We start from the raw sequence: 57,671 nt of genomic DNA, 5'->3' as shown, positions 1-57,671 counted from the left end.
TCCGAAAGCACAGGATCCACGTGTTCACTGGCATCCACGTGTTCACTGGGAGCCGGCGTCGCAACTGCCGGTGCTGCTTCCGGAACGGGCGGAGTCACGACCGCCCGCACGGGTTCGGGCGCAACGGGTTCAGGCGCAACGCGTTCCGGCACAACCGGTGCAGGCGCAGCTGCTGGCTTGGGAACAGCGGGAATCGGGCGGGGCAGTTCAGGCTCAACGTCAGCCGAAGGCGCTGCTTCCCCCGGCGTCGCTTCGGGAACGGGTACGACGTTCTGGTTCTGGGTGGCGAGGAATCGTTCCCGCGCCCGCAGTTCCTTGCGGGTCAGCGGCATGCCGCCGCCGGCGGTCCCGCTGGAGGGGTCGTTGTTGACCGGGCTCACAGTTGCAGTCCCCTCGTAGAAGAATCTGGTTCAGGGCCGGAGGAAGCCTGCAGCGTTGGGGCACTGCTGGATGTATCGGACTGCGCCGGTGCATTTACGCGGCGGCCAACGTCCGTTCCTCTGGCTTTTTGCATGTCGATCGCGTGCTGAAGTATTCCAGCAGCGGCAACCTGATCAACCACTTTACGGTGGTTCTTGCTGCTCATGCCAGCTTCGTGCAGGTTCCGGTGCGCCGTAACAGTGGAAAGACGCTCATCTACGAGGTTCACGGGAACGTCCAAACCGGCGCGGGCAAGCTCGCCCACCAGCAGTTCGGCGTACTCCGTTGCCATCTGCGCGGAGCTTCGTTCCTCGCCCTTCATGGTCTTTGGAAGGCCCACGAAAATCTGCACGGCCCGCATCTCCGCAGCCTGTTTAACCACCACGCGAACGTCGGAGTTCTTCTTGGCGTCGCGGCTCACTGTCTTGAAGGGCGTGGCCAGGATTTCGTCGGGGTCGCATATGGCCAGCCCAACCCTGACGGTGCCGACGTCTACCCCCAGCTTGATGCCTTGGGGGTAGACGCCGCTGTTCGTACTGGAATTCACCGTTAACGCTTGGCTATCGCATCCACCACCGCTGTGAGGGCCTCAGAGACCTTCCCAGCGTCGGTGCCGCCACCTTGCGCGACATCGTCCTTGCCACCGCCGCCACCACCGAGGATGCCCGCGGCAAGGCGCACCAACGCTCCGGCCTTCACACCGGATTCACGGGCGGCTTCATTCGTGGCAATCAAAATGACGGGGCGATCATTGCTGACACCGGCAACTGCCACAGTGGCGGCTTCGGAGCCCAGACGGTTGCGGAGATCGAGGGCAAGGTTCCGGAGATCGTCTGCTCCACCCACTTGGCCGGCATCGTGGGCTACAACCCGCACACCCGCGGCGTCCTTGGCGGTACCCACGAGGTTGGCGGCCGCTGCGGCCAGCTGCTCCTTGCGAAGGCGGTCGAGTTCCTTCTCTGTTGCCTTCAACTTGTTCAAGGTGCTGGAGATGCGGTCCGCGAGCTGGCCGGAGGGAACCTTCAGCAGTTCCGTGAGTTCCGTAACCAGTGCTCGCTCAGCGGCCAGGTGGCGGAAAGCGTCCAAGCCCACGAAAGCCTCCACGCGGCGGTTTCCCGAGCCAACGGACTGCTCACCCAGCAGGGAAAGGCTGCCAATGAGGGAGGTATTGGACACGTGGGTGCCACCGCAAAGCTCCCGGGACCAGGCGCCGTCGATCTCCACCACACGCACTTCGCTGCCATAGTTCTCGCCGAACAGAGCCATGGCGCCCAGCGCCTTGGCTTCTGCCAGTCCCATGACTTTGGTGTCCACCCGGTAGTTGTTCCGGATAGCGATGTTGGAAACCTCTTCAATTTCCGATCGCGTGGCGGGACTCAGGCCCTCACCCCAGGCGAAGTCGAAGCGGAGGTAGCCGGCCTTGTTGTAGGAACCACGCTGGGTAGCTTCCGGGCCCAGGATCTGGTGCAGCGCGGCATGCACAATATGCGTACCAGTGTGCGCCTGCTCAGCTGCGTGGCGCCGTTCACGATCGACGGCGGCGCGCACCAGGGCATCGGTGGCGATCTCACCTTCCCGGACGATTGCCTTATGGACGCTGAGGCCCTTAACCGGGCGCTGGACGTCCAGGACCTCGACGACGAATCCGTCGCCGGTGATGAGGCCGGTATCGGCCGACTGTCCACCGGCTTCTGCGTAGAATGGCGTCTCATTGAGGACCACTTCGATTTCGTCGCCCGTGGAGGCGTGCGCCACCCGCTGACCCGCGCTGAGGATACCGCGAACCTTGGACTCGCCATCAAGCTCGTCGTAGCCGGTAAAGGTGGTCTCGCCTTGGCCCAGCATTTCCTGGTAGGCGCTGAGGTCGGCGTGGCCGCCCTTCTTGCCTTTGGCATCTGCCTGTGCGCGCTGGCGCTGTTCAAGCATGAGCGAACGGAAGCCGGCTTCGTCAACCTTGAGGCCGGCTTCTTCAGCCATTTCCAAAGTGAGGTCAATGGGGAAGCCGTAGGTGTCATGGAGCGCAAAAGCGTCAGCGCCGGACAAGGGAACGCCTGCAGCCTTGGATTCGGCCACTGCATCCTCCAGGCGTGCTGTACCAGAAGCAATGGTGCGCAGGAACGCCTTTTCTTCGGCGTAGGCAATACGGCTGATGCGGGCGAAATCGGTCTCCACCACCGGGTAAACACCCTTCATGGCGTCGCGGGAAGCCGGAAGAAGGTCCGGCAGGCAAGCCTTTTCGACGCCGAGCAAGCGCATGGCGCGAACAGCACGGCGGATCAGGCGGCGCAGAACGTAGCCGCGGCCTTCGTTGGACGGTGCCACGCCGTCGGCAATGAGCATCAGGGCCGAACGGATGTGGTCTGCAACAACGCGCATGCGGACGTCGTCAGTGTGGTGGGGATCATCGGCGGATTCTGCAGAGGTGTACTCACGGCCGGACAGCTCAGCAGCCTTGTCAATGACAGGACGGACCTGATCGGTCTCGTACATGTTCTCGACGCCTTGGAGGATCATCGCGAGCCGCTCCATGCCAAGGCCGGTGTCGATGTTCTTCTGCGGCAGTTCGCCGACGATGTCGAAGTCCACCTTGGAGCGGACGTTCTCAATCTGGTACTGCATGAACACGAGGTTCCAGATTTCGATATACCGGGTCTCGTCAGCCAGCGGGCCGCCTTCGATGCCATAGGCAGGGCCGCGGTCGTAGTAGATCTCCGAGCAAGGGCCGGCGGGGCCCGGCTGGCCAGTGGACCAGTAGTTGTCAGCCTTGCCCATGCGCTGGATGCGCTCGGCCGGAATGCCGGTGTTCTTGAGCCACAGTTCCTTGGCTTCGTCGTCTTCTTCGTAGACCGTCACCCAAAGGCGCTCGGCCGGAAGTCCATAGCCGCCGTCGTCAACGCTCTTGGTGAGTAGCTCGAAGGCGAACTTGATGGCATCTTCCTTGAAGTAGTCGCCAAAGGAGAAGTTGCCGCACATCTGGAAAAACGTGCCGTGCCGGGCCGTCTTGCCGACTTCCTCGATATCGCCCGTGCGGATGCACTTCTGGACGCTGGTGGCGCGCTTGTAGGGAGGCTCTTCGCGCGCGGTCAGATAAGGAATGAATGGGACCATGCCGGCCACAGTGAAGAGAAGTGACGGGTCGCTTGAAACGAGCGACGCGGAGGGAACGGCGGTGTGGCCCTTGCTGACAAAAAAGTCCACCCAGCGCTTGGTGATCTCCTGCGACTTCATTAGCTGATTACTTACCCTTCTCAATTCACTGCACACGTTGTGCGCGGAACCGGCTGTTGCCCTTCCGCAGCTTTCCATTCTGCCCTGTTGCGGGCGCGGGAGCGAACCGTGTTCGCTAGCGCCGGCCGGCGTTGGGGTTGTTATCCGTACTGGTAATGCCCAACGCGGCCCTCAAGTCCTCTTCGCGTTCATGCATGCCTGAACGCACGGCGTCGGCGAAATCGAACAAGCCATCGGCCAGGCGGCCAACCGCACGGTTCAGGCCGTCCGGGCCGATGCTGGCCTGGGCCTCGGTGACTTTGCGGAAGGCGATAATGCCAATGGCGACGCCAATGCCCATCCAAACAATTCTTTTCATGTGTTCCTGGTCTCCAATTGGTTCAGCGGCTGCGGCGGCCGGAGGAAGGAGCGCGACGGCCCGCGAAGGCTGAACGGACACCATAGCTGAAGGCTGCAACCTTGATCAGCGGCGAACCAACAGTGGCAGCCACCAGGGAGGACAGGGCTGAAATGTTCGCCGATGCGTCGGACACGTTCGAGGCGATGCCGTCGACCTTTTTCAGTTGCTGGTTGGTAGTGGAAACCGTTGCGGTTACTTCATCCATGAGGGGCGTCGCCCCGTCGCTGATCGATCGGATGGTGGTGCGCACTTCGTCAAAGACGCCACCGAGCTTCAAGATAGGCACGGCCAACAGCAGGACCAGGAGTGCGAAGACTCCTGCTGCGATCAGGCCGGCGATGTCGCCACCAGACATAGAATTCATCTCCTAGATTGTTGCGCTGCCCTGCACGGCCGGAATCCGGCTTCGGCCAAGGCCTCCCCAGTACCCTATCCAAAAAGAAAGCCCGTGGCGTGTGCCACGGGCTTCCTTGTAAGCGCTGCTTGAATTTAGCGAGCGTAGAATTCGACGACGAGCTGCTCTTCGCAGATCACGGGGACCTCAGAGCGCTTCGGGCGACGAACCAGGCGGGCCTGCAGGGCGTCGAGCTTGACGTCCAGGTATGCCGGCACGTTGTTCAGGGCGTGGGCACCAGCAGCTGCGACCTGGAACGGAGCCATGACCTCGGAGCGGCTGTGAACGTGGATGAGCTGGCCTTCGCCAACGCGGAAGGACGGGCGGTCCACGCGGATGCCGTCAACCATGATGTGGCGGTGCACGACGAGCTGGCGGGCCTGTGCAATGGTGCGGGCGAAGCCTGCACGCAGTACCAGGGCGTCCAAACGCATTTCGAGCAGCTCAACCAGGTTTTCACCGGTGAGGCCCTTGGTGCGGCGTGCTTCTTCGAAGGCACGGGTCATCTGGGCTTCGCGGATGCCGTACTGTGCGCGCAGACGCTGCTTTTCGCGCAGACGTACGGCGTAGTCGGAGTCCTGCTTCTTGCGGGCACGGCCGTGCTCACCGGGGCCGTACGGGCGGCGCTCCATGTACTTGGCGGCCTTGGGGGTCAGAGCAATGCCGAGTGCACGCGAAAGGCGTGCGGTACGGCGAGCACGAGTGTTGTTAGCCACTTGTGTCCTTCCAAATTACTGCGGTGTGTCAGTGTTACTGGCCTCCATCAGGGAGAGCATCGGCCAACCGCTGCCTTTTGCTACTGGCCCGCGGCACAGCTCCATTGAAGGAATCTTCAAAGGGATTGTGCGTCGGGTCATGCCAGACAAGCAACCATCCTACCACGCTACTGTCCGCGGATGATCTTCCGGAGCCGTTCCAGCCTGGCGGCTATATCGCGTTCGGCGCCGTTGTTGGTTGGCTCGTAGTAGTCCTTCCCCACGAGGTCATCCGGCGGATACTGCTGTGTTGCCACCCCATGCGGTTCATCATGCGCGTACTTGTAGCTCTTGCCGTGTCCCAATTGTTTGGCACCTGGATAGTGCGCGTCGCGCAGATGCATGGGGATGCCCCCGCCGAAACCGGCACGGACGTCTGCAACTGCCTTGTTCAGGCCCATGTACGCCGCATTCGACTTGGGTGCGGTGGCAAGGTGGACGACAGCTTCCGCCAGGACAATCCGGCCTTCCGGCATCCCTATCAACTGGACGGCCTGCGCGGCTGCCACAGCTGTTTGCAAAGCGGTGGGATCGGCCATGCCGATGTCTTCCGCAGCGGAGATGACGATGCGCCGCGCCACGAACCTCGGGTCCTCCCCCGCCTCCAGCATCCGCGCCAGATAGTGAAGGGAGGCATCAACGTCCGAGCCCCTGATGGACTTGATGAACGCACTGGCGACGTCGTAGTGCTGGTCGCCGGCCCGGTCATAACGAACAGCAGCGGCATCCAGGGCACGCTCGGTGTGCCTGAGTTCCACCAGTACAGGAGCGTCGGGGGCGCCGTCGCCGGCAAGCCCCGGTTCGCCGTCGTCGGTGACATTGGTCTCCGCGGCAGTGTGGGTCCCGGCGGCGGCTTCCTCCTCGACGGCGGTTGAGACGGCATTGCTGTCTCCGAAAGCGACGCCGGCCGCAGCCTCCAAGGCAGTCAGCGCCCTTCGGGCGTCACCTCCGGAGAGCCGCACCAAATGATCCAAAGCCTCCGGACTGAGTTCCACGCGCCCGGCAAGCCCACGGGCATCGGCAACAGCCCGCTGTAACAACCCTGCGATGTCGTCATCCGTCAGTGGCTTCAACGTCAACAAGAGCGAGCGGGACAGCAGCGGTGATACCACCGAGAACGATGGGTTCTCGGTGGTGGCCGCCACCAGGACCACCCACCGGTTTTCAACGCCAGGCAACAGTGCATCCTGCTGCGCCTTGTTGAATCGGTGGATTTCATCAAGGAACAGGACAGTGGTCTTCTTGTACAGGTCCCGGGCGGTCAAGGCCTCATCCATCACCCGGCGAACATCCTTTACGCCAGCAGTAATGGCGGACAGTTCCACGAACTTCCGCCCCGGCCCGCGGGCAATGACATGCGCCAGCGTGGTCTTCCCGGTGCCCGGAGGCCCCCACAGAATGACGGAGCTCGGCCCGGCCGGCCCCGCAGCTTCTGCACCGGCGGCGAGCTGCCGAAGCGGGGAACCGTGACCAAGCAGATGCTGTTGGCCCACCACGTCATCCAGGGTCCGGGGCCGCATCCGAACTGCGAGGGGGCTCCGCTGGGACGCCATCCATCCGGCGTCGGACGCTCCCCCGGCGGCAGGCAGATCCTCCGACTCGTCGTCGTTGTTTGCACCGGCACCAAAGAGATCTTCCACATGGATAGGCTACTCATAGTTCCAACAAAGGAGACATCGACGTGGACCGCCGCGCATCCGCCCCGCAACAACGGCAGCCGAAGGCCTCCAGCCGCACGGCCTTCGTCCCCGCATCAAGGCTGTCCGGTTGGGTGGATCGCTTTGCCAAGAGCCATGGCCCACTCACTGAAGAGACTGACGACGGCGGAATCCTCCTCCGCGCCGCTGACGGGGCTTCTGCCCTGCTGAAGGCACCGTGGCCGGTGGATGGACGTCCAGGCCGGGGCACCACTGACATCGAACGGCTTGCCGCTCTTGCAGGCCAGGAACGTGGCCTTGGTATCTTGCTGGTGCGTCGGGGCGGTTTTGCCGTCGCTGTGGCGAGCGGCAGCAAGGTCCTGGAATCCAAAAGCGGTAACCGCTACGTTCAGTCCAGAACCGCTGCAGGTGGCCAATCACAACAACGGTATGCCCGGCGCCGCTCCAACCAGGCGGACGCCTTGGTGGACTCCGCGGCGGAACACGCCGCGCGTATTTTTGCCAGCCACCGTGTTGAGTACCTTGTACCCGGCGGGGATAGAGCCTTGGTGGACCTGGTTCTGGCGCACCCCTCCATGCGCGCTCTGGCCAGCCGAAGCCAACTTGCTTTCCTGGACGTACAGGAACCCAAAACTGCTGCGCTTGCAAAAGCTGCTTCGGATGCTTGTTCCATCCGGATCCTGGTGACTGATCCACCGGCGTAGGTGATCCTCAGCAGCCTCCAAGCGCCCGCCTCAAGGGAGCCTGCCGATACAGATAACTCCCTTGTTCCACGAACCCGGCCCGCGAATACAACGCCTGGGCACCGCGGTTGGATGCAGTGACCAACAGCCAAAAACCCCGGAGATTGCGGGCCGCTCCCTGATCCAGTAGCGCTGACAGGACCATCGTTCCGTAGCCCCGCCTGCGGTGGGTGGCCGAGGTCGCCATGGTGTAGAGGCCTCCCCAGCCGTCCACCAGGGCGAGGCGTCCGACGGCGGCCGGTACGCCGTCGTCGTCCCTCACCAGCGCGTAGAGAGACTCGCATCCGGTAAGAATGGCGCGGGCAACCTCAAGTTCCGCCTGGCCACCACGCCCATCCACGGACCACCACAAGCGAAGCCATTCATCGGTGGGCGTGTCCGAGAGCTCGACGCCCAGGGGCCCGGCAACCAAGGTTTCCAAGGCGTCCATGCCCCGGACCATAATCAGGGTTTCGGACTGCCTGGTGAAGCGTTGCCCGTCCAGGACGGCGTTAAGGCCTGCGCTACGGGAGTCATCGAATATCTGGAAAATGAGCGGGAGACGCCGCTGCATGTACCACGCTGACGCCGAACTGACTGATCGCTCCAGATCCGGAATGCTTTCCAGGTCCGGACTGCTTGCCATGTCCGGCTCGCCGGACAGCATCCCGGGCAGGTTCCTCGCCCACACGGAGTTCGCCCTCTGCGTGACCCCAGCGGACGCACGGAGCACCCACTCCCCCGCACTTCCCGAGTCAAGGGCTTCGCGCTCTACGGCCGGCCACGCCTTATCCATGAGGGTTTCCAAGAATGCTTGTTCCAACATCGCGGCACCTTTCATCTGCAGGAACACCAAAGGCCCCCCACATCAGTGGGGAGCCTTTGGCTACCGTCTTATTCGGACTTGGTCTCCGGCTTGGCCGCAGGCTTGGTTTCCGGCTTGAAGTCGACGCCGGCTTCCTTTCGCTGCTGTGCCGTGATGGGGGCAGGAGCGGCGGTCAGCGGGTCAAAGCCGTTGCCGGTCTTCGGGAAGGCAATGACGTCGCGGATGGACTCGACGCCGGCGAGCAGAGCCACTACGCGGTCCCAACCAAGCGCGATGCCGCCGTGCGGCGGCGCGCCGTACTTGAAGCCCTCCAACAGGAAGCCGAACTTGGTCTCGGCGTCCTCCTTGTCCAGGCCCATGAGCTGGAAGACGCGTTCCTGAACTTCGCGCTCGTGGATACGGATGGAGCCGCCACCGATTTCGTTGCCGTTGCACACGATGTCGTAGGCGTAGGACAGTGCCGACTCGGGATCCTTGTCAAAGGTGTCAAGGAACTCCGGCTTGGGAGAGGTGAAGGCATGGTGCACGGCTGTCCACTGGCCGGCACCTACAGCAACGTCACCGGAGGCAACTGCAGCGGCTGCGGGCTCGAACATCGGCGCGTCCACGATCCATACGAAAGCCCAGTCCTTGGGATCGATCAGACCAGTGCGGTGGCCAATTTCAACACGTGCAGCACCAAGGAGGGCCCGTGATGCGGACTTCTCGCCAGCGGCGAAGAAAATGCAGTCACCCGGCTTGGCACCAACGGCGTCGGCCAGGCCGGCCCGCTCTTCGTCGGTGAGGTTCTTTGCCACGGGGCCGGCGAGTTCGCCGTCTTCCTTGTAAAGAACGTAGGCCAGTCCCTTTGCGCCACGCTGCTTGGCCCATTCCTGCCAGGCATCCAGGGCACGGCGCGCCTGCGAGGCGCCACCGGGCATGACGACGGCGCCAACGTAAGGTGCCTTGAAGACGCCGAAGTTGGTGTCCTTGAAGAACTCAGTCAGCTCGGTCAGCTCCAGGCCGAAGCGCAGGTCCGGCTTGTCGGAACCGTACTTTGCCATGGCGTCCAGGTACGTCATGCGTCGGATCGGCGTGGGGACCTCGACGTCGATCAGTTGCCACAGGGCCTTGACGATTGCTTCACCGAGCTCGATGACATCGTCCTGGTCAACGAAGCTGGCCTCGATGTCCAACTGGGTGAATTCGGGCTGGCGGTCCGCGCGGAAATCTTCATCACGGTAGCAGCGGGCAATCTGGTAGTACTTTTCGAATCCGCCCACCTGGAGCAGCTGCTTGAAAAGCTGCGGCGACTGCGGCAGCGCGTACCAGGAACCCGGGGCAAGCCTGGCGGGGACGACGAAGTCGCGGGCGCCTTCCGGCGTCGATCGCGTCAACGTGGGTGTCTCAATCTCGACGTAGCCGCGCTGGTGCAGCAACTCGCGGGCGATGCGGTTTGCTTCTGAGCGGAGGCGGAGGTTCCGGGCCGGGCCAGGGCGGCGAAGGTCAAGGTAGCGGTGCTTAAGGCGCGCTTCCTCGCCAACCTCGACGTGCTCGTCGATTTGGAACGGCAGGGGGTCCGAGGTGTTCAGGATGATGACCTTGTCCGCCATGACCTCGATCTCGCCAGTAGCAAGCGCAGGGTTTTCATTGCCTTCAGGACGCTTGTTGACGGTACCCGTCACCTGCAGGACGTATTCGTTCCGCAGGCCGTGGAAGACCTCTTCTTCACGGACAACCACCTGGGCGACACCGGAAGCGTCACGAAGGTCAACGAATGCAACGCCACCGTGATCACGGCGGCGGCCCACCCAGCCGGCCAGGGTAACGGTTTGTCCAATGTGCTCGGAGCGAAGAGATCCGAGGTCATGTGTGCGCAGCACAGCATTCCTTTCAGCATGAATTTTCAAGGGATCATTGCAAAGACGATCCCGTCCGAGTTTACCCGCCCCGGCCGCGGCTGAATCACCTGACCTGGATCAGGCAGTGATGACCCGGACGTGCAGATCTTCCTCCGACGGCGACCAACTGGCCGGGTCAGCGTCCACCTGCGCGCCGGACCGGATGTCCTTGACCTGGTGCTTGCCGTCATCGTCAGTGAACCAAACAAACGGAATTCCCCGACGATCCGCGAACTTGATCTGCTTGCCGAACTTTTCAGCCTTCGCAGCAACTTCAGTCGCAATACCTCGGCCGCGAAGCTGTGCCGCGACGTCCTGTGCCGCGGACCAACTGTCGTCGTTATTCAAAGCGACCAGGACAGCGGTCGGCACTGCCCGGGTAGCCGTGGCAAGCTCCTGGCTCAGGATCCGCGAGACCAGGCGGGTGACGCCGATGGACAAGCCGACGCCGGGAAACTTCCGGTTTCCCTTGCTGGCCAGGGCGTCGTACCGGCCGCCCGAGCAAATCGAACCCAGTTGTTCATGGCCTACCAGGACAGTTTCGACGACGGTTCCGGTGTAGTAGTCCAGTCCCCGGGCGATGCTGAGGTCAGCGACCACCTTGCCGGGCGCGCGCTGGACCGCAGCCTCAATGACCTGCTGGAGCTCGCTCAATCCTTCCTCGAGGAGGTCATCAGTCACCCCCAGGGCACGTACCTGGTCCACGAACGAGGTGTCCTCCGTGCGGATGGTGGCAAGCTTGAGCGCCAGTGCCGCCTGCTCATCCGAGGCGCCAAGCTCGCTCTTAAGCAGCTCAGCGACTTTGCCTTCGCCAATCTTTTCCAGTTTGTCGATGCTCCGCAGGACTCCGGCCGCATCAGTCAAGCCAATACCGCGGTAGAAGCCTTCAGCCAGCTTGCGGTTGTTGATCCGGAGGCGGAAGTCCGGAATCGGGAGGGCGCTCAGGGCCTCAGCGATGACCAACGCGATTTCGACGTCGTAGCGGAACGGCAACTCGCCATCGCCCACCACGTCTATATCTGCCTGGGTGAATTCGCGGGCACGGCCTTCCTGCGGACGCTCGCCACGCCAGACCTTCTGGATCTGGTACCGGCGGAAGGGAAAGGCAAGATAACCCGCGTTCTCCACGACGTACCGGGCGAAGGGAACAGTGAGGTCGAAGTGCAGGGCAAGCGCATTCGGATCGGCTTTGTCTGCCTTGTCCGTGGTGGTTGACCTGGATGCTTCAGCTTCGTCGTCCTGCAGGCGGCTCAGGCCATAGACCTCTTTGTCGATCTCGCCTTTACGCAGCAACTGGCCAACCGTTTCAACAGCACGCGTTTCAATCGAGGAGAAACCATGCAGTTCGAACGTTTTCCGGAGCGTGTCCAGGACATGGAGCTCCACCAACCGCTCCTGGGGAAGCCACTCGGGGAATCCGGACAGGGAGGCGGTACGTGCCATGGTGGATAAATCTCCTCGAAGAAAGCTGACTCAGGAATGAGCACCGCAGCTTTAAAGGCCTTTTCGGCGATTATGGGGCGGGCGTCCAGCCGGTCATGCATAAACTATGTGCGGCAGCCAGTTTATGCTTTCCGCGCGTGCACATCTAATGCAGCATGCCCGGTCCCTGCAGGCGGCCGGCGAACGTGGACACAATCAGGAGGACTCTTGGCAACAAGGTCGCGGGATGACCGCGAAGCGAGACGCCGCATCCGGCAGATGGAAGCCAAGCGTGCCCTGCGGCAGGAACAGGGCAAGCGGCGCAAACGCGACAACACTGTTGCCATCGGCGCGGGCGCTGCCGCTGTGGTCCTTGCGGTGGTGCTGCAACTGACAGTTTTCAGTTCCAACCCCACTGAGGCAGAGTTCGCCGCCGCAGAGGCCGGACTGAACTCCCCGTCGGCTTCTCCTTCGGCCTCCAACAGCGCAGACATACCCAGCCCGGACACCGCAGCCGGTAAAACCTTCACCGGCGAGCTCGCCCTGAACAGCGGCGTTGTGGGAGTGGAATTGAACGGAACTGCTGCGCCCCAGGCAGCGGCGGTCATCAAGTCCCTCACCGATGCCAGCTACTACAACGGAGCCTTCTGCCACCGCCTTACAACCTCCGAGACATTCGGCCTGCTGCAGTGCGGCGCCAAATCCGAAGACGGCGCAGACGATCCCAACTACCGCTGGGGTCCCCTGGAGAACACACCAACGGACAACACATACCCGGCTGGAACAATCGCCGTTGCCCGCTCGGGAAACAACGCCTACGGCAACGGTCATCAGTTCTTCATTGTCTATAAGGACACAACAATTCCTGCGGACACAGCCGGGGGTTACACAGTGGTGGGCAAAGTCACCAGTGGTTTGGATGTGATCACGAAAATCGCTGCAGCAGGCCTGAAACCCGGCGAAAACGCGACCGACGGCGCCCCTGTGGCACCTGTCACGATAGACTCGTTTTCTCTGAAGTAACCAGCCTTTGGCCCCGGTCCGGGGTGCAGTACCTTAGCAGTCCCTCCAAGCGAAAGACTTTTAGCGGTGACAGACAGTCAGAAATCCGACGAAACAGCAGTAGTGGCCAACCAAGACGCAGTCGAGGCAAACAGCCCGAACGGCACTGAAGCAGCACCTGCGGCTGAACAAACTCCCGCGGTTGCGGCCGACGAAACACCGGCAGAAGCAACCGAAGTGGCACCCGCAGCCGAGGAGGCACCCGCAGCGGAGGAGGCACCCGCAGCCGAGGAAGCACCAGCAGCGGAGGAGGCACCCGCAGCCGAGGAAGCACCAGCAACCGAAGTGGCACCCGCAGTAGAGGAAGCACCAGCAACTGAGGCGGCACCGGCAGCGGAGGAAACCAAGCCTGCCGATTCGCGTCCCGCTCCTTCCCCTGCTGCCTTCGCGGCCCGCCCCAAGGCGCCTGCCGCCGTCGTTCCGGCTGCACCCGCCGTGTCTGCAGCCTCGCTTGCAGAGGCGGCCAAGTGGGGGCGCGCCGAAGGCGACGGCCACGTATTCCTCACTTTGGATGGCGAAGAGATTGCCGTTGGCCAGTACCCGGGTGTTAGCCCTGACGAAGCCCTGGGCTACTTCGCCCGGAAGTTCGACGACGTCATTGCCCAGATAGTCCTGCTGGAACACCGCGTGGAATCCAAAGCCCCGGCAACGGACATGCAGAAAACAGTGACCCACCTCCGAGAGCAGCTCGCAGAGCGCAACATGGTGGGCGACATCCGTTCGGCCGAAGCACGCCTGGACACGCTGTCCGAGCAGATCGCCGAGCTGGAAAAGTCCGAGAAGGCAGCCCATGAGGCCGTCCGCGCCAACGAGCTTGCCGCGCGCGAAGCCATTGTGGCGGAGGCGGAGGCCATCGCCGGCCAGGATCCTGCGCAAATCCAATGGAAGACGTCCAGTGCGCGAATGAACGAACTCTTCGAGACGTGGAAGGCTGCGCAGAAGAGCGGGGTCCGTCTTGGCCGGAGCAATGAAGACGCACTCTGGAAGCGCTTCCGCTCGGCCCGCACTGTCTTCGATCGCCACCGCCGCGCGTACTTCTCGCAGCTGGACAGCAACAACTCTGCGGCCAAGGTGGCCAAGGAAGCATTGATCGCAGAGGCTGAGGCGCTTTCCTCTTCCACTGACTGGGGTTACGCCGCTGGGGAGTACCGCAGGCTCATGGATCAGTGGAAGGCCACCCCACGCGCCAGCCGCAAGGATGACGACGCGCTCTGGGGCCGTTTCCGCGCCGCACAGGATGTGTTCTTCAGCAACCGGCAGGCCGCGAACGAGCAGATCGACCAGGAGTACACGGCCAACCTTGCAGTGAAGGAGCAGTTGGTAGCTGAGGCCCAGGCGCTGCTGCCGATCAACGATCTCAACGCAACGAAGAAGGCCCTGCAGTCCATTCGTGACCGCTGGGAAGATGCCGGTAAGGTCCCCCGGGCGGACATGGGCCGCATCGAGGCCGGTCTTCGCAAGGTGGAGGACGCAGTCCGCGAGGCTGAGGAGGAGAAGTGGCGCCGGAGCAATCCGGAGACCAAGGCCCGCACCAACAGCGCTTTGTCGCAGCTTGAGTCCGCGATTGCCGGGCTCAAGGAGGATCTGGAGAAGGCTGAAAAAGCTGGAGACCAGCGCCGCATCAAGGCTGCGCGTGAAGCTCTCGAAGCACGTCAGGCGTGGCTGGACCAGATCCAGCGCTCAGCGAGCGATCTCGCCTGACCAAGCTTTGGGTTCATGGTGAACCATGTTTTTTCTGCAGGCCCTGTACCGGTTATCCACATGCCCGGTACGGGGCCTGTACTGTTGCGGCCAGGACACGGAATGATCAATGAATGGTCCCACCCGTCACAGCCCCGCACCTGCAGGAACCCGTTCTTCCCGAGCTCTACGCACCCAGCCGCATCTTCACCTGGCCTGAATTGCAGGGCATGGCGCTGGATGGCATCCTGCTTCCCTTGTACGGAAGGAGCTATGCGTCGCCCGGGATTGCAGTCACGCCCCGCCTCCGCGCCCGTGCGGCTGCCCTGACTGTCCCGGACCGGATGCGGACCAAGGTGGTCGCGGGCAGGCTTACCGCGGCCTGGATCTACGGATGCGCCAGCCCTCCAGAGCGGCTATCACTCCTGGTGGATGCCAAGCATCGTATCTCAAGCGTGCGCAGTGCCCGGGGGTGCAACCTCCATGAGGTCCGGCTCGGCCAACTCGACGTCGTAAGCCTTGGTGGGATGCTCGTCAGCAGCCCCTTGAGAACAGCAGCGGATATTGCACTGCACGTCGAGTCGGATCAGGCCCTGCCGGCCCTGCGGCGACTCCTGGACCACCCGGAGCTCGGCATCAGGCTTCGTTTACTCACCCTTGCCGTGGAGGCAGCGCCGCGGGTTCCCCACAAGAAGCGTGCGCTCGCTACGCTCGCACGGCTCATGTCCCCGAACTAGCTCCTGCGCCTGTTACCCGTGGTGCGATACACGTCGAAGACCCCGTCGATACGCCGCACCGCGCTGAGGACATGGTGCAGATACTTTGGGTCACCCATTTCGAAGGCAAATTTAGAGATCGCCACCCTGTCGCTTGACGTGTGAACCGAGGCCGCAAGGATGTTGACATGGTTTTCAGACAGGACACGCGTGACATCGGACAAGAGTGACTTCCTGTCCAGGGCTTCCACCTGAATCTCCACCAGGAAGACACTGGACTGTGTTGGTGCCCACTCGACCTCGACGATCCTGTCCGGCTGGTCTCGCAACCCGGAGACGTTGGTGCAATCGGTCCTATGGACCGACACGCCGGAACCGCGGGTGACAAATCCAAGGATCGGGTCAGGGGGCACGGGAGTACAGCACCGGGCCAGTTTTACCCATACGTCTCCCACGCCGCGAACGATGACACCGGAATCGGAAAACTTGGACTTCGCAACCTGCGTGGGGATGCTGACCTCGTCGAGGTCCTCATCCGGGGTCTCGTGTCCACCAAGGTGTTCTACGAGCTTCTCCATGACGGACTGGGCAGAGGTGTGGCCGTCACCCACCCCTGCGTACAGACCGGAGATGTCAACGTAGTGGAAGTCCTCGGCGACGGCAGACAGCGCGTCATGCGTCATAAGTCGCTGAAGTGGGAGGTTCTGCTTTCGCATTGCCCGCGTCAGCATGTCCTTGCCGCGGTCAATCGCTTCCTCACGGCGTTCCTTGGTGAACCACTGGCGGATCTTGTTCCGGGCCCTCGCTGATTTGACGAAGTGTTGCCAGTCCTGGCTTGGACCCGCGCCCTCCGCCTTTGAGGTGAAGATCTCGACCCAGTCGCCATGGTTCAGTTCGCTGTTGAGCGGCACAAGCTTGCCGTTAACGCGGGCTCCGATGGTCCGGTGACCCACTTCGGTGTGAACCGCGTAGGCGAAGTCCACGGGAGTCGATCCGGCAGGCAAGGCCATGACTTCGCCCTTGGGCGTAAAGACGAAGACTTCCCGTGCGTTGATCTCGTACCTCAGTGAATCGAGAAATTCGCCCGGGTCCGACGTTTCCTGCTGCCAGTCCACCAAGGACCGCAGCCAGCCCATATCGCCGTCGCGTGGGCTGCCAGGGCCAACCGCAGTACGGTTGGGTTGGTCCTTGTACTTCCAGTGGGCTGCAACGCCATACTCAGCCCGGCGGTGCATCTCATGGGTACGGATCTGGATTTCCACGGGCTTTCCACCCGGGCCGATGACCGTAGTGTGCAGGGACTGGTACATGTTGAACTTCGGCATGGCGATGTAGTCCTTGAACCGCCCTGGGAGGGGGTTCCATCGCGAGTGCAGGGTACCAAGTGCCGCGTAACAATCCCGGACCGAGTCAACCAGGACGCGAACGCCCATGAGGTCGTTGATGTCGTCAAAGTCCTTATCGCGGACGATCATCTTCTGGTAGATCGAGTAATAGTGCTTGGGCCGGCCGGTGATGGTCGCCTTGATCCGCGCAGTCCGAAGATCATCGGCAATCTGGTTGCGGATGACACTCAGGCTCTTCTCGCGTTCGGGGGTGCGGTCCCCCACCATGCGGACGATTTCCTCGTACACCTTGGGGTAGAGCGCCGCGAAGGACAGATCCTCCAACTCCCACTTAATGGTGTTCATACCCAGGCGGTGTGCCAGGGGAGCGAAGATCTCCAGGGTCTCGCGGGCTTTACGGGACGACGACTCTGCCGAAACGAACCGCCATGTGCGGGCGTTGTGGAGCCGATCGGCAAGTTTGATCATCAGGACCCGGATGTCCTTGGCCATGGCCACGACCATCTTGCGGACCGTCTCCGACTGGGCTGCTTCACCGAAACTGACCTTGTCCAGTTTGGTCACGCCGTCCACAAGCATGGCGACTTCCGGGCCGAAGTCGCGGGTGAGGTCATTCAGGGTGTAGGGGGTGTCCTCCACCGTGTCATGGAGCAAGGCAGCGGCCAGAGTGGTTCCTGTCATCCCCAGCTCAGCAAGGATGGTGGCTACTGCCACCGGGTGGGTGATGTAGGGATCACCACTCTTGCGCTTCTGCCCTTGGTGGCTGCGCTCTGCTACGGCGAATGCGCGCTGAATGAGGTCGAAGTCTTCTTTGGGGTTGTTGGCCCGCACCGTTCGCAGGAGCGGTTCCAGAATCGGCGAGTACGGCGCCATCCCCCGGCCGGTCAATCGCGCAAGCCGGGAACGCGTGCGCTCCCGCCTACCCGGAAAAGTTGGACGCACGCCGGGAGTATCGACTGGAACCGTACCAGCAGTCCGTCCAGCCACGCTTGTTGCCGGAACCGTCACACCGTGGTGACTGTCCTCCCCGCCCGTCGGTGGTGCCGACGTCGCACGTTCTTCCACAGAAGTACCCCTCACGACCTATTTAATTCTTCCAGTCTATTCCCGCAGGCGAATGCTTCCGCAACCGGACAGCACATGACGCACGCCCCGGCAAGTCAAAGAGAAAGGACCCCGCTGTAAAGCGGGGTCCTGCTCCAGGACGTAATGCCCAGTGGAAATAGTCTAAACAGTGGCCTCGGCCCTGCGGTGAGCCACTTTCTTGGCCTGCTTCACGAGGTCCGGCTCGCCCTGGCGCAGCCAGGCGTAGAGCGGTGCCGCAATGAAGATGGTCGCTGCCGTTCCGATGAGGATTCCGACGAACAACGCCAGGGAAAGGTCCCGCAGCGTTCCTGCGCCCAACAGTCCGGCCCCGATGAAGAGGATCGCCGCAACCGGAAGGACGGCAACCATCATGGTGTTGATGGAGCGGACCAAGGTTTGGTTGACGGCAAGGTTGACCTCTTCACCGAAGGTCCGGCGTGTGGAGGTGGAAATGTCCGCCGTGTTCTCGCGGATCTTGTCGAAGACCACCACGGTGTCATACAGCGAATAGCTCAGGACAGTCAGGAATCCGATGATGGCCGATGGCGTCACCTCGAAATCACTCAGGGCGTAGACGCCCGCTGTGGTGAACATGGTGACGAGCATGCCCACCAAGGCAGAGAGTGACATCTTCCAGGTCCGGAAATACAAAGCCATGAGGACAGCAGCCAGGCCGACGAACACGACCAGCCCAATGAGTGCCTGGCGTGTGACATCCTGACCCCACGTGGGACCAACAAAGTTTGATGTCACCTCGTTGTCCGTTACGCCGTAAGCGGTGGTCAGGCCTTCTTTGATGCGGTTGGTCTCGTCATCGGTCAGCTGATCCGTCTGAATCCGCATGGTGTTGCCCGCCACGTTCGCAACGCGGGGAATGGCACCGGATACGACGTCATGAACAGCCTTTTCGCCCAGGCCGGCATCGGTGGTCTTTACGTTCGAAACGGTGAACTCGGAGCCGCCACGGAACTCGATGCCGAGGTTGAAGCCGCCCTTCAAAACCGGGATCAGGATGGAGAGTGCCACAGCGACCGCAGCAATGATGAACCAGATTTTCTTGGAATCAACAAAGTTGTAAGAGCGCTTGCCCGTGTAAAGCTCGTTGCCGAAGGTTGCGAAGCTCGTGGTCATTACTTCTCCTCCTTGGTGCCGTTGGAAGGACCGGTCAACTGGCCCTTCTCGGCGAGGCGCCGTTCGGCGATGGTCATGCGGCGTTCCGCTTCAGCCGCGGCACCTGTATTGCGTGCACGGACAACAGCCGGTTTCTCAGCAGGTGTGCGAAGACGTCCGGCTCCCCGATACAGCGGGACAGCTCCCAGACGGTCAGGTGACAGGCCGGAGAACCTGTGGCCTTCGCCAAAGAACCTTGTGCGGGCAAGGACCTGCAGCATGGGGTGCGTGAACATAAACACCACAATGAGGTCAGCCACAGCCGTGAGGCCAAGCGTGAACGCGAAGCCACGCACATTGCCTACAGCCACAAAATAAAGGACCAAGGCTGCCAGCAAGTTCACTGCCTTGGAGGCCAGGACAGTCCGCTTGGCGCGCTTCCAGCCATTCTCGACGGCGGACACGAGCCCGCGGCCTTCGCGAAGTTCATCGCGGATTCGTTCGAAGTACACAATGAACGAGTCGGCCGTCTGTCCGATGGCCACGATCAGGCCTGCAACACCTGCGAGGGAAAGGCGGTAGTTTTCAGTCCACCCCAGAATGGCGATGGCAAGGTAGGTCAAACCACCGGCGACAACCAGGGAAGCGATGGTGACAAAGCCAAGGGCCCGGTACTGGAACAGCGAGTACACAACCACCAGCAACAAGCCGATGAGTCCGGCAAGCAGGCCGAGCCGGAGCTGATCGCCACCGAGCGTGGCAGAGATCTGTTCCTGGGACTGGATCTCAAAGGAGATCGGCAAAGCACCATAGCGGAGTTGGTCGGACAGTGCTTTTGCTGAGGCCTGGGTGAAGTTACCCGTGATCTGCGGTTTTCCGTCAGTGATGACAGCAAGCGACCTCGGTGCTGAGATGACCTTGTCATCAAGGACAATGGCGAATTGCGCCTTGGGATCGTTGCCGCCCTGGGCAAGGGACGCGGTGTAGAACTGGTTCAGCCGCTCCGTAACTTCCTTGAACTTGGCAGTTGCCTCGGAGTTGAACGTGATGTTCACGCCCCAGGAGTTCGTCACCGATCCCTGTGCGCCCTGGACCTGCGAGAAGGACGAGGAGCTGATGTCCTGGCCTTTGACCTCGACCGGACCAAGGATGTACTTGATGGCGGGAGTCTTGTCCGTGGCCGGTTCGCAGGTCACCAGAGGCTTCGCCGGATCAGAACGTTCCCGCTTCTCAGTGGAAGGGTTGACGCAGTCGAGCGCCTCGAATTCCTTGTAGATCTCAGGAGTCACCCAGTTGGTGTCGCTCGCGTTGGTGGGCTCTGCAGTGGGCTTGGGCAGCTTGTCATCCGGTGTACGGGATTCGACAGGGACGGCAGCAGGATCAGCCGCAGCGATCACCGGGCGGAAGTTCATGTCCGCCGACGCCTGGATAAGATCACGGGTTTCCTTGGACGGAGTTCCCGGGAGGCTCACCACCACGTTGCGCCCCGACTGGGTGCTGATCTCGGCTTCGGCAACACCGGAGCCGTCTACACGCTGCCGGATGATGGCAACTGCCTGGTTGAGCTGTTCCTCAGTGATCTCGCTGGAACCCTCTACCCGCGGTGCCAGGATCATCTGGGTACCGCCCTCGAGGTCCAAGGCAAGTTTGGGAGCCCAGCTTGCATGGCCGGAAATGACTCCGCCACCCAGGACAGCGGTGAGTACAACGAATATTGCTCCAAGCCAAGTCAGCACCCTGCGGGCTGAGTTTTTGGGGCCGGTCCGTGCCATTATCGATCTTCCTTTTATCGCCGGACAGCCGCCGGCGGACGCTGGTGAGCGTCTGCCGGCGGCTTTCCGCTGCCGTAGAAGTGTCCTTGCGCGGTGTTGCCGCGACTGACGGTGCTAGTTGTCCTTCTTGTCCTCTTTGTTGAGGCGCGCGATGGTTTCATCCGGCGTCTCAGTCGCAGCCGGGGTCTCATCGGCAACGGTCAGCGAAGAAGCGTCGTCCGGAACAACAGGGGCTTCCTCTTCAGCCTTTTCGACCACCTTGGTGACGGCCTGGCGGTGAACCGTAGCTTCGTTTCCGGGAGACAGCTCGATAACGACCTTGTTCTCAGCTTCATCGATGGACACGATGCGTCCGAAAAGACCGAAGCTGGTCATGACATCGACGCCCGGAGCGAACTTGGACTGCATCGCAGCCTGCTGCTGCTGGGTCTTCTTGTTGCGGCGGAACATCATGAAGACAAAGAGTCCAAGCATGACGAACAGCAATATGGTCATTGGATCCACAGGGAAGTTCCGTTCTTTACTTACGTTTTGGTTCACGGCAACGTCCCCGGCAGATCCTGCGGCCACGGGACCAAACCCGCATAGCAACGCGCTTCACCGCGAAGCGGGCGCATGGATCAAGGACTCGAACGTGCCGAGCGTCATACCAGTCTAGTGGGAAAAGCTGAATACAGCGTGTTAACCGATGGTATCTACGCTTTCAGCGTGGTTTTCATCCTCGTCAAACAAGGCAAGGGTCTCCTGGCCGAATACGCCCGCCGGCACAGCATAACCGAGGTGTGTCCATGCTGGTGCCATGGCGATGCGCCCACGGGGTGTCCGCCCAAGCAGTCCTTCGCGCACCAAGAACGGCTCAGCCACGGTCTCCACCGTTTCGGGTTCTTCGCCCACGGCAATCGCCAAGGTGGACAAGCCAACCGGGCCACCGTTGAACTTGGTAATGAGGGCTTCAAGAACGGACCGGTCCAGCCTGTCCAGGCCACGCTCGTCTACTTCGTACATATCCAAGGCAGCTGACGCCGACCGTGCGTCGATTTGCTCAATGCCATGAACGAGCGCCCAGTCACGAACACGGCGCAGGAGTCGGTTGGCTATACGTGGTGTTCCCCGGGACCGTCCGGCGATCTCGGTGAAACCTGCAGAGTTTACCTTCAGGTCCAGAAGCCCGGCAGAACGGCGGAGGACAAGTTCGAGTTCGGCCACCGAATAGAACTCAAGGTGCCCGGTAAAACCAAAGCGGTCCCTCAAGGGGCCCGGAAGAAGTCCTGCGCGGGTGGTGGCACCTACCAACGTGAAAGGCGGGAGTTCCAGAGGAATTGCAGTTGCGCCTGCGCCCTTGCCCACCACGATATCCACGCGGAAGTCCTCCATGGCCATGTACAGCATTTCTTCTGCGGGCCTGGACATGCGGTGGATTTCGTCAAGGAACAGGACCTCGCCCTCCGAGAGCGAGGAAAGGATGGCTGCGAGATCCCCTGCGTGCTGGATGGCCGGGCCGCTGCTGATACGCAGCGGCGCGTTCATCTCCGCTGCAATGATCATGGCAAGTGTGGTCTTACCGAGTCCAGGAGGTCCGGACATCAGTACGTGATCGGCGCTGCGGCCACGCATCTTCGAGGCTTCAAGCACCAAGGCAAGTTGCTTGCGGACCCGATGCTGTCCTACGAAGTCGTGCAGGTTCTTGGGGCGGAGAGCAGCCTCAATGACCCGCTCTTCCGGTTCCTCTCCCCCGCTGACGAGTGACTGCTCAGCCACGGCTGCCTACGCGGTTGCCGGCGCGTGCCCCGTCTTGGCCAAGCCAGCGCAGGGTAGCCCGAAGTATTTGGGCCACGTTTCCTGCGTCTACGAGTTCCGGCGAGTCGGCCATGGCTTTGTCGATGCTGCCGTTGGCGTCTTTCTCGGACCATCCCAAGCTGGTCATGGCCGCGACTACCTGTGGCTTCCATTCCGCGTTCGGGGCTGCGGCGGGAGCTGTACCGGTACCGGTTCCGTGCGGGACCAGCTTGCCCGCCAGTTCAAGGACAATCCGGCCAGCAACCTTGGGCCCAATGCCCGGAACCTTGGTGAACGCCTTGCTGTCACCAGTGTGAGCCGCCACCCGAATGGCTTCCGGCTCGTGCACCGCAAGTACGGCCAGTGCCAAACGGGGCCCAACCCCGCTGACACTGAGCAGGACGTCAAAGACTTCGCGTTCGTCGTCGTCGGCAAATCCGAACAGCGTGAGCGAATCTTCACGGACGATCATGGAGGTGAAGAGCTTGGCCTCGGCCCCTACTTTTAGGTGGCTTAAGGTCTGCGGTGTAGCAAAAACGCTCATTCCCGCACCGTTGAGGTCAATCACGGCGGTCGACAAGCCAACGTGGGCAACTGTTCCACGGAGAAAACTGATCAAGACCCGGCTCCTGAGGTACTGCCTGCTGTGCTGCCATGAATCCATGGCAGCCAAACGGACTATCCGAACATATCTACGAATACCCTAGCAAGGGGTACCGACAATCACCGCCCGCGGCGCGCTTTCGCTTCCGCTTCCGCCCAGGCCCGCTGAGCCGGGGTGAGGGAATCCGTGCCCGAACTCCCGCTGATTCCACCCATGCCGCTCCCTGCCCGCCAAGCATGCGTCAGGGCAAGGGCAAGCGCGTCTGCGGCGTCGGCGGGCTTGGGTGGGGCATCGAGCCGCAGGATTTTGGTCACCAATTTGGTGACAGCGTCCTTGTTGGCAGTACCGCTTCCGGTCACGGCCGCCTTGACTTCAGAAGGCGTGTGCAAGGCGACGGGAATGCCGCGACGTGCGGCGGCCGCGATGACAACGCCCGAGGCTTGGGCCACGCCCATCACAGTGCTGACGTTCATCTGCGAAAAAACGCGCTCGACGGCGACGACGTCCGGCTCGTGCAGGTCCAGCCATTCGTCGATTGCCTGTGCGATGACCAAAAGCCGCTTGTCCAGCGTCAACTCGGCCGAAGTCCCCACCACTCCAACCGCCACCATGGTGGCCCGGCGGTTCCGCTCGATATCCACTACACCGATGCCGCAACGGGTGAGGCCCGGATCGACTCCCAATACGCGAAGAGTCAAGTCCGGGCCTCCCTGTTTGTTGTCAAAATAAAGGTGCTGCCCTGCCTAGTCGGCGTCGAGGGCAGCCTGCACTTCCTCGCTGAAGTCGGCGTTGCTGTAGACGTTCTGGACGTCATCGAGGTCTTCGAGGGCATCCACGAGTTTCATGAATTTCCGGGCACCATCAATATCCAGGTCCACCTGCATGGAGGGCACGAATTCAGCTTCATCGGATTCGTACTCGATGCCGGCATCCTTCAAGGCGTCACGGATGGCCTGCAGATCCGAGGGCTCGGAATGCACTTCCCAGTTCTCGCCGCTGTCCTTGACTTCCTCTGCGCCGGCGTCCAGGACGGCCATCAGGATGTCATCCTCGCTCAGCCCATTCTTTGGCAGCACCACGACGCCCTTGCGGGTGAACAGGTAACTGACCGAGCCGGGATCTGCAATGGTGCCACCGTTGCGGGAAATCGCGAGTCGAACCTCGGAAGCCGCACGGTTCTTGTTGTCGGTCAGGCACTCGATCAACAACGCCGAGCCCTGCGGGCCACGGGCTTCGTACATGATTTCGGTGTAATCGACCACTTCGCCCGTGAGGCCGGCACCACGCTTGATGGCGCGGTCGATGTTGTCGTTGGGAACCGAGGTCTTCTTCGCCTTGGTAACCGCGAGTTCCAGGCCTGGGTTGCCAGCGAGGTCCGGGCCGCCCATGCGCGCAGCAACTTCGATGTTCTTGATCAGCTTTGCGAACGACTTTGCACGCCTGCTATCAATGATGGCTTTCTTGTGCTTGGTAGTCGCCCATTTGGAGTGGCCTGACATGCTTTACGCTTCTCCTCTGATCATTCGAATAAAGAGTTCATGCACGCGCTTCTCACCTGTGACTTCCGGATGGAAAGAGGTGGCCAACAGCTGGCCGGAGCGCACTGCAACAATTCTAGCCAATCCGTGCAACGTAGCGGTGTGGCTGGCATGCTCCGGATCAACCTGAGCCAGGACCTCGACTCCCGGGCCAACCCGTTCCACCCAAGGTCCACGGATGAAGACCGCGTGCACCGGATCCACGCCGGACTCCCCCGCGCTGAACTCGAGTCCTTTGAAATCCAGGTCCGTCTCAAAGGACTCGCGCTGCCGCCCGAAGGCATTGCGGCGCACCGTGATGTCCAGTCCACCGAAGGTCTGCTGGGGGTTTCCGTCCAGATCGGTAGCGGGATCGGCAATCTCATCGGCAAGGAGAATCATGCCGGCACAAGAGCCGTACACGGGGAGGCCTTCGGCGATGCGCTTCCGAAGGGGGTCCGCGAGCTCGAAGATCCTTGAAAGTTTGTCGATCGTGGTGGATTCCCCACCCGGGATGATGAGGCCGTCAACGTCATCCAGCTCTGCGGGGCGACGGATGCCCACACCCGTGGCGCCTGCGGCTTCCACTGCGTGGATGTGCTCGCGGAAGTCGCCTTGGAGGGCCAGTACGCCGATCCGGAGTCCTGCACCCACGCGTGATGAAGCGTCGGAAAGGGGGTTGGTCATTAGACCATCATAGTGGCCCGGCCCGGAATCTCCTCCCGGAGGACGAGCGGGAGTGCCAGCAGGAGGAGCCTCCACGCCAAGTTCCATGCCTTAACTGGGATATATTACAGAGCATGTTTTCCTTCAGCGTTCCCCTCGGCAAGCTGGTCCGCACACTGTCCCGGCTCCGGGGTGGCGGCTCTGCTTTCCCCGGCCTGGTGGTCGAAAAAATCGATCCCGGTTTCATGCAGAGAACGCTGTCCAGCCTTCCCCACGGCGTGGCCGTTGTCAGCGGCACGAACGGAAAGACGACCACCACCAAAATGGTGGTCGAGCTGTTGGAAAGCCAGGGCCTGAAGGTCTTCACCAACCGCACAGGCAGTAACTTCACCCGGGGCGTGGCCGCTTCCCTCCTCGGCGATGTTGACTGGCGGGGCCGGCTCGACGCCGACATCGCCATCCTCGAACTCGACGAAGCACATGCCGTGCATTTCGTGAACAAGGTGCCGCCTCGTTTCAGCCTCTTGCTGAACGTCCTTCGCGACCAACTTGACCGGTTCGGCGAGATTGACAAGACCGCCCGGTTGCTCGAACACATCGCCCGGAAAACCACGGATACCGTGGTGCTGAACCGTGAAGACCCCCGTGTGGCACGCATCGCCAACACCCTCAATGCTCCGGGGGCCCTCCACCATCCCAGCGTCCGCTACTTCGGCCTCGATGAATCGCTGCGCAGCACATTTCCCAACGACGACGATATGAGGACCGCCACCACGGGCCCCTCGTCCCCGAACACACCCGCACCCGGCACCGCAGGTGAGGTACCCGACGGCCCTGCTGCCGACGTCGTACTACGCCGCGTGGGTGCCCAGGACGCTGACTTTGAGTTCGACGGCGAAACAGTCACCACGAGCATGAAGCTGCGGGGTGTCTACAACATCTTCAACGCGGCCGCCGCGCTCTCCCTGGCCAGGGCGATCCTGGGTACGGGAGCCGTCGACACTCCCAAACTGGTCAAAGCACTCGGTGATGTGGCTCCTGCTTTCGGGCGCGGCGAAAGCCTCACCGTGGATGGCCAGCCGTTGGAACTTGTGCTCGTTAAGAATTCCAGTGGCTTCCGGCTCGGCCTGAAGTCCTTCCCTGCCGGTGGATACGCCACCATGATCGCCATCAACGACAACTATGCAGATGGCAGGGATATGTCCTGGCTCTGGGACGTTGACTTCGAATCACTCAGGGAAGATGGCGTCGAGGTCCTTACCGGCGTCCGCGCCTACGACATGGCCCTGCGCTTGCAATACGACGAAGTCCGCTTCGGTACAGTCGAGACCGACATCACCGCGGCCCTGCACGCATTTATCGACGGCTCGCGAGGCAAGCCCAAGCGGATTTTCTGCACGTACACCGCCATGCTCGCGATCCGTCGCGAACTGGCCAAAATCACCATAGTTGAGGTGGTCTCATGACCTCGGAAGCACAGCCCACCAAAGGAACCGTCCGCGTCCTCCAGCTGTACCCGCGGGACATGAATATTTACGGTGACTGGGGCAATGCCCTGGTCCTTCAGAAGCGAATCAAGTGGCATGGCTACACGCCGGAGCTGCTTGAATACAACGTAGGCGACGACTTTCCCGAGGACATTGACATCATCGTGGGCGGCGGCGGGCAGGACAGCGGCCAGCTGGTTATTCAGGATGATCTACAGGCACGCGCGGATCATCTGCGGGAGCTCGCGGACGAGGGCGCACCAATGCTGGTCATTTGCGGGCTCTACCAGCTTTTCGGAAAGTTCTTCAAGACCAGCGCAGGCCCTGTCATTCCCGGGATCGGTATCCTCGATGTCGAAACACACGGCACGGATGAGCGGCTGATCGGCAATGTCACGCTCAAGTCCTCCGAATTCGGAGACGTCCTGGGCTACGAGAACCACAGTGGACAGACCACCCTGGGCCCGGGCGTCCAGCCTCTGGGGACAGTCACCAAGGGTGCAGGGAACAACAGCAAGGACGGGCACGAGGGAGCCCGCTACCGCAACGTGGTGGCCAGCTACCTGCACGGTTCGCTGCTGCCCAAGAACCCGGCGATCGCCGACTTCCTGATCCGGACGGCCGTGGAACGGAAATATGGCACCTTCGCGCCTGGAACGCCCGACGACGACTACGCCCGCCTCGCGCGGGAGCACGCTGCCCGCCGCCCACGCTAGCCGGGTGGTTCGGGTACCTGCCGCCCTTACTTCTCCTTGGTGATGAGCAACTCGTGGGCGCCGGCAGTTGCTGCACCCATCGACTCGACCACGGCTTTGGTGCGCTGGTGGGTCTCTGCATCGGCAGCCGGCGAAGCGCAGACTCCCTGGGGTGCATCGCTGGCCACCGAGCACCAGCGGTAGGGATCCCGGACAATCACCGACGGCGCCCATGCAAGATCCGAGGCTGTCCAAACGCCAGCCGCGTTCTGGCTGAACTGCGCACGGACCAGCAGTCCTTCATTGTTGACCACATACCAGGGCGACAATTCCGTCACGCCATTACCCAGTCCATAGACAATCCACGTGCCCTTGTAGTTTTCAATCGGCAGCACCGAGTGCGTGTGGTGGCCATAAACCATGGTGAATTGGCCACTGTCCACCAAGGCGTGGGCGACTTCCTGTTGCTGGGCATTGGCCTCGCTGGCGTACTCATCACCGGCGTGCATGACTCCGAGCACGATGTCGGCCCCGAGCGCACGGGCCTTGGTGGCTTTGGCGATCATGACCGTGGGATCAAGCTCGTCCACAAGCCATGGGTACTCGGGAATCTGTCCGTTGTGGCCGTAGGTGCCAACGATGACTGCTACCGTTGCGGCGTCTGTCTTGAGCATCAGGATTTCCTGTGATGCAGCTTCAGTCCGGTAGGAACCAGTGTGCTTGAGCCCGGCAGCATCCAGCGCATCCAATGTCCGGAGCAGCCCTTCCGTCCCCCGGTCTATGGTGTGGTTGCTGGCTGTTGTGCAGGCTTGGTACCCGACATCCTTGGATGCGGTAACGATCTGCGGCGGGACATTGAAGGATGGGTACGCGGAGAACGGACCGTCCGGGGTGCCAACAGGGGTTTCCTGATGACAAATAGCGAGATCGCTGTTCCGGATGTAGCGCCGCTGGCCCTCAAGGAGCGGTATGAAGGTGTATCCAGGCTGCCCTGCGGCAGCAGCATCGGCGCGGGCCTGCTGCCACAACTGTGTATGGATCAGCATGTCACCCGTGACTGTGATGGAAGTACAACGCAGTTCGGGACAAACTGGGCCCTTGCCTGGGGTTGGCGTAGGAGTCGGCGTTGGCGTGGACGCAGGAGACGCGGGGGCAGTAGCGGCGCTGCTTTGCTCCCTGGAGTCCTTCTCTGCAATTACTCCGCAGGCGCTCAACGACAAGGCAAGTACTGAGGCCGCCAGCAGGGCGCCCGTTCGTCGTGAACGCCTATGACCGCCGTGATCCCCGCGACGTCCGCAAGATGTGATGTTCCCCATAACGGCAATCCTACGGCGCAAGACGCGCGGCATTCTGGCGAGCCGCCCTTGAGGACACGATTCTTAAGTGAAAGAGTCCCTTCATGACCAATCCGCTTTTGAGTCCAAGCCCCCTGCCGTTCGGCCTTCCACCTTTTGAAGCAATCACCACACAGGACTACGCCGAAGCCCTCGACGCGGGACTGGACGAACACCTCCACGAGATCCAGCAAATTGCGGCGAACCCAATATCAGCGACTTTTGAGAACACGGCTGTGGCCATGGAAAGGTCAGGGCGGTTGCTGGACCGGGCTGCGGCATCGTTCTTTACAGTTGTATCGGCCGACGCATCGGACGCGATCAGGAAGTTGGAGACTGCCTTCGCGCCCAGGTTTGCCGCGCATCAAGACGCCGTCTACATGAATCGTGGCTTGTATGAACGCTTCAATGCCATTGACACCACCAACCTAGATGACGAGTCTGCGCGCTTGGTCCAGGAATACCTCAAAGAGTTTCGGCAGTCCGGCATTCAACTTGACGACGACGGCCAGGCTCGCCTTCGGGACATCAACGCCGAACTCTCACGTCTGGGCACTGAATTCGGCCAGCGGGTCAAGGAGGCGATGAAGGCTGCCGCTATTCTCCTCGACGACGAAGCGGACCTGGCCGGCATGTCCCCCGAAGATGTCGCTGGCGCTGCCGAGGCTGCCAAGGCCGCCGGGCACGATGGCCAGTTCCTCCTGACTCTCATCCAGCCAAGCAACCAACCCGCCCTCGCCTCGCTCGAAAACCGGGACATTCGGCGTCGCCTGTTTGAAGCGTCCCTCGCTCGCGGCACGGACGGCGGAAGCCTGGATGTCCGTGATCTGGTGACGGCAACGGTTCGCTTACGCGCGGAAAAGGCCGGCCTGCTGGCCTTTCAAAATTTCGCGGAACTCGTGGTGGACCAGCAAACGGCCCCGGACTTCAAGGCCGTTCAGGCAATGTTGGGCCGGTTGGCACCTGCAGCGATCCGCAACGCCCAAGCCGAAGCGCTCGCTTTGGCCGAGTCCGCCGGCCACCCACTGGAGCCTTGGGACTGGGCATACTATTCCGCGCAGGTCCGGCGGGAAAAGTACCAAGTGGATGAACAGGCCATCAGGCCCTACTTCAGCCTCGAAACGGTCTTGGCCGACGGCGTTTTCTACGCAGCAACCCAACTCTATGGCGTCACGTTCCGTGAGAGGCCGGATCTGGCCGGGTACCACCAGGACGTCCGGGTTTGGGAGGTCAGAAACGAGGACGGCAGCGCTCTGGGCCTCTTCCTTGGGGACTATTACACGCGGGAATCCAAGCGCGGAGGAGCCTGGATGAACTCGCTCGTGGAACAGTCCCGACTCCTCGGCAAGCAAGCCGTAGTGATCAACAACCTCAACATCACCAAGCCAGCGCCGGGCGAACCCGCTCTCCTGTCCCTGGACGAGGTCCGGACAGTCTTCCACGAATTCGGGCACGCGCTCCACGGCCTGTTCTCCGATGTGGAGTATCCTCGGTTCTCCGGAACGTCCGTGCCCCGGGACTTCGTGGAGTACCCGTCCCAAGTCAACGAAATGTGGATCATGTGGCCCGAGGTATTGGCTAATTACGCACGCCACCATGCCACAGGAGAACGGCTCCCGCAGGACATCGTGGACAGAATCAAGGAATCCCTGCTGTGGGGTGAGGGATTCGCCACCACCGAATACCTCGGAGCAGCATTGCTGGATGTGGCATGGCACGTTCTGTCCCTGGAGGACGTCCCGGCGGATGTCCTTGCCTTTGAAGCCAAAGCGCTGGCCGACGCCGGCATCGCCCACCCGCTGATTCCGCCGCGCTACCGTACCGGCTACTTCCAGCACATCTTCGCCGGAGCCGGGTATGCGGCCGGCTATTACTCCTACATCTGGAGCGAAGTCCTGGATGCGGACACCGTTGAGTGGTTTAAGGAAAACGGCGGCCTTACCCGCGCAAACGGCGAGCGGTTCCGTTCGGAGCTACTCGCCCGTGGAAACAGCCGGGATCCGCTGGAATCCTTCCGCACGTTCCGTGGGCGCGATGCTGAGCTCGAACCCCTCCTAAAGCGCCGAGGCCTCAACTAACCCACCATCAAAACGAAACGACGGAGGCTGATCCGGCAGCGTGCGTAAAAGGGCCCCCGCCCCAGCCACCACCAAAATGGCGGCAGCGAGGGCGGGGAATAGCACGCAGGATCAGCCTCCGCCGTAGCGAAAGAGACTTACCAGCCGCGCTCTGCGAGGCGGTGGGGCTGCGGGATTTCGTCCACGTTGATGCCGACCATCGCTTCGCCCAGGCCGCGGGAGACCTTGGCGATGACGTCGGGGTCGTCGTAGAACGTGGTTGCCTTCACGACGGCGGCAGCGCGCTCTGCAGGGTTGCCGGACTTGAAGATGCCCGAACCAACAAACACGCCGTCGGCGCCGAGCTGCATCATCATCGCAGCATCAGCCGGGGTCGCGATGCCGCCGGCGGTGAACAAGACAACGGGGAGCTTGCCCGTGGCGGCGATTTCCTTGACCAGCTCGTACGGGGCCTGCAGTTCCTTGGCCGCGACATACAGCTCGTCTTCGGGAAGGGCTGCGAGCTTGGCGATCTCGGAACGGATCTTGCGCATGTGCCCGGTGGCGTTGGAAACATCGCCGGTGCCGGCTTCGCCCTTGGAACGGATCATCGCCGCGCCTTCGTTGATGCGGCGCAGGGCCTCACCGAGGTTGGTGGCGCCACAGACGAAGGGAACGGTGAAGTTCCACTTGTCGATGTGGTTCACGTAGTCGGCCGGGGTCAGGACCTCGGACTCGTCGATGTAGTCCACGCCGAGGGACTGCAGGACCTGGGCTTCGACGAAGTGGCCGATGCGGGCCTTGGCCATGACCGGGATGGACACGGCAGCGATGATCGCATCGATCATGTCGGGATCGGACATGCGGGACACGCCACCCTGGGCGCGGATATCGGCGGGTACGCGCTCGAGTGCCATGACGGCGACGGCACCGGCGTCCTCGGCGATGCGGGCCTGCTCGACGTTAACGACGTCCATGATGACGCCGCCCTTGAGCATCTCCGCCATGCCCCGCTTAACGCGGCTGCTGCCCGTGACGCTGTTCGCGGACGAACCGGCTTCGTTGCTTACATCTGGTGTAGACACAAAAACCCCTATGGGTAGATAAACGACCTTTTCGCCGGTGGCTCGCGCAGCCACACGACCGCAATCAGCGCACACCGGATTTTCAGGTCAAGGTGACCAAGTACTAGTAATACTAGTCGCACGTTGCCCGGTGGCTGTACATTCATTACCGCATTCGGGGGCCAAGAAGAGGGCGACCATAGGACACCTGCACAACTGCCGCTGCCGGGCTCTGGTCACATGCCAGTTTCCTAGGCTTCAGCCATCGCTTGCTTGCGGACAGTCGTCATTCTTTGCACGATAGTGACCACACTGGCGAGGGCGAGGAGGATCAGGGTGGCGAAAAGCACCACTGCCGGAAGTCCCAGCCCTGTGAGCCCAGTGATGAGAAGCACCGAAGCTAAACGCTCTGCACGCTCGGCAATGCCAACGCTGGCTTGATAGCCCAGTGATTCAGCCTTTGCCCGCGCATAGGAAACCACCATGCCCAGTACCAGGCAAACGACGGCGGCAGTACCAATAGCCGGGTCCTCACCTTTGGTGAAGAACCAGATGGTCAACCCTGCAAAGATGGCGCCGTCCGCCAAACGGTCCAAGGTGGAATCGAGGAAGTTTCCCCAGCCGCCGCTTCGGCCTTGCAAGCGGGCCATAATGCCATCCACGACGTCCGAGAACGCGAAGAATGCCACCACCACTGAACCCCACCACAGGTATCCCAGCGGATAAAGAACCAGTCCGCCGAGAATGACTCCTGCTGTACCAGCAACGGTCACTGCGTCAGGAGACACGCCAATCTTGAGGAGCCAACGCGCCAAGGGTGTGAAAAGGGAAGTAAAGAAACCGCGGGCATGCCTATTGAGCATTCGACTCCCCCGGCCAGGCTTCAGCCACCAGTTTGCGGACCTCGTCGAGTGTCTGCGTTATAGCCTTGGTCTGGGCGATTATGGGGAAGAAGTTTCCGTCCCCACCCCAGCGCGGCACAACGTGCTGGTGCAGGTGCGCTGCGATTCCTGCTCCACCGGTGACACCCTGGTTCATGCCCAGGTTGAAGCCGCTGGGGTTGGAAACCTTCCGCAGCACTCGCATGGCTGTCTGGGTGAGCTCGGAGAATTCCGCCGTTTCTTCCACCGTGATGTCCGTGTAGTCCGGAACATGGCGGTAGGGGCAGATCAGCAAGTGGCCTGGGTTGTACGGGAAAAGGTTGAGCACCACGTAGCAGGTTCTCCCACGATAGACGATGAGGGACTCCTCATCGCTACGGGTGGGCCCCACACAGAACGGGCAGTCGTCCTTGTTCTTGAACTGGTCCTGTCCGCCTTTGATGTAGGCCATGCGGTGGGGAGTCCACAGGCGCTGAAAAGCGTCCGGAACACCTGCCAAGCCGAAGTCATCGGTTACTTCGGCGTCGCCCGGAAGGTCAGCTGCCGCGCCTGTGTTCTCCTGCACCGTCTGTTGTCCGTTCCGTCAGCTTTCGCGGTTCTTTACAGCGTCCACGATTCTGCGAACCGCCTCTGCCACTGGCACGCCGTTATCCTGGCTGCCATCACGGAAGCGGAACGAGACAGCACCTGCCTCGGCGTCCTCACCGCCGGCGATCAGGACGAACGGGACCTTGTCCTTGCTGGCTGTGCGGATCTTCTTCGGGAAACGGTCTGAAGAAATGTCTACCTCGGCACGTATTCCCGCGGCTTTCAACTGGCCGACGACGTCGAACATGTAGTCGTTGAATGCCTCGGCAACAGGGATGCCCACCACTTGGACGGGAGACAGCCATGCGGGGAAGGCGCCGGCGTAGTGCTCGGTGAGAACGCCCATGAACCGTTCCACCGAACCAAAGAGTGCGCGGTGAATCATGACGGGACGCTGGCGTGTTCCATCGGCTGCCTGGTACTCCAGCTCGAAGCGTTCAGGCAGGTTGAAGTCCAACTGAATCGTGGACATCTGCCAGGTCCTGCCGAGGGCGTCCTTTGCCTGAACGGAGATCTTCGGCCCATAGAATGCTGCTCCACCCGGGTCCGGTACCAGGTCCAGCCCGGAGGCCTCCGCAACCTCGGCGAGCGTGCGGGTGGCTTCCTCCCAGGCGGCGTCGTCACCTACGAACTTTTCCTCGTTCTTGGTGGAGAGCTCGAGGTAGAAATCATCCAGGCCATAGTCCTTGAGGAGGCCAAGGACAAAGTTCAGGGTTGTGGTGAGTTCGTCCTTCATCTGCTCGCGGGTGCAGTAGATGTGGGCGTCGTCCTGTGTCATGCCACGGACACGGGTCAGTCCGTGTACAACACCGGATTTCTCGTACCGGTACACCGAGCCGAATTCGAACAGGCGCAAGGGCAGTTCGCGGTAGGACCGGCCACGTGAACGGAAGATCAGGTTGTGCATGGGGCAGTTCATCGGCTTCAGGTAATAATCCTGCGCGGGCTTGCGCACAGTGCCGTCTTCGTTGAGCTCGGCATCCACCTGCATCGCGGGGAACATGCCGTCCTTGTACCAGTCAAGGTGGCCGGAGACCTCGTAAAGGTGTCCCTTGGTGATGTGCGGGGTGTAAACAAACTCATAGCCGGCGTCCACGTGGCGCTGACGGGAGTAGTCCTCCATGGCCTTGCGGATGATGCCGCCCTTGGGGTGGAACACAGGAAGGCCCGATCCGAGTTCGTCCGGGAACGAGAACAGGTCCAGCTCCACGCCCAGCTTCCGGTGGTCGCGGCGTTCTGCCTCAGCGATGCGTTCCTGGTAAGCCTTGAGGGCTTCCTTGGTGGGCCATGCGGTGCCGTAGATTCGCTGCAGCTGCTGGTTGTTCTGGTTGCCCAGCCAGTATGCGGAGGATGAGCGTGTCAGCGCGAACGCGTTGGAGATGATCTTGGTGTTGGGCAGGTGCGGTCCGCGGCAGAGGTCGCACCAGACGCTTTCGCCGCTCTTGCGGTCCACATTGTCGTAAATAGTGATGTCACCCGCACCGACTTCAACGTTCACGCCTTCTCCGGCGTCGGCGGCGTCGTTCTTCTTGCCCAACAGCTCAAGCTTGTAGGGTTCGCCAGCCATGGCTTCGCGGGCTTCTTCTTCAGTGACAACGCGGCGAACGAACTTCTGGTTCTGGTTGATGATCTTCTGCATCATCTTTTCCAGCTGGCGCAGGTCTTCCGGGGTGAACGGCTCGGCGACGTCGAAGTCAAAGTAGAAGCCGTCAGTAATGTAAGGACCGATGCCAAGCTTGGCATCAGGGCGCAGCTGCTGGACGGCCTGGGCCATAACGTGCGCGGTGGAGTGACGGAGAACGTTGAGTCCGTCAGGAGATTCAATGGTGACACCTTCGACGTCTGCACCCTCGGTGAGAACCTGGTCAAGGTCCTTCAGCACACCATTGACACGGGCAACTACGACGTCGCGGCGCTCGAAGAAGAGTTCCGCGCCGGTAGTCCCTTCCGTCACCTTGGTCTCTTCGCCATCGACGATGAGGGTGATCTGTTGGGCATCTGACACGGGTGTCTCCTATTCATAGTGAAGGCTTCATAGCTTGTGGCGTACGGGGACCACAGCCAGCCATCGTCAATCGTATCTGTTTCGACGAAGGCGGCCAAAGCAGCGCGCCGACGCCTCATTTACCTGCCTGTTCAGCTTCCGAGGCCCGTGATGGCCAGGTTCCTGGAGATACCCTCAAGGGGCCCTGAATGAGTGAATTCAGGCGGAAGCCCGACGCCGGGTGGCAGGACTTCGGCAAACGGCAAAGTTTCGGGGCGGCTAAGGTCCCAGGCTTTGCTGGCACTGAGGCTGATTCCCTTGGGACCTGTTCTTCGCGTAGTTCCGCGGATCAGCAGAAGCCGGGTACCGAACAGGAGCGGACCCGATTCTTCCTGCGCTTCATGGAAGAAGACAGTGTCCACGCAGCCTGTACCGTCGTCGATGCTGATGAACACCACCCGGCGCCCACCACGCATGGGAGGTGTCTGCGTTGCGATCCGGACACCGGCAACCAGTACCTCGGTGCCGTTGCGAAGACCCAGGAGCTTATCCGCCGTAGTGACGCCAAGCTTGTCCAGCAATGGCCTATGGCTTTCCATAAGATGCTCGCTCACATCCACTGCCATGAGATCAAGCTCTGCCCGCACGTTCTCCACCATGCTGGGCTCAGGTAATCCAGCAGCAAGGTTCCGCAACTCCACATCACCAAGGGGTAGGGATAATTGCCCTTCAATGACGTCTTTGGCCTTCTTGGAGGGACTGCCTTGGAGGGCCTGCAAGTGCTGCACCAGATCGGCACGGTTTGCAGTTCCGCCGGCATCCCGGTGCAGGGCATCGAAGGCTCCGAGTTGGGCGAGCCTCTTGATATTCGGTTTGCTCACCCTGGCCCTGGCCCGGAGGTCCGCGAGGGAATCATAGGGTTGACCAGCCACGATCCGCTTCAGTTCCGCTCCCGACAGTCCATATATTCCGTTCAGGCTCAAGCGAATGCCGAGCTTTCCGGAATTCTGGCCTTCCTGGATTCTTTCCACCCTGTATTCAGCCTGGCTGCGATTAATATCCAAGGGCAGGATGGGAATACCCAAGCGGTGGGCCTCAGCAACCAGGAGCCGTTTGGGGTACATCCCTGGATCGTGTTCCCACAACCCTGCAAGGAACGCTTCAGGGTGGTGCGCCTTCAGCCACGCCGATTGATAGGTGGGCACAGCAAAGGCAGCTCCATGGGCTTTGCAGAAACCAAAGCTGCCGAAGGCCTTCAGCGTTCCCCACACTTTGTCCACGACGTCCGGGGAGTATTTCTTGATCGCTTCCCGACGGAAATACCTCTCTACTTCAGGTTCGTGGAGCTCGTCACCCAAGGCCCTTCGAAACTCGTCCGCGCGGTCCAAACCGCACCCTGTCATGACATGGAAGGTCTTCAGGATCTGCTCATGGAAAACCGTGACGCCATGGGTTTCCTGCAAAACGGGCTTCAAGTCCGGATGTGGGTAGACCTCAGGTGCGAACCCATGCCGGTGTTCAAGGAACGGGCGGACCATGTCCGACTTCATGGGGCCAGGGCGGAACAAGGAAATATCGATGATGAGGTCATTGAATTCCCGCGGTGCCATCTTCCCAATCAGCTCACGCTGGCCAGGGGATTCAATCTGGAAGCAGCCCAAAGTGTGGGTACTGCGGATCAACTCATAGGTGGGCTCGTCGTCGAAAGGCACCGCATTGAGATCAATCCTGCCGTCCTGGGCAATATAGTCCGGACCAGCGCCTCCCGCCTCCACCGGATGGTGGCCAGCAGCCACTACCTCCGCTTTGGATGGGTGCAGGCGGATAACTTCCCGCACCGCAAACGCCATGGCACTTTGCATCCGCACACCCAGGACATCCAGTTTGAGCATGCCCATGGGATCCATGTCGTGTTTGTCGAACTGGCTCATGGGCAGGCCCAACCCGCTGGGCTGTACCGGTGTTCTGTCCAGGAGTGTGGCATCTCCCAGGATCACCCCGCATGGATGCATGGAAATGTGCCGGGGAAGGCGGTCCAACCTTTCAGTGAGATCCACCAGCAGGTCCAATTGTTGGTTTTCCTCCATGCCCCCAGGCCCTTCACGGCCAGCCTCCACCCGTCCGGCAAATTCACGAAGTTCAGGCTTTTCAACCAATGCCTCCCTGAATTTACGCGCGGAGAACCGCCACAACTGCTTGGCAATTTCGCCGATTTCACCATCGTCCATGCCAAGGGCCATGCCGGCATCGCGGACAGCACCACGGGCCCGGTAACCGTTTTGCATGCTCATCAGGGTCACCCGTTCGGCTCCGAAGCGCTCGAAGATCTTCCGGTAGACGTTGTGCCTTTCGGCGCTTTCGACGTCGATGTCAATATCGGGAAGGGTGGATCGGCGACCCGAGAGGAACCGTTCAAAAATAAGGTCATGGCGGATGGGATCCACTTGGCTGATGTCGATCAGATAGTTGACCAAGCTGGAGGCCCCGGAACCTCTGGCAGCTACCCGGACGCCCATCTCGATGATCATTCTGGATACTTCCGCAACAGTGAGGAAGTAGGAGGCAAAGCCGAGTTTGTCGATGATCCCCAGCTCATGCTGCAACCGCGAGCGCATCTGTATTTCCGCATCGCCGTTGATGCCGGGGAAGCGCCGGGTGATTCCTGCCTCGCATCGTTGGGTGAGTTCCACCATGGGGTCACGGTCGATGCCGATGATGGAAGCTTCGGGAACAACGGGCTTTTTCCATCCCATGTCCAGGACGGGATCGATGCGGCATTTGTCGGCGAGCGCTTCTGTGTTGGAGAGCAGCTTGTTCAGCCCTGCTGCTCCTTGACCTGCGGCGCCCATGATTTCCTTGCCGAGTTGGAGCATTTGTTGGGCGTTTTTCAACCAACCCTGCCCGGTTGGTTGCAGCAGGCCCGTTGGTTGCAGCAGTGGGGCCGATGAGAGTTCGGGGAGGGATTTTAGTGTGCGTGCAGAGTCCAGGACGTCTGCGGTGGGGGCGCCGTCCTGGGCGCAGTAGCGGACGGCGTTGCTGAGGATGGCGGGGATGTTGTATTCAAGGGCGAGTTTGAGCATGCGTACAGCGTGGGAGGTGCTGAGGGGTTCTCCAGGGGCACTGAGGTGGGATACGGCTTCGGCGACCATTGTTCCGGGCGGCATGGCGTCGATCCATTGTTTGAAGAGTGTCCGGGGGCGAAGACATTTCCGCCCTCCCATGGCGCGGCCTACATCGGAGTCCGGTCCTATGAGGACGGTTAGCACGGGCTTGAGGGTTTTTGGGTCCAGTGTGCGTGATGCGAGTTCTGCCCGTGTTACGGCAACGGGCACTACTCCCCCGGCCTTGCCGGAGGTGCGGGCATGGGCGTCTGAGACGAGTCGGCAGAGGGCCCGGTAGCCGGCGCCGTTGTTGTTGCCGTGGGCGAGTACGACGACGCGGCCCGCTACCTGGGTGCGGTGGTCGCCGTCGTCGTCGAAGATGGCGAGGTCCACGCCGATGATGGGGTCTATACCGGCGTCCATGCATGCTTTGAGGTGTTTGATGGTGCCGTACAAGCCGTCGCGGTCAGTACAGGCGAGCGCTGTTGCGCCGTCTGCTGCGGCTGATTGGGCAAGTTCGTCTGGCCAGGAGACGCCGTAGTGGGCGCTGAAGGCTGTGGAGACGTGCAGGTGTGTGAAGCTCAAGGTTCAGGCGGCTTCGTCTGGTTCGACTGCCTGGGCCGGTGCGGCGTCGTGGATACGCAGGAGCCGCCAGCGGCCGCTGGCGAGGTGGCGGACGAGGTCAAGGGTGATGGTTTTGCCGGTTTGCCCTTCGTCCTGCGGGCGCTGGAGTTGGACCCTCCAGATCTCGTGATCCACCAGGCCTGCGCCGCTTCCCAGTGGTGCCCGGCTTTCTTCTACCCACCATTGGCGTCGTTCATACCATCTGAGGGGTTCGTTGGTGACGAGGTAGTGGGTTCCTTTCCACTGGATTTCCTGCGGCTGGCCTGTATCCGTGCAGATGACGTCCACGGACTCACTGAAAAGCCCCATATCCACACTCCTTGCCTGGTGAAAGTTCGTTCGAATGTATGTTCGAATATATCCAGTTTACGTCGCCCCTCCGACAAAACCTACTGGGAAGTTTTGCTCCTTCCGGGCACTTTGGACTTTCGCTTGGCAGCAAGGTCCAGCAGCTTGTCGCGCAGGGGTTGCGCACCTTCTGCGAGCGCCACGCGCATCATCAGGGATGAACCGATGCGGTATTGCTGGGTCCGTAGCACGCGTTGACGGTTGTAGGCCTCAAGGGCCCGGTCCAGGGGCAAGGTGTTGACCAGCTTGCCCAAGGTGACCGCATCTATCAGCGACTCACAAGCGCCTCGCCCAAGGTTGGGCGCCATGGCGTGGGCCGCGTCGCCAATGAGGACCACATTGCCCCGGGAATAACGCCATAACGGCGGGGTGGTCCAAATGCGTTGTGCCAATGATGTTTCGGGCGTCGCTGCTTGCAGAACATGCTGGATACCCCGCGAGTGCCCGGCGTAGCGGCGGCGCGCCATTTCAAGGGCTTCGCCGACGTCAATTCCCTCGGGCCCCATCCGGGAGCGGAAGGACGCATACCAGTTGGTTCCGCCGCTTGAAGGGCCTATGCCAAAGAGGTTCCCGCGCCCCCAGTACTCACCTATGGTTTCGCTGTCTGGCTCTTCGGCAATGACGCCTCGAACAGCGAGGTAGGGCGTCAGCTTGGCCGCGCGCGCTCCTCCCCGCCGAGACTGGCCCCACACGGAGCGCCTCACCATGCTGTGCACTCCGTCTGCCGCCACTATCAGGTGGGCGTCGCTTGGAACAGTGTCCAGCTTTTCGATGCGTCGTTGGACTGTTGGGGGTACAGCTGAGTCGAGGAGCCGCAGGAGCGTGTGACGGGCGACGCCCACAAGGTTCTGCCCTTCCACGCTCAGCCAAGGCGCCCCCGTGGCGCTCCGGAGCGCGCCGCCCCTGATGATGGGGCTGTTTTCCCGGACGGCGCCAAGGATCCCCAATGAGGCCAGTGCATCCTGGGCTTCGGGCCACATGGCCAGGGTTGTTCCTACTGCCGGGAGACCGGCCCGCTGTTCGTACACAGTGACGTGAAACTGACTGGGATCAAGAGTTCCTGCCAGGGCGAGGCCTGCTATGCCACCCCCGACGATATCCACTTTTTTCATGGTGCCAATGTACTACTACATTTGTAGTAATTGTGAGGTTAAAGACTAGACTTTCGCCATGCCGGACAGACGAACCGATCTTGCCGATGCCGCCCTCGCCGTGGTGGCCACCAAAGGGCTGAAGGGACTCACCCACCGGGCCGTTGACGCCGAAGCCGGAGTGGCCGTCGGAACCACCTCCAATTACTTCCGCAACCGTGCCGCTTTGGTAGCTGCCGCCGTCGACCGCGTTGAAGAACGGGATTCGCTCCTGCTGCAGCAGCAGGGTGGGTCCAAATTCCCGACGTCGGTAGCCGCCTTGGCGGAACAGCTCGCGGGAGCGCTGCTCGGGCTCGCAAAAAACCACGCTGAACTGACCCGGGCACGATTGACCCTTGCCCTGGACCAACCCGAAGTGGTGGCCGCCGGGCACCAGAGGATGCTTTCAGCTCTTGAACAGATGCTCGATTCCCTGGGAATTCCTGACCCAAGGGCACGCGCAGAAGCAGTATCGGACTACGGCGACGGATTGGCCATGCACCTCCTGACGGCACGCCGCGGCCAAGCGATGGACCAAACCACAGTCGCAGCCAACGTCCGGCGACTCTTGGAGGGATGAAGCAAAGGGGTGGACGCGGGCGGGTCCACAGAGCAGGATTGTGGCATGAGTACCAATGACGCACTCCTGAAGCAGGTCAGTATCTCCGCCGCCGATGACAACCTCGTTGCGAGATTCGAAATCGAAGGCAACATACCGGGCTCCGGCGCATATGTCGTGGGCCTTGTTGCTGCCAGCGAGGACTATTCCTCCCAACGCAGGCTGGGCATTGAGTTCATGAATGGAGAAGCGATCTCGTTCTACTCCTTCAACCACTCACTCAGTGCCGAGGAAAACTACGACATCAAGGGCGTGGAACACTCCGGGAACGTAATCACCGGAAACTTCCCGATGTCCGCCATCCATGGGCTCAGCAAAGGCCACGTCATGACGGCCTTCAGCGAGGCGGACGGCCGCGAGTTCCAAGCCGGCGTCCCGGTCACGGAGTCGCTCTAGCTAGAAAAGGCCCTCCACCGGTTCAATGAGTTCCGGTGAGTTGTTGCGGACATTTCCGACCGCTTGCCCCACAGCGTCGAGCGTCCAGTCAGCAGCGGCATCGTGCGCCCTTGAGCGGACCATGTCCACCAAACCGGCCGCATCGTCCTGGCGTGGATCCAGCCAGGCCTCCATCGTTTCCCTGCTCATGGGCAAGGGAACCCGGTCATGCAACGCAGTCAGCTCGTCAAAGACAGAGGCACTGCGGCGGGTCCGGGCCGATTCGGACGTCGGGGTGTCGGCGGTGATGATGGACATGGACAACAGCCACCGGTCGGGGTCATCGTTGGACATCGATTGGTCCCGCCACCACTCATACAGGCCAGCGAAGACCAGCCCCTCACCATTCCCCGGATGCACGTAGTACGGCTGCTTGGACTTTCCCTCGCCCTTCTTCCACTCGTAATACCCATCAGCCGGAACAGCGCAGCGCCTGGCCGCAGCAGCTTTTCGGAACGACGGCTTCTCCAGGAGAGTCTCACTGCGGGCATTGATCAGGCGCGCGCCACCCTTGGGATCCTTCGCCCATGAGGGGACAAGCCCCCAACGCGCAACATGCAACTGCCGCTTCAATCCATCGTCCACGAGCCTTTCCAGCACAATCGGAACAGCATCCGTTGGAGCTACATTCCACGATTTTTCGAGGGCGATCTCTTTTTCAAGTTCGGCATCAAAGTCAGCCAGCAGATCCCCCACGGCACGGGCCATTACATAACGTCCACACATGGGAACAGTCTGCCGTGTCGCCCAAGGACACACCAGCCCGGAATGTGACGTAACCCCGATTCCCGGCCTCACGGGAATTATTGGGCTGCGGGTTACGGTTGATACCAACGAATCACCCGTGGAAACGACCAATACTGAGGAGAGCTCTGTGGACTTCACTCCCGACTCCGGCACCATCACCATGTTCTCGACCACTTGGTGCGGCTACTGCAACCGCCTGAAGAAGCAGCTCGACGCCAAGGGCATCGGCTACACCGAGATCAACATCGAAGAAGTAGATGGCACGGCCGAACTCGTCGAGCAGCTCAACGGAGGCAACCGCACCGTCCCCACCGTCCTGTTCCCGGACGGAACCGCAGCAACCAACCCTTCTGCTTCCGAAGTAGAAAACCGCCTCGCAGCCTAAAGAGACCCGGTCGCCTAAAGCACCCCGGTCGCCTAAGGCATTCACTTCCGCTGTTCGGCCGCCGCCTCGAAAATCGGGGCGGCAGCCGGTTCAAGACGAATAATCACAGACTTCGACGCCGGCGTATTGCTGCCTTCCGCTGTTGAATCCAGCGGCACCAACACATTCGCTTCCGGATAGTAGGCAGTCGCACAGCCCCTGGCACTGGGGTACGCCACTAAACGCAACTGTCGAAGCACCCGGTCAACGCCGTCGTCGGCTTCGCTGTGCACATCCACATAGGCGCCATCCTGGAAACCCAACCCCGCCAGATCCTCAGGGTTCACCAACAAGACCATGCGGCCCTTCTTGATGCCACGGTAACGATCATTCATGGAGTACGTGGTCGTATTGAACTGGTCATGGGATCGCACAGTCTGAAGGAGCAATCTCCCCGGCGGTACTTCAATGGTTTCCAGGTCATTGACAGAAAACATGGCCTTTCCCGTTGCTGTGGGGAACGTCCGCGAATCCCTCGGGCCATGCGGAAGCACGAAACCGTCGCGCTCGCGGATGCGGGTATTGAAGTCATCAAATCCCGGCACCACGTGGGAAATGTGGTCGCGGATTGTGTCGTAGTTGCGCCCCAGTCCCGCCCAATCCACCGGAACCTCGTGATCAAGAACCGCCTCGGCCAGCCGGCTGACGATCGCCACCTCGGAGAGTACGTCAGGAGCGATGGGTTCCAGCGTCCCCGCCGAGCGGTGCACTGCGCACACAGTGTCCTCGACCGTGACAAACTGCTCAATCCCGTCCTGCTTGTCGATTTCCGTGCGGCCAAGGGTCGGAAGGATCAAGGCCTGCTCGCCAACCACAACATGCGAGCGATTCAGCTTGGTGGAAATCTGGACTGAAAGCCTGGTCCGACGCACAGCCTGCTCAGCAACCGCCGTGTCCGAGATCGCATGCACCAGGTTCCCGCCCAGCGCGATGAGGACCTTGATCCTGCCGTCCCGCATTCCACGGATACTGTCCACCGAATCAACACCGGCCTTCCGTGGCGGGTCAAAGCCAAACTCATCCTGCAAGGCGTCAAGGAACCGCGGCGGCATCTTCTCCCAAATGCCCATGGTCCGGTCACCCTGGACATTGCTGTGTCCACGGATTGGCGAAGGTCCAGCCCCAGGTTTGCCAATGTTGCCTCGGAGCAGAAGGAGATTAATGATCTCCTTGATGGTGGGTACCGCCTTCTTATGCTGGGTCAGTCCCATAGCCCACGTGATGATGACCCTCTCCGCGTGGATGTACCTGTCAGCGAATTCATCGATTTCCGCGCTGGTCAGGCCCGTGGCGGCAAGAACGTCCCGCTCCTGCAAAGTTGCCAGGTGAGCAGCAAATCCAACAAACCCCTGGCAATGCTCATCGATGAACGTACGGTCCAACACCGAACCGGGCGCAGCGCTTTCAGCATCCAGGACGCGCTTGGAAACAGCCTGCAACAGCGCCATATCTCCGGCGAGCCGGATCTGCAGGAACTGGTCAGCCAAGTCAGTTCCCTTACCAACGATGCCTCGAACACGCTGCGGGTTCCGGAAATTGATCAGCCCAGCCTCGGGCAACGGATTAACAGCGACAATGGATGCGCCCGCGAGCTTGGCCTCCTCCAGCGCCGTCAGCATCCGCGGATGGCAGGTTCCCGGGTTCTGCCCCATGATGATGATCAGATCCGACTTCGCGAAGTCCGTATACGTGATGGCCGATTTGCCCACCCCGATGGTCTCGCCCATGGCCACGCCCGTGGACTCGTGGCACATGTTGGAACAGTCAGGAAGGTTGTTGGTTCCAAAAGCCCTGACGAAAAGCTGGTACAGGAACGCTGCTTCATTGCTGGTGCGTCCACTGGTGTAAAACGTGGCCTCATTTGGATCATCAAGGGCGTTCAACTCGTTCGCAATGATGTCCAAGGCCCGCTCCCAGCTAACGGGTGCGTAGTGGTCCGAGCCTGCCGCCTTATACACGGGCTCCACCAACCGGCCCTGCTGCCCCAGCCAGTACTCGGAACGGGATTCCAGGGAACTCAGCGGGTTTCCGGCCCAAAACTCCGTGGGGATCCTCAGGGGCTCCGCCTCCCACCCGATAGCCTTGGCGCCGTTTTCACAGAATTCGGCAGCCTTGCGTTCCGGCGGATCAGGCCAAGCGCAGCTCATGCAGTCGAAACCGTCTTTTTGGTTGACCGCCGTAAGAGTCTTCCATGCGCGGGAAGGGCCCATGTGAGCCATCGCGTGAGGAAGGGTTTCGCTGAGGCTGGGCAAACCGGCGGCCGACCTCTTGGGCTCGCTGACGCTCAAGTCGACGTCGGTATCCTGAACTGGGTGCTTCTTCCGGCCCATCATTCCACCAGGTTTCGTGTGGTTAGGTTCCTGATCCCCTCAGCGTAAACCCGGCCCCCAGCGTGCTCAACTAAACAGAGAGCGTGCTCAACTAAACGCTCAACTAAACCAACAGACTGCGGAAGTCGCCGTCCACCACGTCTGCGTAGCCGCGGTAAGCGTCAACAACAGCGTCCTCAACAGTCTTGACGTCAAGGTGGGGCAGCAGGTCATTTGCAGCACCGGCGGTGGCAGGATCCCAATCCAGGCCAAGCGCAGCGTAGCTCGCCGTCAGAACGTCCCGGATGGGGCCGGAATTCTCCACCACAATCACAGAGCTGAACAGCCAACCGCCGGACACCACCCGCTGGGCTGTACCAATCAGCTTGATGCGATGGGCGGGAAACTCCGCGTCCTCCCCGTGTACGCTGAACTCCCCGGGGCAGTACTCCCCCGGGATCTCCCCGACGGCGGCATGGACGCCGACGCTGCGGAGGGCACCTGCCAGCAACTCACCGAACTCGGCGAAGCGTGCCTTCGCTCGGACGATCGCGTCATGGTGCGGCTCAATATGGTCGATCACCAGGGTGCCTTGGTGGTAAGCCGCCGCACGTCCACCGGCTTTCCTCACGAGGGGCTCGAAGCCGAGTTCCCGGCAGGCATCTTCGGCGGCGCTGAAGCCGGGCAGATTAGCGTCGCGTTGGCCAAAGGCAACGGTGGGCTGCGGGCGGTACAAGCGCAGGGAGGGACCCAGTTGCCCGCTGCGGGCCCGCTTCAGCAGCTCCAACGCAAAATCAAGATCCTCTGCGGCGCCGAGGGATTCCTCTTGGCGGTAGACGGTGAGCTTGGAGCGCTGAGTAAGGCCGCCGGCGGGGTCATTCCGTGCTTCGCTCATCAGCTTTTCCTCAGCGTCAGGATTTGTTCGGCCCTGCCAAAAGGTCCGTTGATGTCATGGAGCACGCTGGACGTCAGGCCGATGCCATCGGCTCCGAAGGAGACTTTGTTGTCCACCCCGAGCCACTCGCCCGAAGGAGCACGGTACATGTGGATCTGCAGATCCACATTGGGGAAGATATAGCTGTTCTCTCCCGGCTGGACCCGTGCGGCGATCCCATTGGCTGTATCGACCAATCCCATGAGCCGGGCAAGATCGCTGCTGTCTTCCTTGTCCGTCAAAGGATGCATGGTCCGGATCCACACCCTGCCTGAACCTGGCCGGTGGCCTTCGGCGATGCGCATTTCGAGGGAACGGATGTAACCGCCGGGCCACACGCTGGCACCATCCCACAACTTGCATTCGTCCGGCGCGGGCATAGCCTCATCTTCGAACGCCGCCACAGCGCTGGTATCGCTGGTGATCATGCGCCACGCTGCGGCACGAATGGCGACACGGCCCCCTGCGGAAAGCTCAGCCTGGATAAGTTCAATGGTTCGTCCAGGCCTCAGCGTTGAGGTGGTGACCTGAAACTCGCCGCCAGGGATCAGCCCGAGGATCTCGTAGCTGATACGCGCCATGCGGACGTCGTCGCGGGGCTCATGCCTCAGGAGGGCATCAGCCATGATGCCGGAGGCAGGTGCCATGTGTTGTTCGTGCGGATTCCAGGCACCTTGAGCATGAATCGTGGAGCAATAGCGGCCCTCCCCAACGATTCGTAGTAGAAGTTGCCCTCCGCCAGTTCCGGTAGTGAAGTTGTCAACCCGAGCCTTTCGCCGATCCAGCAGTAGAACTCAGACCACTGTATCTGCTGATTTGGCAGCGGACCGACGCCGCCGGGCAACCACCACCCACACGATCACGGCGACCGCAGCGGTCACCAACAGCCCGGCACCAACCGGCGACGCCGCAGCTACCGCAAGCCACGCCTCAAGTGCAGCGAGTCCGATAGTTGCGTACAGCACCGCCCAGATAATGGAGCCCACCACTGCAGCGGGCAGATAGCGGCGCAACGGCATCCGTGCTGCACCGGCGGCCAGATTAACGGCGGTCTGCAGGCCGATGGTCAGGAAGGACAGCACCACGGCGTACGGACCCCAACGCTGAATGAGGGCTTGGGCCTGGGCTGCCTTGGGCCGTTGGAGCGACGCCCCGAAACGGGTATGGGCGAAGCGGGTGTGCGCGAAGCCGGCAACTGCCCCACGACCCAGCCAGTACGTGACATTGACGCGGATCATGACAATCGCGAAGAGCGCCGCAAGCGCGACGCCAAAGGGCAAGCTCATGATCTGGTCCACGTGACTTAGGCTACCCTAAGCGCCGCTGGCTTCTGGACCAGATCCCGCGGGCAAGTGCTCGGGGCTACCGGCCAAGGGCGGCACAAGCGCACCTAGGATGAAGTCATGGATCTCCGCGATGCCGCCCAACAGTTATACGCCGTGCTTCCGCGTGAATTCACGGCGGAGCGGACAGCCTTGGCACGACAAGCAAAGGAGGCAGGTGAGAAGGACCTTGCCAAGGAGATCGGCAGCTTGCCAAAACCTGCGGCAGGCGCCTGGGCCATCAACATGCTTGCCGTCCACCAGCCCGAGGTGATTGACGGCGTCGTGCGTTTTGGCGCTTCCCTCCGTACAGCACAAGAGGAGGGAGACGCTGAAGCCTTCCGTGAACTTGGCCAGCAGCGCCAAGGCCAACTGACCTCGGCCGTGCACGCCGCAAAGGACCTGGCGAGCGGGCTGGGAGCGCCGCTCAGCGCGGCAGGTGCTGCCGACGTCGAGCAGACGCTTCGGGCAGCAATGGCCGACGCCGGTGCCGCAGCCGCGGTGACGACCGGACGGCTGGTGCGCGGACTAAGTAGCAGCGGCTTCGAGTCCGTGGACCTGACAGATGCCGTCGCTGCAACAAACCCCGACGAAATCCCGGATGTAGGCGAACCGCCAAAAGTGAAGCTGCCCGCCGAACCCAGACCGGCACGCCAGAGCAAGAAGAAACAAGAGCCGGAGCCGAAAGAGAAAGCACCTGCGGAAACCCCAACATCCCTGGCCGAACGCCGGGCCCAAAAGCGCCAGGCCGCGTTGGAAGAAGCCCGCACCGAGTTTGAGGCAGCCGATCAGGAAGCCAGGGAGGCCGAAGACGCCGCATCCACAGCGTGGAATGTTGTCAAGGAAGTCGCGGGCAGGCGCTCGGATGTCGAGGCCGAGATCGCCGAGGTCAAGAAGCGTTTGGCTTCCCTCGAAGCTGAACTGATCGGCATCACGCGGGACGCGGAAGCCGCTGAGTCGCAGAAGAAGCTGGCAGTCCGCGCCGCCACCCAGGCGCGACGCACCGCGGACCAGGCCCGGCGGCGCGTCGAACGGCTGGCGTAGTCAGTCCTTCTTCTTTAGTGGCGACTTCTGCAGGTTGTGGGTTGCCGGTCCTTCGAGATACTTGCCGTCGGGTGCGTACCTGGAGCCGTGCAGGGGGCAATCCCAGGATTTCTCGGCGTCGTTCCAGCTCAGCAAACCTCCCAAGTGGGCGCAGCTCGCCGAGACCATACAGACGTTGCCATCAACGGTAGACACAGCTGCCGGCTCACCCTTGTAAAGTCCGACGACGCCGCTCCCCTCCGGTGGTCGGGTCTGGTCCGTGATTTCCGGATTGCTCCTGACCCTGGCTTTGTCCTCAACCATGCGTTTGGCGACGCTGGCATTGAGGCGAACGGCTTCCAATGCGCCCTGGGGCGACGTAACGCGGTGGTGTATGACCTTGGCCCAATCAGACTGGCCGCCCAGAATGTCCGACGTAATGGACAACGCGGCAGCGACTCCGTTGCTCATGCCCCACTTGTTGTAGCCAGTTCCGAAGAAGATCCGGTCGTGGCCCCGGGGCATCTTGCCGAAAAAGGGAACGAGGTTGGTTGGCCGATAGTCTTGGGCAGACCACGCATGGGTGACCTCCGCGCCCGGATAATGCTGGTTGGCCCAGGCGAGAAGGTCATCCAGGTGGGCTTTGGGTGAGGCTGCCCGGCCGCCGGTATGCCCATAGCCACCTACCAGCAACAACTCACCTTCCGGCGTCGGGTGAGTGCGTTGGGAACGTGTGGGTGGATCAATGCTCAGGTACATTCCGCTCGGTGGCGGGGTTTCACCTGGAAGCCGAAGAGCCGCAGCGTATGACCGGTTGGGTTCGAGCTTGGCGAAATAAAGTCCGCGGTCCAGGATCGGCGTGCCAGTAGCTATGACGACGGTGTCCGCGGTGAAGGCGCCTTTTCGTGTGGATACCTCCACAGGAAGGTCAGAACCCACATTCTGCACCTGGACACCCTCAACAATTATTCCGCCGTGCTCCCGGATATCCCTTGCGAGGGTCTCCAGGACTTCCATGGGGTGGATCTGTGCTTGGTCGTCCAGTTCCAGTGCCTCAACCACCGGGAATGGCAGCCCGGGGTCACGGCTGAAGTGCACGTCCAAGCCCGCATCCCGTGAAACCGCGGCCTCCTTGCGCAGCCGCTGGCCGCCGTCGTCGCTGGTTGCGAACGTGACTGCCGTCCGGCGCTGAAACGGGACGCCCTGCTCTTCCATGTACCGCATCAGCCACGCCTGACCAGTGCGATTCGCTTCCACATAGGCTTGCACCACTTTCAGCGAGTACTGGCCACGCAGCGCCGAGAGTGCCCCTCCTTGCAGGAGGCTTAGTTTGCCCGTGGTGTTGCCGGTGGTAGCGGCGCCCAAGGTCCGCGCTTCCAAAACTGCCACACGCTGGCCCGATCGGGACAACAGCAAGGCCGTCACCATTCCTGTGAGCCCTGCGCCCGCCACTATCGTGTCAAAGTGCTTATCATCGGGGATTGCATCGGACGTGAAGCTGGATTCCCTGTCCAACCACAGCGATTTCATCGAACAACCTGCCTCTCAATTCACGGAATTGGTGCCTGGCATGCGTTGATGAAACGGTAAGCCGGTGGCTGCGGCTAATCAAGAGTTCGAGTTGTCGGTGGCGAGTTGCGCGGCCCGGCGGAGCCACGGATCAGTGTCCCGGGACCAGCGTTCCACAACGCGTGCGGCGCGTTCCTTCGCCTGTCCTTCAAGCCTGGCGAGCAAGGGTTTGACCACGTCCACCGCCAGAGGACCTGCCAGTTCCTCCGTGCCGGCCTGCCTGATGAAGCCCTCAATGCGGGTCAGGTCCGTGTTGACCAGGATTCCTACCTTGGTTTGCAGCAGCACAACAGCAGCGAGCCTGCGTTCAAAGACCGGCTCATCCCACAGTTCCGAACTCAGCGCCGTGATGTCGTCATGGCCCAGATTCTTGTGGCGCTTCAGGGCGTCCCGCACCGTTCCTCTCACCGCACCAACCGATGCCCCGTAGACCTTCATTCCACCCAGGCGCCCGCGGGCTTCCATGGCCTTTTCCCAGGACGATTCACGCTGCAGCGTGAAGTCCACAAACTCACCCGCTTCACTCACCTGTCCATTCTGTCAGTGCCTCCCAATAGCGTGAGGGCAATAGCAATCGACAGGAGAGAATATGCCTTCGCAAGAGCTCGTCACTGGAGCGGCAGAAAAATCAGCGTCGTTCCCGGGCGTCCCGGCCGCGACATCGATGCCCGACTGGTATCCCGCGCTCCTCAACACTGTCGCGCAAGAGGTCCGAACAGGCCGCACGCGCGCTCTGGCGGCAGCGAACAGCGAGCTGCTCAATTCCTACTGGAGCATCGGCCGGCAACTTGCCGAGCGGGAATCGCAGGAGGGCTGGGGCGCCAAAGTAGTCACCCGATTGTCCGCTGACATCCGCACCCGCTTCCCCGAGGCGAAGGGCTTCTCCCCCAGGAACCTGCGGTACATGAAGAGCTTTGCCCAGGCCTGGCCTGAGTTTCCAATGTTGCAAGCGCCGCTTGCAACATTGCCCTGGTACCACCAGATCGCACTCCTGGAAAAGCTCGACGACGCCGCCACGCGCCTTTGGTACGCAGCGGCAGCAGCCCGGCATGGATGGTCACGCAACGTCCTGACGCACCAGATCGAGACCCGCCTGCACGAGCGTTCCGGGCAGGCCATCACCAATTTCAAAACCACGATGGTTCCTGCCGATTCAGACCTCGCCCAGCAGGCCACCAAGGATCCCTATGTCTTTGATTTCCTTGCCATGACAGACCGTCGGAGCGAACGGGAACTGGAGCTTCAATTGGTGCAGCACGTGGAGAAATTCTTGCTGGAGCTGGGTCAAGGCTTCGCCTTTGTAGGGGAACAGGTGCGATTGGAGATCGCCGGCGACGAATTCTTCGCGGACTTGCTCTTCTACCATTTGAAATTGCGCTGCTACATGGTCATTGAGCTCAAGGCCGTGAAGTTCGAACCCGGATTCCTGGGCCAGTTGGGCATGTACATGGCAGCCGTTGACGATCTGATGGCCCATCCCGATGACAAACCGACGATCGGCCTTCTGCTATGTAAGGAAAAGAACAGCGTGGTTGCCGAGTACGCCCTCCGTGGCTTCAACGCCCCGGTGGGCATCGCGGAGTGGCGGACTTCCATTGCAGAGTCCTTGCCCGACGAATTTGTTGCCAGCCTGCCCAGTATCGAGACGTTGGAGGCTGAGCTGGCCAGCCAGGCACGTGATCTGCCGGACTGACCTCAGACGTTGTCCTTGAACCAGGCCAACGTGTCGTTCCACGCCGCCGTAGCCTGGGCCTCGTTGTAGCGATCGCTTGTGTCGTTGTGGAATGCATGGTCCACGCCCGGGTACACCTTGAGCTGGTGCTTGACCTGCGTCGCGTCCAACGCATCCTTCAACTGCGGCATGGAACCGGTGATGCGCGCGTCCTTTTCGGCGTAGACACCGAAAACGGCAGGCTTTATGGTGGGGACCTTTGCAAGGTCCGGGGCGGGACCGTAGAACGCAGAGGTTGCCTTCAGCCCAGGGATCTCGGTCGCTGCCTGCCAGGTGATGCCGCCACCGAAACAGAAGCCGATCATGGCAATGCGGCCCTTTTTCACGAAATCCTGGCCATTCAGATACTCGAATGCGGCTTGGAAGTCGCCAACGTGCCGCTGGGCGCCCGCCTTCGTCAGGGCACCCGGAACAGCGTCCGGATCCATCGATGCGGTGCCGCCCTCCCTGCTGAGGAGGTCCAGCGCCAGAGCCGCGTAGCCTTCCTTGGCAAAGCGCCGGGCGATGTCCTGGATGTGGGGCGTGAGGCCTCGGTTTTCGTGACAGATTAATACTCCCGGCCCCTTTTGGCTTCCCTCGTGCCGGGCCAGGTACGCACTGATTTCCGTCCCTCCGGAATCGAACTTCACCGTGGCTGTTGCCAGGCCCGCCGCCCCTTCCGGCACTGTCAGCGGACTCTTGGCATTTGGGACGGTTGTCGTTTTTCCCGACGTTGCTGACGCGGTGGGCGTTGGCATTGGGTCGCCGGTCTTTGGCACCTCGTCCGATGTACAGCCCACCAAGGTCATAGCCGCCGCGGCCGCGGTCATGCTTCCCATGATGAACGCCACGCGCCTCGTGAACGTCCCGTGGGACATGTCGCCCGAGCGGTAATCGTCGTAGAACTCTTCGATCAAGTACTTTTCAAACTTCTCAAGCTGAACCATGACGTCCTCCCGAAGTTGGGCAGTATCTTCCTCTGATGGAAAGACGCGGGCAAGGGCAGGAGGGTTCACCTACGGATTCGATCTGCTGTGTTCGTTCCCGGCGCTAAAAATGTCGGTGGCTACTGACATGGTAAAAATATGAGCCGGAGTCAGCAGATACAAGCCACCCAAGCGGTCGCTTCGCTGCCTGAACGTGCTCATGCAGGCAACGTCAGCGGTGACCTGATAGATCAGCTGCGTGTTCTTGAGGACATGAAGTCTGCGATCTCAAGTTTGCAAGCGAAAATAGCCGTGGCCTTTGACCTTGCCCAGCGCCAAGAGCGCGCAGAGTCCGGAGTTCCAGCGGCTGAACGAAGCCAAGGTGTGGCAGCACAGATCGCGCTCGCCCGGCGTGAATCACCAAACAAGGGTTCCCGGCTTCTGGGACTGGCCAAGGCGCTGGTGTCGGAGATGCCGCGCACTATGGCCGCCCTGGAGTCGGGAAAGCTCAACGAATGGCGGGCCACGCTGCTCGTGAAGGAAACAGCGTGCCTCAGCGCTGAAGATCGTTGCGCCGTGGATGAGGAACTCGCCCCGGACGCGGGCACGTTCGATGGTGCCGGCGACAAGACCATCGTCGCCGCCGCAAAAGCAGCGGCCTATCGTCGTGATCCTCGCTCCGTGACGCAGCGGGCTGCCCACGCGGCGTCCGAAAGGCACGTGAGCCTGCGCCCGGCGCCGGACACCATGACGATCCTCACGGCGCTACTGCCGGTCGCCCAAGGCGTTGCTGCATACGCCGCGCTCACCCGCCATGCAGACTCAGCACGCTCCGACGGGGACAGCCGGCCCCGGGGACAGGTCATGGCGGACACGCTCGTCGAACGCATCACCGGTTCGCCTGCAGGATTCTCTCGGATCGACCTTCAGCTCGTCATGACCGACCGCACCTTGCTACAAGGCGACAGCGAACCCGCAAGACTTACTGGCTACGGCGTCGTGCCCGCAGAATGGGCCAGGGAGCTCCTGACCAGCGGTGAGAGCAAGACAGATCAAGACGTCAGCATTTGGCTGCGACGACTCTTCACGGCACCAAGCACGGGCGAGCTCCTTGCCACTGACTCGAGGGCACGTTTCTTCCCCACGGGCATGAGACGGTTCATCGAAACCCGCGACCACACCTGCCGCACGCCATACTGTGACGCCCCCATCCGCCATTACGACCACATCCTGCCGTGGGCCGAAGGCGGTAAAACCACACTGAATAACGCGGCCGGGCTCTGCGAACAATGCAACCACACCAAGGAAAACCGCGGGTGGAGCGTGAGACCGGAACCCGCAGAGAGACACACGCTGAAGGTGACCACGCCCACCGGGCACAACTACCACTCGACGGTTCCGCCACTGCCAGGCTATGAACGAACCCGAGTTGATTGAGGGAGTTTCGGGTCAACTGGCGGGGTCGTACTGGAACTGCCTGAGCTCTTGCGCGCAGCGGGGGGTACCTTGTGCCCTGGACGTAAACGCCCGCAGCCTTGCCAACGACAAAGCCCCTCACGCCGGCACGGCGTGAGGGGCTTTGAAGATACAAGAACTGAATCCGTTTAGAACTCCCAGTCCTCATCCTCGGTGTTGACAGCCTTGCCAATCACGTACGAGGAGCCCGAGCCGGAGAAGAAGTCGTGGTTCTCGTCAGCGTTCGGGGAGAGTGCCGAAAGGATGGCCGGGTTCACGTCGGTGACCGAAGCCGGGAACATGGCTTCGTAGCCCAAGTTCATGAGGGCCTTGTTGGCGTTGTAGTGCAGGAACTTCTTGACGTCCTCGGCCAGGCCGACGCCGTCGTAGAGGTCGTGCGTGTACTGGACTTCGTTTTCATACAGCTCGAACAGAAGCTCGAACGTGTAGTCCTTGATTTCCTGCTTGCGGGCCTCGGAAACCTTCTCCAGGCCCTTCTGGAACTTGTACCCGATGTAGTAACCGTGCACGGCTTCGTCGCGGATGATCAGGCGGATGAGGTCGGCCGTGTTCGTCAGCTTGGCACGTGAGGACCAGTACATGGGCAGGTAGAAGCCCGAGTAGAACAGGAAGCTCTCCAGCAGCGTTGAAGCCACCTTGCGCTTCAGGGGGTCGTCGCCCTGATAGTAGTCCATGACGATCTGCGCCTTCTTCTGCAGGTTCTCGTTCTCGAGCGACCAGCGGAAAGCGTCGTCAATCTCCTTGGTGGAGCACAGGGTGGAGAAGATGGATGAGTACGACTTCGCGTGCACCGACTCCATGAAGGCGATGTTGGTGTACACCGCCTCTTCGTGTGGCGTCAGCGCATCCGGGATCAGCGAAACAGCGCCGACGGTGCCCTGGATGGTGTCCAGCAGTGTGAGGCCGGTGAAAACGCGCATGGTGAGCTGCTGCTCATCCGGCGTCAGCGTGTGCCACGACTGGACGTCGTTGGACAGCGGCACTTTCTCCGGCAGCCAGAAGTTGTTGACCAGTCGGTTCCAGACTTCCACGTCCTTGTCGTCCTGGATCTTGTTCCAGTTGATTGCTTCGACGTGGCTAAGCAGCTTGACCTTTTCGGTCATTTCATCCCCTTTAGCGTTGGGTTCTTTAAGGTAAGCCTACGACGGTGGGTGGGAACCCGCCGTCGTAATTTTCAGTTTTGAGTGCGGCAACTGCCGCAGGCTATCAACCGATAACGGTTGATCAGAGCATGCAGCTGACGCAGCCTTCCACCTCAGTGCCCTCCAGCGCAAGCTGGCGGAGACGGATGTAGTAAAGGGTCTTGATGCCCTTGCGCCATGCGTAGATCTGCGCCTTGTTGATGTCGCGCGTGGTGGCGGTGTCCTTGAAGAACAGCGTCAGGGACAGGCCCTGGTCCACGTGCTGCGTTGCAGCTGCGTAGGTGTCGATGATCTTCTCGTAGCCGATTTCGTAGGCATCCTGGTAGTACTCCAGGTTGTCGTTGGTCAGGTACGGAGCCGGGTAGTAGACGCGGCCAATCTTGCCTTCCTTGCGGATTTCAATCTTGGCGGCCACCGGGTGGATCGACGAGGTGGAGTTGTTGATGTAGCTGATGGAACCGGTGGGCGGAACGGCCTGGAGGTTCTGGTTGTAGATACCGTGCTCCATGACGGACGCCTTCAGCTCGCGCCAGTCATCCTGCGTGGGGATGTGGTGGCCGGCGAAGAGCTCGCGGACGCGTTCCGTCTCCGGAACCCATTCCTGCTCCGTGTACTTGTCGAAGAACTCGCCGGAAGCGTAAGTGGACTTTTCGAAGCCGCCGAACTTCTGGCCGGTCTCGATGGCCAGACGGTTGGAGGCGCGCAGAGCGTGGAACAGCACCGTGTAGAAGTAAATGTTGGTGAAGTCCAGGCCCTCTTCGGAACCGTAGTGGACGTGCTCGCGGGCAAGGTAGCCGTGGAGGTTCATCTGGCCAAGGCCAATCGCGTGGCTCTGGGCGTTGCCCTGGGCAATGGACGGCACCGAGTTGATGTAGGACATATCCGAAACTGCGCTGAGGGCGCGAATGGACGTCTCGATCGAGAGTCCGAAGTCCGGCGAATCCATGGTCTTGGCGATGTTCATGGAACCGAGGTTGCAGGAAATGTCCTTACCCACGGTCTCGTAGCTGAGGTCTTCCGCGTAGATGGACGGCGATGAAACCTGCAGGATCTCCGAGCACAGGTTGCTCATGGTGATCTTGCCGTCGATCGGGTTGGCCCGGTTCACGGTGTCTTCGAACATGATGTACGGGTAGCCGGACTCGAACTGGATCTCCGCGAGGGTCTGGAAGAACTCACGGGCGCTGATCTTGGTCTTCTTGATCCGGGAATCGTCAACCATCTCGTAGTACTTCTCCGTGACGGAAATGTCGGAGAAGGGGACACCGTAGACGCGCTCGACGTCGTACGGGGAGAAGAGGTACATGTCCTCGTTCTTCTTGGCGAGCTCGAACGTGATGTCCGGGACCACGACACCCAGGGAGAGCGTCTTGATGCGGATTTTCTCGTCAGCGTTTTCGCGCTTGGTGTCCAGGAAGCGGTGGATGTCCGGGTGGTGCGCGTGCAGGTACACGGCACCTGCACCCTGGCGGGCACCAAGCTGGTTGGCGTAGGAGAAGCTGTCTTCGAGGAGCTTCATCACGGGGATGACACCGGAGGACTGGTTTTCGATCTGCTTGATCGGGGCGCCGTGCTCACGGATGTTGGTGAGTGAAAGGGCTACACCGCCACCACGCTTGGAGAGCTGCAGCGCGGAGTTGATGGCGCGGGCAATCGACTCCATGTTGTCTTCGATGCGGAGCAGGAAGCAGGAGACCAGCTCACCGCGCTGGGCCTTGCCTGCATTCAGGAAGGTGGGGGTTGCGGGCTGGAAACGGCCGTCGATGATTTCATCAACAAGGCGGCTGGCAAGTTCTTCGTTGCCGCGGGCAAGGTGCAGGGCAACCATGCAGACGCGGTCTTCGTAGCGCTCAAGGAAGCGCTTGCCGTCAAACGTCTTCAGTGTGTAGGACGTGTAGAACTTGAAGGCGCCAAGGAAGGTCTCGAAGCGGAACTTCTTCTTGTATGCACGGTTGAAGAGTTCACGGATGAAGTTCATCGTGTACTGGTCGAGGGTTTCGCGCTCGTAGTACTGGTTCTTCACCAGGTAGTCGAGCTTCTCTTCCAGGTCGTGGAAGAACACGGTGTTGTTGTTCACGTGCTGCAGGAAGTACTGGTGCGCGGCTTCACGGTCGGCTTCAAACTGGATCTCGCCGTTGGGGCCATACAGGTTCAGCATGGCGTTGAGCTCGTGATAGCCCAGGCCCTTATAGGCCTCGGGCAGTGGCTTCTTGGCCGTTTCCACAGCGCCCCCGGTTACTTCTGTTTCTGCGACAGTAGTGTCCAAAACTTTTCCAATCCTTGATTGACCCGATCGACGTCTTCCGGCGTCCCCATGAGTTCAAACCTGTAGAGATGCGGCACGTTGCACTTGGCGGCGATGATGTCTCCCGCTGCGCAATAGTTTTCCGCGAAGTTGGTGTTTCCTGCACCGATAACACCACGTATCAGTTGCCTGTTCCGTGGGTTGTTGAGAAACCTGATGACCTGCTTGGGCACTGAACCTTCCCCGTTCGTCCCACCGTAAGTCGGCAGGACGAGGACAAAGGGTTCAAGTGCTTGAAGCGGGGCATCATGCGCATAGAGCGGGATGCGCGCTGCATCCCTGCCCAATTTCTGGACAAAGCGCTTGGTGTTCTCAGATGTCGAGGAAAAGTAGATGAGGTGACTCCTCGTGGTCACAGTGTCCGTGTCACTGCGCACGGATGCCGTTGCCAGCGGT

51 protein-coding genes and 1 pseudogene (2 of these 52 running past the window's edge) are annotated in these 57,671 nt (G+C 61.3%); 14 read left to right on the top strand and 38 right to left on the bottom strand.

Translation table 11 applies throughout. The features are described 5' to 3' along the window. From mltG to ACTAQJ_RS02625, 7 genes are all read right to left on the bottom strand, one after another. Nucleotides 1-380, bottom strand: partial view of an endolytic transglycosylase MltG gene (gene mltG / locus ACTAQJ_RS02655; protein WP_498700504.1) — the beginning only. 1,339 nt of this gene lie to the left of the window's left edge; 380 of the gene's 1,719 nt are visible here — the first part of the coding sequence; it begins with the start codon at nt 378-380; its stop codon lies beyond the left edge, outside the window. Beyond that, nucleotides 377-967, bottom strand: a complete 591-nt coding sequence (ruvX, locus tag ACTAQJ_RS02650; RefSeq protein ID WP_431115386.1) for a Holliday junction resolvase RuvX — start codon at nt 965-967, stop codon at nt 377-379. The genes mltG and ruvX overlap by 4 nt, the downstream gene beginning before the upstream one ends. 2 nt (nt 968-969) lie before the next feature. Further along, a complete protein-coding gene (alaS, locus tag ACTAQJ_RS02645; RefSeq protein WP_498700500.1) occupies nt 970-3,648 on the bottom strand; it encodes an alanine--tRNA ligase in 2,679 nt (892 codons plus the stop codon). Between the two features lie 115 nt (nt 3,649-3,763). Continuing rightward, complete coding sequence (locus ACTAQJ_RS02640; protein WP_431115388.1) at nt 3,764-4,006, bottom strand: DUF6167 family protein; 243 nt, start codon at nt 4,004-4,006, stop codon at nt 3,764-3,766. Between the two features lie 22 nt (nt 4,007-4,028). Continuing rightward, nucleotides 4,029-4,403 (bottom strand): DUF948 domain-containing protein, encoded by a 375-nt coding sequence (locus ACTAQJ_RS02635; protein ID WP_216925653.1) that lies wholly within the window; start codon nt 4,401-4,403, stop codon nt 4,029-4,031. A 134-nt stretch (nt 4,404-4,537) separates the two neighbouring features. After that, nucleotides 4,538-5,158, bottom strand: coding sequence for a 30S ribosomal protein S4 (rpsD, locus tag ACTAQJ_RS02630; protein WP_216925553.1), 621 nt, complete (start codon nt 5,156-5,158; stop codon nt 4,538-4,540). Nucleotides 5,159-5,325: 167 nt separating this feature from the next. Further along, nucleotides 5,326-6,837 (bottom strand): replication-associated recombination protein A, encoded by a 1,512-nt coding sequence (locus ACTAQJ_RS02625; protein ID WP_477519455.1) that lies wholly within the window; start codon nt 6,835-6,837, stop codon nt 5,326-5,328. A gap of 41 nt (nt 6,838-6,878) precedes the next feature. Here ACTAQJ_RS02625 and ACTAQJ_RS02620 point away from each other — a divergent pair, with 41 nt between their 5' ends. Further along, entirely contained in the window at nt 6,879-7,559 is a 681-nt protein-coding gene (locus tag ACTAQJ_RS02620; RefSeq protein WP_498700497.1) for an acVLRF1 family peptidyl-tRNA hydrolase, read from the top strand. A 7-nt stretch (nt 7,560-7,566) separates the two neighbouring features. On the opposite strand, the gene ACTAQJ_RS02615 is transcribed toward ACTAQJ_RS02620, so the two are convergent. The 3 genes from ACTAQJ_RS02615 to hisS form a co-directional block, all read right to left on the bottom strand. Then, nucleotides 7,567-8,403 carry a GNAT family N-acetyltransferase gene (locus ACTAQJ_RS02615; RefSeq protein ID WP_498700495.1) on the bottom strand — a complete coding sequence of 279 codons (837 nt, stop codon included), beginning with the start codon at nt 8,401-8,403 and terminating at the stop codon, nt 7,567-7,569. 68 nt (nt 8,404-8,471) lie between these two features. After that, the gene (gene aspS, locus ACTAQJ_RS02610) at nt 8,472-10,265 is read right to left on the bottom strand and encodes an aspartate--tRNA ligase (RefSeq protein ID WP_223946204.1); all 1,794 of its coding nucleotides are present in this window, start codon (nt 10,263-10,265) and stop codon (nt 8,472-8,474) included. A gap of 96 nt (nt 10,266-10,361) precedes the next feature. Further along, nucleotides 10,362-11,726: a histidine--tRNA ligase gene (gene hisS, locus ACTAQJ_RS02605; RefSeq protein WP_498700493.1), complete on the bottom strand. Its 1,365-nt coding sequence runs from the start codon at nt 11,724-11,726 to the stop codon at nt 10,362-10,364. A gap of 207 nt (nt 11,727-11,933) precedes the next feature. Here hisS and ACTAQJ_RS02600 point away from each other — a divergent pair, with 207 nt between their 5' ends. The 3 genes from ACTAQJ_RS02600 to ACTAQJ_RS02590 all read left to right on the top strand — a co-directional run bounded on the left by ACTAQJ_RS02600 (nt 11,934) and on the right by ACTAQJ_RS02590 (nt 15,184). After that, nucleotides 11,934-12,728, top strand: a complete 795-nt coding sequence (locus ACTAQJ_RS02600) for a peptidylprolyl isomerase (RefSeq protein WP_431115392.1) — start codon at nt 11,934-11,936, stop codon at nt 12,726-12,728. 66 nt (nt 12,729-12,794) lie between these two features. Next, nucleotides 12,795-14,468: a DUF349 domain-containing protein gene (locus tag ACTAQJ_RS02595; protein WP_498700490.1), complete on the top strand. Its 1,674-nt coding sequence runs from the start codon at nt 12,795-12,797 to the stop codon at nt 14,466-14,468. Nucleotides 14,469-14,581: 113 nt separating this feature from the next. Continuing rightward, complete coding sequence (locus ACTAQJ_RS02590) at nt 14,582-15,184, top strand: hypothetical protein (protein WP_498700487.1); 603 nt, start codon at nt 14,582-14,584, stop codon at nt 15,182-15,184. Here ACTAQJ_RS02590 and ACTAQJ_RS02585 read toward each other — a convergent pair. From ACTAQJ_RS02585 to pdxT, 9 genes are all read right to left on the bottom strand, one after another. Continuing rightward, on the bottom strand, nt 15,181-17,574 hold the full coding sequence (locus tag ACTAQJ_RS02585; protein WP_216925652.1) for a RelA/SpoT family protein: 2,394 nt from the start codon (nt 17,572-17,574) through the stop codon (nt 15,181-15,183). The genes ACTAQJ_RS02590 and ACTAQJ_RS02585 overlap by 4 nt on opposite strands. A gap of 162 nt (nt 17,575-17,736) precedes the next feature. After that, nucleotides 17,737-18,726 (bottom strand): protein translocase subunit SecF, encoded by a 990-nt coding sequence (gene secF / locus ACTAQJ_RS02580; RefSeq protein ID WP_442005718.1) that lies wholly within the window; start codon nt 18,724-18,726, stop codon nt 17,737-17,739. Continuing rightward, the gene (secD, locus tag ACTAQJ_RS02575; protein ID WP_431115396.1) at nt 18,726-20,477 is read right to left on the bottom strand and encodes a protein translocase subunit SecD; all 1,752 of its coding nucleotides are present in this window, start codon (nt 20,475-20,477) and stop codon (nt 18,726-18,728) included. Before secD ends, secF begins: the two co-directional genes overlap by 1 nt. A gap of 114 nt (nt 20,478-20,591) precedes the next feature. Beyond that, a complete protein-coding gene (gene yajC / locus ACTAQJ_RS02570; RefSeq protein ID WP_431120238.1) occupies nt 20,592-20,972 on the bottom strand; it encodes a preprotein translocase subunit YajC in 381 nt (126 codons plus the stop codon). Between the two features lie 186 nt (nt 20,973-21,158). Then, nucleotides 21,159-22,235, bottom strand: coding sequence for a Holliday junction branch migration DNA helicase RuvB (ruvB, locus tag ACTAQJ_RS02565; RefSeq protein ID WP_431115397.1), 1,077 nt, complete (start codon nt 22,233-22,235; stop codon nt 21,159-21,161). Further along, the gene (gene ruvA / locus ACTAQJ_RS02560) at nt 22,228-22,872 is read right to left on the bottom strand and encodes a Holliday junction branch migration protein RuvA (protein WP_477519460.1); all 645 of its coding nucleotides are present in this window, start codon (nt 22,870-22,872) and stop codon (nt 22,228-22,230) included. The genes ruvB and ruvA overlap by 8 nt, the downstream gene beginning before the upstream one ends. Nucleotides 22,873-22,976: 104 nt before the next feature. After that, on the bottom strand, nt 22,977-23,555 hold the full coding sequence (gene ruvC / locus ACTAQJ_RS02555) for a crossover junction endodeoxyribonuclease RuvC (protein ID WP_431115399.1): 579 nt from the start codon (nt 23,553-23,555) through the stop codon (nt 22,977-22,979). 45 nt (nt 23,556-23,600) lie between these two features. Next, on the bottom strand, nt 23,601-24,356 hold the full coding sequence (locus ACTAQJ_RS02550) for a YebC/PmpR family DNA-binding transcriptional regulator (RefSeq protein ID WP_216925538.1): 756 nt from the start codon (nt 24,354-24,356) through the stop codon (nt 23,601-23,603). Between the two features lie 3 nt (nt 24,357-24,359). After that, a complete protein-coding gene (gene pdxT, locus ACTAQJ_RS02545; RefSeq protein ID WP_216925537.1) occupies nt 24,360-25,061 on the bottom strand; it encodes a pyridoxal 5'-phosphate synthase glutaminase subunit PdxT in 702 nt (233 codons plus the stop codon). A 113-nt stretch (nt 25,062-25,174) separates the two neighbouring features. Here pdxT and ACTAQJ_RS02540 point away from each other — a divergent pair, with 113 nt between their 5' ends. Continuing rightward, nucleotides 25,175-26,506 carry a Mur ligase family protein gene (locus ACTAQJ_RS02540; protein WP_498700481.1) on the top strand — a complete coding sequence of 444 codons (1,332 nt, stop codon included), beginning with the start codon at nt 25,175-25,177 and terminating at the stop codon, nt 26,504-26,506. Then, complete coding sequence (locus ACTAQJ_RS02535; protein ID WP_431115403.1) at nt 26,503-27,243, top strand: type 1 glutamine amidotransferase; 741 nt, start codon at nt 26,503-26,505, stop codon at nt 27,241-27,243. Before ACTAQJ_RS02540 ends, ACTAQJ_RS02535 begins: the two co-directional genes overlap by 4 nt. A gap of 26 nt (nt 27,244-27,269) precedes the next feature. Here ACTAQJ_RS02535 and ACTAQJ_RS02530 read toward each other — a convergent pair whose 3' ends face one another. Beyond that, nucleotides 27,270-28,301 (bottom strand): CapA family protein, encoded by a 1,032-nt coding sequence (locus ACTAQJ_RS02530; RefSeq protein ID WP_477519467.1) that lies wholly within the window; start codon nt 28,299-28,301, stop codon nt 27,270-27,272. Between ACTAQJ_RS02530 and ACTAQJ_RS02525 the strand changes: the two genes are divergently transcribed. Together ACTAQJ_RS02525 and ACTAQJ_RS02520 are read left to right on the top strand one after the other, a co-directional pair. Next, entirely contained in the window at nt 28,267-28,494 is a 228-nt protein-coding gene (locus tag ACTAQJ_RS02525; protein WP_477519468.1) for a hypothetical protein, read from the top strand. The genes ACTAQJ_RS02530 and ACTAQJ_RS02525 overlap by 35 nt on opposite strands. Nucleotides 28,495-28,621: 127 nt before the next feature. Then, complete coding sequence (locus ACTAQJ_RS02520; RefSeq protein WP_498700479.1) at nt 28,622-30,634, top strand: M3 family metallopeptidase; 2,013 nt, start codon at nt 28,622-28,624, stop codon at nt 30,632-30,634. Between the two features lie 137 nt (nt 30,635-30,771). Here ACTAQJ_RS02520 and pdxS read toward each other — a convergent pair whose 3' ends face one another. The 7 genes from pdxS to ACTAQJ_RS02485 form a co-directional block, all read right to left on the bottom strand. Further along, nucleotides 30,772-31,698, bottom strand: a complete 927-nt coding sequence (gene pdxS / locus ACTAQJ_RS02515; RefSeq protein WP_498700477.1) for a pyridoxal 5'-phosphate synthase lyase subunit PdxS — start codon at nt 31,696-31,698, stop codon at nt 30,772-30,774. Between the two features lie 230 nt (nt 31,699-31,928). Then, entirely contained in the window at nt 31,929-32,540 is a 612-nt protein-coding gene (gene pgsA, locus ACTAQJ_RS02510) for a phosphatidylinositol phosphate synthase (protein ID WP_498700475.1), read from the bottom strand. Beyond that, nucleotides 32,530-33,123, bottom strand: a complete 594-nt coding sequence (locus ACTAQJ_RS02505) for an HIT family protein (protein WP_224090593.1) — start codon at nt 33,121-33,123, stop codon at nt 32,530-32,532. Before ACTAQJ_RS02505 ends, pgsA begins: the two co-directional genes overlap by 11 nt. 18 nt (nt 33,124-33,141) lie before the next feature. Beyond that, a complete protein-coding gene (gene thrS, locus ACTAQJ_RS02500; protein WP_431115408.1) occupies nt 33,142-35,151 on the bottom strand; it encodes a threonine--tRNA ligase in 2,010 nt (669 codons plus the stop codon). 131 nt (nt 35,152-35,282) lie between these two features. Further along, a complete protein-coding gene (locus ACTAQJ_RS02495; RefSeq protein WP_498700473.1) occupies nt 35,283-38,816 on the bottom strand; it encodes a DNA polymerase III subunit alpha in 3,534 nt (1,177 codons plus the stop codon). 3 nt (nt 38,817-38,819) lie between these two features. Beyond that, on the bottom strand, nt 38,820-39,164 hold the full coding sequence (locus tag ACTAQJ_RS02490) for a DUF6504 family protein (protein WP_431115410.1): 345 nt from the start codon (nt 39,162-39,164) through the stop codon (nt 38,820-38,822). An 80-nt stretch (nt 39,165-39,244) separates the two neighbouring features. After that, nucleotides 39,245-40,315 (bottom strand): FAD-dependent monooxygenase, encoded by a 1,071-nt coding sequence (locus tag ACTAQJ_RS02485; protein WP_498700472.1) that lies wholly within the window; start codon nt 40,313-40,315, stop codon nt 39,245-39,247. Nucleotides 40,316-40,373: 58 nt separating this feature from the next. Here ACTAQJ_RS02485 and ACTAQJ_RS02480 point away from each other — a divergent pair, with 58 nt between their 5' ends. Both ACTAQJ_RS02480 and ACTAQJ_RS02475 read left to right on the top strand, forming a co-directional pair. Next, nucleotides 40,374-40,913 carry a TetR/AcrR family transcriptional regulator gene (locus ACTAQJ_RS02480; protein WP_498700468.1) on the top strand — a complete coding sequence of 180 codons (540 nt, stop codon included), beginning with the start codon at nt 40,374-40,376 and terminating at the stop codon, nt 40,911-40,913. A 45-nt stretch (nt 40,914-40,958) separates the two neighbouring features. Next, complete coding sequence (locus ACTAQJ_RS02475; protein WP_431115413.1) at nt 40,959-41,348, top strand: hypothetical protein; 390 nt, start codon at nt 40,959-40,961, stop codon at nt 41,346-41,348. On the opposite strand, the gene ACTAQJ_RS02470 is transcribed toward ACTAQJ_RS02475, so the two are convergent. Further along, a complete protein-coding gene (locus ACTAQJ_RS02470) occupies nt 41,349-42,095 on the bottom strand; it encodes an SOS response-associated peptidase (protein ID WP_431120240.1) in 747 nt (248 codons plus the stop codon). Nucleotides 42,096-42,261: 166 nt separating this feature from the next. Between ACTAQJ_RS02470 and ACTAQJ_RS02465 the strand changes: the two genes are divergently transcribed. Further along, entirely contained in the window at nt 42,262-42,519 is a 258-nt protein-coding gene (locus tag ACTAQJ_RS02465) for a mycoredoxin (protein ID WP_017197512.1), read from the top strand. Between the two features lie 41 nt (nt 42,520-42,560). On the opposite strand, the gene ACTAQJ_RS02460 is transcribed toward ACTAQJ_RS02465, so the two are convergent. From ACTAQJ_RS02460 to ACTAQJ_RS02445, 4 genes and pseudogenes are all read right to left on the bottom strand, one after another. After that, a complete protein-coding gene (locus ACTAQJ_RS02460) occupies nt 42,561-44,888 on the bottom strand; it encodes an FdhF/YdeP family oxidoreductase (RefSeq protein ID WP_498702143.1) in 2,328 nt (775 codons plus the stop codon). A 103-nt stretch (nt 44,889-44,991) separates the two neighbouring features. Further along, entirely contained in the window at nt 44,992-45,762 is a 771-nt protein-coding gene (locus ACTAQJ_RS02455; RefSeq protein ID WP_498700467.1) for a lipoate--protein ligase family protein, read from the bottom strand. Beyond that, nucleotides 45,762-46,564, bottom strand: a pseudogene (locus tag ACTAQJ_RS02450) (thioesterase family protein). The gene ACTAQJ_RS02455 and the pseudogene ACTAQJ_RS02450 overlap by 1 nt, the downstream one beginning before the upstream one ends. Before the next feature lie 31 nt (nt 46,565-46,595). Continuing rightward, complete coding sequence (locus tag ACTAQJ_RS02445; protein ID WP_498700464.1) at nt 46,596-47,099, bottom strand: DedA family protein; 504 nt, start codon at nt 47,097-47,099, stop codon at nt 46,596-46,598. Nucleotides 47,100-47,204: 105 nt separating this feature from the next. On the opposite strand from ACTAQJ_RS02445, the gene ACTAQJ_RS02440 reads away from it, so the two are divergent. Continuing rightward, nucleotides 47,205-48,167, top strand: coding sequence for a hypothetical protein (locus ACTAQJ_RS02440; protein WP_498700462.1), 963 nt, complete (start codon nt 47,205-47,207; stop codon nt 48,165-48,167). Here the strand turns inward: ACTAQJ_RS02440 and ACTAQJ_RS02435 are convergent, their stop codons facing one another. Further along, nucleotides 48,168-49,676: an FAD-dependent oxidoreductase gene (locus tag ACTAQJ_RS02435; protein ID WP_498700460.1), complete on the bottom strand. Its 1,509-nt coding sequence runs from the start codon at nt 49,674-49,676 to the stop codon at nt 48,168-48,170. A gap of 78 nt (nt 49,677-49,754) precedes the next feature. Further along, a complete protein-coding gene (locus ACTAQJ_RS02430; RefSeq protein ID WP_442018937.1) occupies nt 49,755-50,243 on the bottom strand; it encodes a DNA alkylation repair protein in 489 nt (162 codons plus the stop codon). A 61-nt stretch (nt 50,244-50,304) separates the two neighbouring features. On the opposite strand from ACTAQJ_RS02430, the gene ACTAQJ_RS02425 reads away from it, so the two are divergent. Further along, the gene (locus ACTAQJ_RS02425; protein WP_498700459.1) at nt 50,305-51,408 is read left to right on the top strand and encodes a PDDEXK nuclease domain-containing protein; all 1,104 of its coding nucleotides are present in this window, start codon (nt 50,305-50,307) and stop codon (nt 51,406-51,408) included. A 2-nt stretch (nt 51,409-51,410) separates the two neighbouring features. On the opposite strand, the gene ACTAQJ_RS02420 is transcribed toward ACTAQJ_RS02425, so the two are convergent. Then, a complete protein-coding gene (locus tag ACTAQJ_RS02420) occupies nt 51,411-52,442 on the bottom strand; it encodes a dienelactone hydrolase family protein (protein ID WP_498700458.1) in 1,032 nt (343 codons plus the stop codon). Between the two features lie 69 nt (nt 52,443-52,511). On the opposite strand from ACTAQJ_RS02420, the gene ACTAQJ_RS02415 reads away from it, so the two are divergent. Beyond that, the gene (locus ACTAQJ_RS02415) at nt 52,512-53,789 is read left to right on the top strand and encodes an HNH endonuclease (RefSeq protein WP_498700455.1); all 1,278 of its coding nucleotides are present in this window, start codon (nt 52,512-52,514) and stop codon (nt 53,787-53,789) included. A gap of 167 nt (nt 53,790-53,956) precedes the next feature. Here the strand turns inward: ACTAQJ_RS02415 and nrdF are convergent, their stop codons facing one another. From nrdF to nrdI, 3 genes are all read right to left on the bottom strand, one after another. Beyond that, nucleotides 53,957-54,931, bottom strand: coding sequence for a class 1b ribonucleoside-diphosphate reductase subunit beta (gene nrdF / locus ACTAQJ_RS02410; RefSeq protein WP_431115430.1), 975 nt, complete (start codon nt 54,929-54,931; stop codon nt 53,957-53,959). A 121-nt stretch (nt 54,932-55,052) separates the two neighbouring features. Continuing rightward, nucleotides 55,053-57,173 carry a class 1b ribonucleoside-diphosphate reductase subunit alpha gene (gene nrdE, locus ACTAQJ_RS02405; RefSeq protein WP_498702142.1) on the bottom strand — a complete coding sequence of 707 codons (2,121 nt, stop codon included), beginning with the start codon at nt 57,171-57,173 and terminating at the stop codon, nt 55,053-55,055. Between the two features lie 32 nt (nt 57,174-57,205). Further along, a protein-coding gene (nrdI, locus tag ACTAQJ_RS02400) for a class Ib ribonucleoside-diphosphate reductase assembly flavoprotein NrdI (protein ID WP_498700454.1) crosses the window boundary here: on the bottom strand, nt 57,206-57,671 show its 3' portion. It continues 5 nt past the right edge of the window; 466 of the gene's 471 nt are visible here — the last part of the coding sequence; its start codon lies off the right edge, out of view; it ends in the stop codon at nt 57,206-57,208.

The organism is Arthrobacter sp. alpha11c (genome assembly GCF_054149985.1).
This window is presented reverse-complemented; position numbering and strand designations above follow the sequence as displayed.

What these genes read in the sequence shown, in the direction of transcription:
- alaS (WP_498700500.1), bottom strand. Translation starts at nt 3,648, where the DNA reads ATGAAGTCGCAGGAGATCACCAAGCGCTGGGTGGACTTTTTTGTCAGC.
- ACTAQJ_RS02640 (WP_431115388.1), bottom strand. Translation starts at nt 4,006, where the DNA reads ATGAAAAGAATTGTTTGGATGGGCATTGGCGTCGCCATTGGCATTATC.
- ACTAQJ_RS02635 (WP_216925653.1), bottom strand. Translation starts at nt 4,403, where the DNA reads ATGTCTGGTGGCGACATCGCCGGCCTGATCGCAGCAGGAGTCTTCGCA.
- ACTAQJ_RS02615 (WP_498700495.1), bottom strand. Translation starts at nt 8,403, where the DNA reads ATGTTGGAACAAGCATTCTTGGAAACCCTCATGGATAAGGCGTGGCCG.
- hisS (WP_498700493.1), bottom strand. Translation starts at nt 11,726, where the DNA reads ATGGCACGTACCGCCTCCCTGTCCGGATTCCCCGAGTGGCTTCCCCAG.
- ACTAQJ_RS02590 (WP_498700487.1), top strand. Translation starts at nt 14,582, where the DNA reads ATGGTCCCACCCGTCACAGCCCCGCACCTGCAGGAACCCGTTCTTCCC.
- secF (WP_442005718.1), bottom strand. Translation starts at nt 18,726, where the DNA reads ATGACCACGAGCTTCGCAACCTTCGGCAACGAGCTTTACACGGGCAAG.
- secD (WP_431115396.1), bottom strand. Translation starts at nt 20,477, where the DNA reads ATGGCACGGACCGGCCCCAAAAACTCAGCCCGCAGGGTGCTGACTTGG.
- yajC (WP_431120238.1), bottom strand. Translation starts at nt 20,972, where the DNA reads ATGACCATATTGCTGTTCGTCATGCTTGGACTCTTTGTCTTCATGATG.
- ACTAQJ_RS02550 (WP_216925538.1), bottom strand. Translation starts at nt 24,356, where the DNA reads ATGTCAGGCCACTCCAAATGGGCGACTACCAAGCACAAGAAAGCCATC.
- pdxT (WP_216925537.1), bottom strand. Translation starts at nt 25,061, where the DNA reads ATGACCAACCCCCTTTCCGACGCTTCATCACGCGTGGGTGCAGGACTC.
- ACTAQJ_RS02540 (WP_498700481.1), top strand. Translation starts at nt 25,175, where the DNA reads ATGTTTTCCTTCAGCGTTCCCCTCGGCAAGCTGGTCCGCACACTGTCC.
- ACTAQJ_RS02535 (WP_431115403.1), top strand. Translation starts at nt 26,503, where the DNA reads ATGACCTCGGAAGCACAGCCCACCAAAGGAACCGTCCGCGTCCTCCAG.
- ACTAQJ_RS02525 (WP_477519468.1), top strand. Translation starts at nt 28,267, where the DNA reads ATGTCACCCGTGACTGTGATGGAAGTACAACGCAGTTCGGGACAAACT.
- ACTAQJ_RS02520 (WP_498700479.1), top strand. Translation starts at nt 28,622, where the DNA reads ATGACCAATCCGCTTTTGAGTCCAAGCCCCCTGCCGTTCGGCCTTCCA.
- pgsA (WP_498700475.1), bottom strand. Translation starts at nt 32,540, where the DNA reads ATGCTCAATAGGCATGCCCGCGGTTTCTTTACTTCCCTTTTCACACCC.
- ACTAQJ_RS02490 (WP_431115410.1), bottom strand. Translation starts at nt 39,164, where the DNA reads ATGGGGCTTTTCAGTGAGTCCGTGGACGTCATCTGCACGGATACAGGC.
- ACTAQJ_RS02485 (WP_498700472.1), bottom strand. Translation starts at nt 40,315, where the DNA reads ATGAAAAAAGTGGATATCGTCGGGGGTGGCATAGCAGGCCTCGCCCTG.
- ACTAQJ_RS02480 (WP_498700468.1), top strand. Translation starts at nt 40,374, where the DNA reads ATGCCGGACAGACGAACCGATCTTGCCGATGCCGCCCTCGCCGTGGTG.
- ACTAQJ_RS02475 (WP_431115413.1), top strand. Translation starts at nt 40,959, where the DNA reads ATGAGTACCAATGACGCACTCCTGAAGCAGGTCAGTATCTCCGCCGCC.
- ACTAQJ_RS02470 (WP_431120240.1), bottom strand. Translation starts at nt 42,095, where the DNA reads ATGGCCCGTGCCGTGGGGGATCTGCTGGCTGACTTTGATGCCGAACTT.
- ACTAQJ_RS02460 (WP_498702143.1), bottom strand. Translation starts at nt 44,888, where the DNA reads ATGGGCCGGAAGAAGCACCCAGTTCAGGATACCGACGTCGACTTGAGC.
- ACTAQJ_RS02455 (WP_498700467.1), bottom strand. Translation starts at nt 45,762, where the DNA reads ATGAGCGAAGCACGGAATGACCCCGCCGGCGGCCTTACTCAGCGCTCC.
- ACTAQJ_RS02440 (WP_498700462.1), top strand. Translation starts at nt 47,205, where the DNA reads ATGGATCTCCGCGATGCCGCCCAACAGTTATACGCCGTGCTTCCGCGT.
- ACTAQJ_RS02435 (WP_498700460.1), bottom strand. Translation starts at nt 49,676, where the DNA reads ATGAAATCGCTGTGGTTGGACAGGGAATCCAGCTTCACGTCCGATGCA.
- ACTAQJ_RS02425 (WP_498700459.1), top strand. Translation starts at nt 50,305, where the DNA reads ATGCCTTCGCAAGAGCTCGTCACTGGAGCGGCAGAAAAATCAGCGTCG.
- ACTAQJ_RS02415 (WP_498700455.1), top strand. Translation starts at nt 52,512, where the DNA reads ATGAGCCGGAGTCAGCAGATACAAGCCACCCAAGCGGTCGCTTCGCTG.
- nrdF (WP_431115430.1), bottom strand. Translation starts at nt 54,931, where the DNA reads ATGACCGAAAAGGTCAAGCTGCTTAGCCACGTCGAAGCAATCAACTGG.